At 31.9% G+C, this 46,575-nt stretch carries 42 protein-coding genes, 15 tRNA genes and 1 pseudogene; 48 read left to right on the top strand and 10 right to left on the bottom strand.

Translation table 11 applies throughout. The features are described from left to right. The 5 genes from M2651_RS12825 to M2651_RS12805 all read left to right on the top strand — a co-directional run. On the top strand, positions 1–845 hold an 845-nt coding region (locus M2651_RS12825; protein ID WP_252132734.1), incomplete at its 5' end, for a restriction endonuclease subunit S. Between the two features lie 89 nt (positions 846–934). Then, positions 935–1,921, top strand: a complete 987-nt coding sequence (gene xerA / locus M2651_RS12820) for a site-specific tyrosine recombinase/integron integrase (protein ID WP_252132733.1) — start codon at positions 935–937, stop codon at positions 1,919–1,921. Between the two features lie 258 nt (positions 1,922–2,179). Further along, positions 2,180–3,181 carry an Rpn family recombination-promoting nuclease/putative transposase gene (locus M2651_RS12815; protein WP_252132732.1) on the top strand — a complete coding sequence of 334 codons (1,002 nt, stop codon included), beginning with the start codon at positions 2,180–2,182 and terminating at the stop codon, positions 3,179–3,181. A gap of 242 nt (positions 3,182–3,423) precedes the next feature. Next, positions 3,424–4,773 (top strand): glucose-6-phosphate isomerase, encoded by a 1,350-nt coding sequence (locus tag M2651_RS12810; RefSeq protein WP_252132731.1) that lies wholly within the window; start codon positions 3,424–3,426, stop codon positions 4,771–4,773. 57 nt (positions 4,774–4,830) lie between these two features. Then, on the top strand, positions 4,831–5,268 hold the full coding sequence (locus M2651_RS12805; RefSeq protein ID WP_252132730.1) for a YaiI/YqxD family protein: 438 nt from the start codon (positions 4,831–4,833) through the stop codon (positions 5,266–5,268). 57 nt (positions 5,269–5,325) lie between these two features. Here the strand turns inward: M2651_RS12805 and pulA are convergent, their stop codons facing one another. Continuing rightward, the gene (gene pulA / locus M2651_RS12800) at positions 5,326–7,458 is read right to left on the bottom strand and encodes a type I pullulanase (protein ID WP_252132729.1); all 2,133 of its coding nucleotides are present in this window, start codon (positions 7,456–7,458) and stop codon (positions 5,326–5,328) included. 157 nt (positions 7,459–7,615) lie between these two features. Between pulA and M2651_RS12795 the strand changes: the two genes are divergently transcribed. The 12 genes from M2651_RS12795 (at position 7,616) to M2651_RS12740 (ending at position 22,311) form a co-directional block, all read left to right on the top strand. Continuing rightward, positions 7,616–9,619, top strand: a complete 2,004-nt coding sequence (locus M2651_RS12795; RefSeq protein ID WP_252132728.1) for a triple tyrosine motif-containing protein — start codon at positions 7,616–7,618, stop codon at positions 9,617–9,619. Between the two features lie 96 nt (positions 9,620–9,715). Then, positions 9,716–10,369, top strand: a complete 654-nt coding sequence (locus M2651_RS12790) for a lytic transglycosylase domain-containing protein (RefSeq protein ID WP_252132727.1) — start codon at positions 9,716–9,718, stop codon at positions 10,367–10,369. 77 nt (positions 10,370–10,446) lie between these two features. Further along, positions 10,447–11,163, top strand: a complete 717-nt coding sequence (locus tag M2651_RS12785) for a pseudouridine synthase (RefSeq protein ID WP_252132726.1) — start codon at positions 10,447–10,449, stop codon at positions 11,161–11,163. 358 nt (positions 11,164–11,521) lie between these two features. After that, a complete protein-coding gene (locus tag M2651_RS12780; protein ID WP_252132725.1) occupies positions 11,522–11,827 on the top strand; it encodes a YerC/YecD family TrpR-related protein in 306 nt (101 codons plus the stop codon). 140 nt (positions 11,828–11,967) lie between these two features. Next, positions 11,968–14,211, top strand: coding sequence for a DNA helicase PcrA (gene pcrA / locus M2651_RS12775; RefSeq protein WP_252132724.1), 2,244 nt, complete (start codon positions 11,968–11,970; stop codon positions 14,209–14,211). A gap of 48 nt (positions 14,212–14,259) precedes the next feature. Next, positions 14,260–16,257, top strand: coding sequence for an NAD-dependent DNA ligase LigA (gene ligA / locus M2651_RS12770; protein ID WP_252132723.1), 1,998 nt, complete (start codon positions 14,260–14,262; stop codon positions 16,255–16,257). Positions 16,258–16,399: 142 nt separating this feature from the next. Continuing rightward, positions 16,400–16,669: a hypothetical protein gene (locus M2651_RS12765; RefSeq protein WP_252132722.1), complete on the top strand. Its 270-nt coding sequence runs from the start codon at positions 16,400–16,402 to the stop codon at positions 16,667–16,669. 134 nt (positions 16,670–16,803) lie between these two features. Continuing rightward, a complete protein-coding gene (gatC, locus tag M2651_RS12760; RefSeq protein ID WP_252132721.1) occupies positions 16,804–17,091 on the top strand; it encodes an Asp-tRNA(Asn)/Glu-tRNA(Gln) amidotransferase subunit GatC in 288 nt (95 codons plus the stop codon). Positions 17,092–17,107: 16 nt separating this feature from the next. Then, the gene (gene gatA, locus M2651_RS12755; protein WP_252132720.1) at positions 17,108–18,565 is read left to right on the top strand and encodes an Asp-tRNA(Asn)/Glu-tRNA(Gln) amidotransferase subunit GatA; all 1,458 of its coding nucleotides are present in this window, start codon (positions 17,108–17,110) and stop codon (positions 18,563–18,565) included. Positions 18,566–18,593: 28 nt separating this feature from the next. Further along, complete coding sequence (gene gatB / locus M2651_RS12750; protein WP_252132719.1) at positions 18,594–20,024, top strand: Asp-tRNA(Asn)/Glu-tRNA(Gln) amidotransferase subunit GatB; 1,431 nt, start codon at positions 18,594–18,596, stop codon at positions 20,022–20,024. Positions 20,025–20,133: 109 nt separating this feature from the next. Continuing rightward, positions 20,134–20,613 carry a hypothetical protein gene (locus M2651_RS12745; protein WP_252132718.1) on the top strand — a complete coding sequence of 160 codons (480 nt, stop codon included), beginning with the start codon at positions 20,134–20,136 and terminating at the stop codon, positions 20,611–20,613. A gap of 105 nt (positions 20,614–20,718) precedes the next feature. Then, positions 20,719–22,311, top strand: a complete 1,593-nt coding sequence (locus M2651_RS12740; RefSeq protein WP_252132717.1) for a peptide ABC transporter substrate-binding protein — start codon at positions 20,719–20,721, stop codon at positions 22,309–22,311. A 17-nt stretch (positions 22,312–22,328) separates the two neighbouring features. Here M2651_RS12740 and M2651_RS12735 read toward each other — a convergent pair whose 3' ends face one another. Further along, complete coding sequence (locus tag M2651_RS12735) at positions 22,329–22,487, bottom strand: hydroxymyristoyl-ACP dehydratase (protein WP_252132716.1); 159 nt, start codon at positions 22,485–22,487, stop codon at positions 22,329–22,331. A 108-nt stretch (positions 22,488–22,595) separates the two neighbouring features. Further along, the gene (locus M2651_RS12730; protein ID WP_252132735.1) at positions 22,596–24,020 is read right to left on the bottom strand and encodes a hypothetical protein; all 1,425 of its coding nucleotides are present in this window, start codon (positions 24,018–24,020) and stop codon (positions 22,596–22,598) included. Between the two features lie 80 nt (positions 24,021–24,100). On the opposite strand from M2651_RS12730, the gene M2651_RS12725 reads away from it, so the two are divergent. The 20 genes from M2651_RS12725 to M2651_RS12630 all read left to right on the top strand — a co-directional run bounded on the left by M2651_RS12725 (position 24,101) and on the right by M2651_RS12630 (position 28,752). Further along, complete coding sequence (locus M2651_RS12725) at positions 24,101–25,102, top strand: AIR synthase family protein (protein WP_252132715.1); 1,002 nt, start codon at positions 24,101–24,103, stop codon at positions 25,100–25,102. Positions 25,103–25,160: 58 nt separating this feature from the next. Next, a complete protein-coding gene (rph, locus tag M2651_RS12720; protein WP_252132714.1) occupies positions 25,161–25,910 on the top strand; it encodes a ribonuclease PH in 750 nt (249 codons plus the stop codon). Then, entirely contained in the window at positions 25,907–26,506 is a 600-nt protein-coding gene (locus tag M2651_RS12715; protein WP_252132713.1) for an XTP/dITP diphosphatase, read from the top strand. The genes rph and M2651_RS12715 overlap by 4 nt, the downstream gene beginning before the upstream one ends. Beyond that, on the top strand, positions 26,507–26,980 hold the full coding sequence (locus M2651_RS12710; protein WP_252132712.1) for a metallophosphoesterase: 474 nt from the start codon (positions 26,507–26,509) through the stop codon (positions 26,978–26,980). A gap of 102 nt (positions 26,981–27,082) precedes the next feature. Further along, a tRNA-Pro gene (locus M2651_RS12705) sits at positions 27,083–27,158 on the top strand. Positions 27,159–27,178: 20 nt separating this feature from the next. Beyond that, a tRNA-Gly gene (locus M2651_RS12700) sits at positions 27,179–27,252 on the top strand. Between the two features lie 4 nt (positions 27,253–27,256). Further along, positions 27,257–27,333, top strand: a tRNA-Arg gene (locus tag M2651_RS12695). A gap of 4 nt (positions 27,334–27,337) precedes the next feature. Then, positions 27,338–27,413, top strand: a tRNA-His gene (locus M2651_RS12690). A gap of 12 nt (positions 27,414–27,425) precedes the next feature. Beyond that, positions 27,426–27,500, top strand: a tRNA-Gln gene (locus M2651_RS12685). 5 nt (positions 27,501–27,505) lie between these two features. Continuing rightward, positions 27,506–27,581: transfer RNA gene (locus M2651_RS12680), tRNA-Lys, on the top strand. A gap of 14 nt (positions 27,582–27,595) precedes the next feature. Then, positions 27,596–27,679 (top strand) — tRNA-Leu (locus M2651_RS12675). Between the two features lie 5 nt (positions 27,680–27,684). Next, positions 27,685–27,759, top strand: a tRNA-Gly gene (locus M2651_RS12670). Positions 27,760–27,766: 7 nt separating this feature from the next. Then, a tRNA-Gly gene (locus M2651_RS12665) sits at positions 27,767–27,840 on the top strand. Between the two features lie 4 nt (positions 27,841–27,844). Next, a tRNA-Arg gene (locus tag M2651_RS12660) sits at positions 27,845–27,921 on the top strand. 5 nt (positions 27,922–27,926) lie between these two features. Next, positions 27,927–28,002: transfer RNA gene (locus M2651_RS12655), tRNA-Lys, on the top strand. Positions 28,003–28,007: 5 nt separating this feature from the next. After that, a tRNA-Pro gene (locus M2651_RS12650) sits at positions 28,008–28,083 on the top strand. A gap of 28 nt (positions 28,084–28,111) precedes the next feature. Beyond that, positions 28,112–28,185, top strand: a tRNA-Gly gene (locus M2651_RS12645). A 25-nt stretch (positions 28,186–28,210) separates the two neighbouring features. Then, positions 28,211–28,287 (top strand) — tRNA-Arg (locus M2651_RS12640). Positions 28,288–28,324: 37 nt separating this feature from the next. Then, positions 28,325–28,400: transfer RNA gene (locus tag M2651_RS12635), tRNA-Lys, on the top strand. Between the two features lie 172 nt (positions 28,401–28,572). Beyond that, positions 28,573–28,752: an alpha/beta-type small acid-soluble spore protein gene (locus M2651_RS12630; RefSeq protein WP_252132711.1), complete on the top strand. Its 180-nt coding sequence runs from the start codon at positions 28,573–28,575 to the stop codon at positions 28,750–28,752. A 70-nt stretch (positions 28,753–28,822) separates the two neighbouring features. Here M2651_RS12630 and M2651_RS12625 read toward each other — a convergent pair whose 3' ends face one another. Then, on the bottom strand, positions 28,823–29,023 hold the full coding sequence (locus M2651_RS12625; RefSeq protein ID WP_252132710.1) for a hypothetical protein: 201 nt from the start codon (positions 29,021–29,023) through the stop codon (positions 28,823–28,825). A 187-nt stretch (positions 29,024–29,210) separates the two neighbouring features. On the opposite strand from M2651_RS12625, the gene M2651_RS12620 reads away from it, so the two are divergent. The 5 genes and pseudogenes from M2651_RS12620 to M2651_RS12600 all read left to right on the top strand — a co-directional run bounded on the left by M2651_RS12620 (position 29,211) and on the right by M2651_RS12600 (position 35,380). Next, entirely contained in the window at positions 29,211–30,797 is a 1,587-nt protein-coding gene (locus M2651_RS12620; protein ID WP_252132709.1) for a bifunctional metallophosphatase/5'-nucleotidase, read from the top strand. A 79-nt stretch (positions 30,798–30,876) separates the two neighbouring features. After that, positions 30,877–32,025, top strand: coding sequence for an AlbA family DNA-binding domain-containing protein (locus tag M2651_RS12615; protein ID WP_252132708.1), 1,149 nt, complete (start codon positions 30,877–30,879; stop codon positions 32,023–32,025). 104 nt (positions 32,026–32,129) lie between these two features. Further along, complete coding sequence (locus M2651_RS12610) at positions 32,130–32,540, top strand: hypothetical protein (protein WP_252132707.1); 411 nt, start codon at positions 32,130–32,132, stop codon at positions 32,538–32,540. Positions 32,541–32,740: 200 nt separating this feature from the next. Further along, the gene (gene tyrS, locus M2651_RS12605) at positions 32,741–33,961 is read left to right on the top strand and encodes a tyrosine--tRNA ligase (protein ID WP_252132706.1); all 1,221 of its coding nucleotides are present in this window, start codon (positions 32,741–32,743) and stop codon (positions 33,959–33,961) included. Positions 33,962–34,193: 232 nt separating this feature from the next. Then, positions 34,194–35,380 (top strand): annotated as a pseudogene (locus M2651_RS12600) (IS3 family transposase). 140 nt (positions 35,381–35,520) lie between these two features. Here M2651_RS12600 and M2651_RS12595 read toward each other — a convergent pair. The 4 genes from M2651_RS12595 to M2651_RS12580 all read right to left on the bottom strand — a co-directional run bounded on the left by M2651_RS12595 (position 35,521) and on the right by M2651_RS12580 (position 37,715). Then, entirely contained in the window at positions 35,521–35,706 is a 186-nt protein-coding gene (locus M2651_RS12595) for a hypothetical protein (protein ID WP_252132705.1), read from the bottom strand. A gap of 87 nt (positions 35,707–35,793) precedes the next feature. Beyond that, on the bottom strand, positions 35,794–36,144 hold the full coding sequence (gene tnpB, locus M2651_RS12590; protein WP_252132704.1) for an IS66 family insertion sequence element accessory protein TnpB: 351 nt from the start codon (positions 36,142–36,144) through the stop codon (positions 35,794–35,796). Further along, positions 36,138–36,452, bottom strand: a complete 315-nt coding sequence (tnpA, locus tag M2651_RS12585; protein ID WP_252132703.1) for an IS66 family insertion sequence element accessory protein TnpA — start codon at positions 36,450–36,452, stop codon at positions 36,138–36,140. Before tnpA ends, tnpB begins: the two co-directional genes overlap by 7 nt. A 210-nt stretch (positions 36,453–36,662) precedes the next feature. Continuing rightward, positions 36,663–37,715 (bottom strand): LacI family DNA-binding transcriptional regulator, encoded by a 1,053-nt coding sequence (locus M2651_RS12580; RefSeq protein ID WP_252132702.1) that lies wholly within the window; start codon positions 37,713–37,715, stop codon positions 36,663–36,665. Between the two features lie 464 nt (positions 37,716–38,179). Between M2651_RS12580 and M2651_RS12575 the strand changes: the two genes are divergently transcribed. The 6 genes from M2651_RS12575 to M2651_RS12550 all read left to right on the top strand — a co-directional run bounded on the left by M2651_RS12575 (position 38,180) and on the right by M2651_RS12550 (position 45,975). Next, positions 38,180–39,133: an ABC transporter permease gene (locus M2651_RS12575; RefSeq protein ID WP_252132701.1), complete on the top strand. Its 954-nt coding sequence runs from the start codon at positions 38,180–38,182 to the stop codon at positions 39,131–39,133. 24 nt (positions 39,134–39,157) lie between these two features. Next, a complete protein-coding gene (locus M2651_RS12570; RefSeq protein ID WP_252132700.1) occupies positions 39,158–40,042 on the top strand; it encodes a carbohydrate ABC transporter permease in 885 nt (294 codons plus the stop codon). Positions 40,043–40,069: 27 nt separating this feature from the next. Beyond that, positions 40,070–41,707: an ABC transporter substrate-binding protein gene (locus tag M2651_RS12565; protein ID WP_252132699.1), complete on the top strand. Its 1,638-nt coding sequence runs from the start codon at positions 40,070–40,072 to the stop codon at positions 41,705–41,707. 147 nt (positions 41,708–41,854) lie between these two features. After that, positions 41,855–43,384, top strand: coding sequence for a glycoside hydrolase family 32 protein (locus M2651_RS12560; protein WP_252132698.1), 1,530 nt, complete (start codon positions 41,855–41,857; stop codon positions 43,382–43,384). A gap of 77 nt (positions 43,385–43,461) precedes the next feature. Beyond that, entirely contained in the window at positions 43,462–44,952 is a 1,491-nt protein-coding gene (locus tag M2651_RS12555; RefSeq protein ID WP_252132697.1) for a glycoside hydrolase family 32 protein, read from the top strand. Positions 44,953–45,009: 57 nt separating this feature from the next. Beyond that, positions 45,010–45,975 carry a carbohydrate kinase family protein gene (locus tag M2651_RS12550; protein ID WP_252132696.1) on the top strand — a complete coding sequence of 322 codons (966 nt, stop codon included), beginning with the start codon at positions 45,010–45,012 and terminating at the stop codon, positions 45,973–45,975. A 208-nt stretch (positions 45,976–46,183) separates the two neighbouring features. On the opposite strand, the gene M2651_RS14480 is transcribed toward M2651_RS12550, so the two are convergent. Further along, positions 46,184–46,249, bottom strand: a complete 66-nt coding sequence (locus tag M2651_RS14480) for a hypothetical protein (protein ID WP_350338304.1) — start codon at positions 46,247–46,249, stop codon at positions 46,184–46,186. Positions 46,250–46,259: 10 nt separating this feature from the next. Further along, positions 46,260–46,575 (bottom strand): transposase (locus tag M2651_RS12545; RefSeq protein ID WP_434062153.1); only part of this gene is annotated, 316 nt, incomplete at its 5' end.

Below are 46,575 nucleotides of genomic sequence, written 5' to 3'. Positions count from 1 at the left end.
ATTTAGACAGACTAAAAGAAAAAGCTAAAGGAATGATTCCAGGAGTAACGCGTGAAGATATCCTTGATGCTGAATTTATTGAGGTAAGCTCTAAAGAGCAACAGAGGATAATAAAAATATTAGATAAAGCTCAAGAATTAATAGATAAAAGAAAAGAACAAATAGAAGCTTTAGATGAATTAGTCAAATCGAGATTTATCGAGATGTTTGGGAATCCATTTGATACAACCAAATGGCTAATTAAGAAATTAAAGGAAGTTTCTATATCCATTTCGGATGGTAGCAATATTGATAAAAAGTATTATCAAGAGCGTGGAGAAGTGCTATTTTTAAGAATTCAGAATGTATGGTGTAATGAATTCAGATTAGAAGACTCAGTATATATTTCAGAAAATGTTAACCAAGATTATATAGATACTTCTTTACATACGGGGGATTTGTTAATAACAAAGATTGGAAGATTTTATACAAAAGATAGTAGTTTAGGTCGAGTTTCACTTTATTTAGGAGAAAATGATAAAGCAAACTATAGTAATAATATTATGAGGGTTCGATTAAAAGATGAGGTTCTTAGCGAATATGTTAACGCTTTACTGAATCTGGATGATTATAACCAATATATAAGACGCGTTAGTGTTGGAGGAACTGATAAAAGAGCATTAAGCAAAACACTAATTGGAGATTTTCCTATAATAGTTCCACCAATGGAATTACAAAAAAACTTCATAGACTTTGTTAAACAAGTAGACAAATTGAAATTTGCAATGGAGAGTAGTTTGAAAGAATTAGAAAACAACTTTAATTCGTTGATGCAAAAAGCATTTAATGGAGAATTATTTAACTAAATAAAGGATTCTGGCATTTATTTAGAAATTTAATGTTTGTACATGGCGATAATATTACAATCTAATTCTTTTTTGAAAGGGAGATTGTAATGGAAAAGCTTATAGTTGAAATTGAACAGGAAATGATAAAGATACTTAATAATATGCAGATGGAAGAGCTTCATAAGGTTTTATTAAAAAAGCTACAAGGCGCTACTTTAATAGATGAAGCTAATAATAAGGATTCTGAGAACGAAGAAGTAGATTATTGCAATTTATTTATTTGTGCAAAGCGTGTAGAAGGTTGCTCAGAAAAATCTATTAAGTATTATAAATCAACAATACACAATATGCTAAAGTCATTAAGTAAACCAGTGAAGCATATAACAACAGAGGATCTAAGAGGATACTTAGCAGAATATCATAGAAAAAGTAATTGCAGTAAGGTTAGTATTGATAATATCAGAAGAATTTTATCAACATTCTTTTCATGGCTTGAGGATGAAAACTACATTATAAAAAGCCCTGTAAGAAGGATTCATAAAATAAGAACTGGAAAGATTGTGAAAGAAGTATATACAGATGAGCATTTGGAGTTAATGCGTGATAACTGCAGAGAAATACGCGATCTTGCAATTATAGACTTGTTAAATTCTACAGGGATACGTGTTGGGGAGTTAGTAAAATTAAATATTGAAGATATTAATTTCAATGAGAGAGAATGTATTGTTCAAGGAAAAGGTGATAAGCAAAGAAGAGTTTATTTTGATGCAAGAACTAAAATACATTTACAAAATTATCTTAATAGTAGAGTAGATAATAACAAAGCATTATTTGTATCATTAATAGAACCCTATAATAGGTTAAATATTAGTGGTGTTGAGATTAGAATGAGAGATTTGGGAAGGAAACTTAATATTAATAAGGTACATCCTCATAAATTTAGAAGAACACTTGCAACAAGAGCTATTGATAAGGGGATGCCCATTGAGCAGGTGCAACATCTATTAGGACATCAGAAGATAGATACAACGCTTCAGTATGCAATGGTAAATCAGAATAATGTTAAGATTTCTCATAGAAAGTTTATTGGGTAGAGCTTTAGGTGAGTTTATATATAAAATTGAAATTTGCAATGGAGAAAAGTTTAAAGGAATTAGAGGACAACTTTAACTCATTGATGCAAAAAGCTTTTAATGGTAAATTATTTAATGAACTTTACAATTCAAATTACGAATTAAATAAATATTAAGCAGTAGACTAATTTATAAGCTTTTATATATAATTAATATATAGGGTTTTAGGAATAAAACTTAACTTATACATTCTGTATTCCAGGATGTATAAGTTAATAGTTGAAGTTAAAACCCTATAGAGAAGCCTATAGTAAGGACGTGACTATTATAAATAATGAAATTCATAATATACATGATAAAACATATAAGGATTTATTGGGAGATAAAAAGGTCTTTTTAGATATGCTGAAATCTTATATTAATAAGCCTTGGTGTGATAAAATATCGAAAGATAACCTTACATTGATAGATAAAAGTTTTATTCTTTCAGATTATGAATACCGAGAATCAGATATATTGTATAAAGCTAAAATAGATGATAAAGAAGTTTATTTTTATATATTATTAGAACTTCAATCTACAGTTGATCATAGTATGCCCATAAGGTTATTTTTATATATGGCTGAAATTTATAGAAATCATCTTAAGAATTTTAAAGAAAATGAAGTTAAAAAAGTAGAGTTTAAACTTCCAGCTATAATACCTATAGTTTTATATAATGGGGAAGTATCATGGCCTAAAGATAGAAATTTTAGAAATAAAGTTTATGATGAGGAGATGTTTGGAGATAATATAATAGACTTTAACTATAATTTGATTGACGTAAATAGTTATGATGAAGAAGAATTGGTTAAAGTAGGAGATCTAATATCGGCTATATTTTTACTAGACCAAAATATAGATGTATTAGAATTTGTAAATAGACTTAAGGAAATAGCCGAAAGGTTTAAAAATATAAGTAAAGATGATATAAGAAAATTAAATGCATGGATAAGAAAAACTACAAAGGATAATTTAGAATTAGATAAAATATTAAAAGTTGATGGAGGTGTAGATTTAAATATGACATCAGCAATATCAAGAAATTTAGAGAAATTGGCAGATGAAAGCAGGATGGAAGGAAAGCTTAAAATTTTAATAAAACAATTAACAAAGAAATTTAAAGAACTTCCTGAAAAATATATAAACAGTTTATCTCAGTGTACAGATAAAACATTAGACAAGATAGCTGAAGATATATTTGATATAAATAGTCTTGAAGATTTAGATAAATATTTTTAAAAAATTCTTAAGGTAGCTTAGCAGCTACCTTATTTAAATATAAAATGATTGTTAAGTATGAAACTTAATTCTGTATAAATATATTTTATGTTGCTAAACTATAAGTAGTTTGCAGAAAATTAATTAATCTTAAGTGAATAGATAACTTTTCTGTATAACTTGATTTATCTGCATAGTTAGGATAAAATTTCAGTTAGTGGTTAAATTTATTTTATTTTAGAAAATATAAGGAGGAAAAATTTATGTCTAAAGCTTTAAGCCTTGATTTGACTAAAGTTAAACCATTTTTAAATGACAGTGAATTAACTAATCTTCAGCCAATGATTACTGAAGCTCATAATATGCTTCATAGAGGTACAGGTGCAGGTAGTGACTTTTTAGGCTGGATAGACCTTCCAGTAAATTACGATAAAGATGAGTTCGAGAGAATCAAAAAAGCTGCTGACAAGATTAAGAGCAATTCCGATGTGCTAATTGTTATAGGAATAGGCGGTTCTTACTTAGGAGCAAGGGCTGCTATAGAAATGCTGTCACACAGCTTTTATAACATTCTGCCAAAGGCAAAGAGAAATACACCATTAGTATATTTTGCTGGAAATAATATTAGTTCTACATACATGGCTGAACTGCTTGAAGCTATAGGAGGATTAGATGTATCAGTAAATGTTATATCAAAATCAGGTACAACTACAGAGCCAGCAATAGCTTTTAGAATTTTTAAGGACTATCTTGAGAAGAAATATGGAAAAGAAGGTGCAAAGGAAAGAATATTTGCAACAACAGATAAAGCAAAGGGAGCATTAAAGTCTTTAGCTGATGCTGAAGGTTACGAAACTTTCGTAATTCCAGATAATGTAGGTGGAAGATTTTCTGTTCTTACAGCTGTAGGACTTCTTCCAATTGCTGTTGCTGGAATAAACATAGATGAGATGATGAAAGGTGCTGCTGATGCTAGAGAAGCTTACAGCAATCCAGACTTATTATCAAATGACAGCTATAAATATGCTGCAGCTAGAAATGCACTTCATAGAAAGGGCAAAGTTACGGAGATATTAGTAAATTATGAGCCATCTCTTCACTATTTCAACGAGTGGTGGAAGCAGCTTTATGGAGAAAGTGAAGGAAAAGATAATAAGGGAATATTCCCTGCTGCTGTTGACTTTTCAACAGATCTTCATTCTATGGGACAATATATTCAGGAAGGACTTAGAAATATTTTTGAAACTGTTATAAATGTTGAAAAGCCAAGAAAAGAAATTACTATTGAAGAAAGTGCTGAAAATATAGACGGTTTAAATTTCTTAGCAGGAAAGACAATAGATTTTGTAAACAAAAAAGCTTTCCAGGGAACTGTTCTTGCACATAATGACGGCGGAGTTCCAAATATAATCGTTAATGTACCTGAATTAACTCCTTATTATTTTGGATATATGGTTTATTTCTTTGAAAAAGCCTGCGGTATAAGCGGATATCTTTCAGGAGTAAATCCATTTGACCAGCCAGGAGTTGAGGCATATAAAAAGAATATGTTTGCTCTTCTTGGAAAACCAGGCTTTGAGGATATGAAAGCACAGCTTGAAGCAAGATTATAATTAATAATATAAAGCTAGGTAATATAACCTAGCTTTAGTTTTAGAAAGGCTAAGCAAATGAGGATAATAGTAGATGCAGATGCATGTCCAGGGAAACACATAATTGAAGAATTAGGAAAAGAGTATGGTCTGGAAGTAATAATGTATTGCGATATTAATCATGTGCTATTTAGTGATTACTCAATTATAAAATATATGGACAGCGGCTTTCAAAGTGTGGATATGGCTGTAGCAAATGAAGCAAAGGAAAAAGATATAGTAGTTACACAGGACTTTGGAGTAGCTGCTATGGTACTAGGAAAGAAGGCCTTGGCTATAAGTCCTAAAGGATATATTTACAGTAATGATAATATTGACAAGCTGCTTTTTGAAAGGCATATATCAGCTAAAGTAAGAAGAAGCGGAAGGAAAACTCCTAATCCTAAAAAGAGAAGCAGAGAAGATGATGAGAGGTTTTACAATAATTTATTGAAGCTTATAAAAAGCTGTCTTTAACAAGAAGATGAAGCAAAGTTAAGGTAAGTAGTAACTTTTGCTTCATCTTTTTCTGCATTAACGATACAAAACATTAATACATATATCGTCTACTTCAAAATAATTTCCATTAAATGTTCTTAAGATTTCAACTCCTGCTTTATACTTATCTGCAACAATATTCCAATAACCTTCTGGGATACTTACTTTTACTTTTTTTTTATTTCCATTATAAATTACTAAAATATCTTTCCAAGTATCATTATTAGCATAATTTTTAAGTATAAAAGCAATAACATTTTTAGGGGTATTAGATAAAAACTCTAAGTGTTTTCTTATCATATCAACATTGTTCATTCTAAAAGCACTATGCTCTCTTCTAAGTTTAATTAAGCCTTTATAGTACTCCATCACATCAAGAAAGTCAGATTTTCTATCCCAATCCATACAATTTACAGCGTCGCCTGATTTTACGCTGTCTTCAACTCCATATTTTGTTCTGCAGAACTCTGCACCAGAATGGAGAAAAGCTATTCCTTGAGAGGTTAAAACTATAGCATTGGAAAGTTTGTGCATAGCTTTTAGTTCCTCTTTGTCTGCATCAGGATTTGAAAATTCAAGTTTATCCCAGAGAGTATTGTTATCATGGGCAGAAACATAGTTTATAGATTGGTCTGGAGTCTGAAAAAGAGAGTTCCCCTTATTAAAATAATCAGTACAGCCTACTATGCAGTTTTTTATTATTTCCTCCAAACCTTCTTTACCGCTTACAAAGCCTTTATCTTCTTTTATAAATACGTTTCCTCTGATTGAGTTTCTGAAAATATCATTAAAATGACCTATGTGAGGCATTTTAATTGAATTTTTCATGTTTGCTTTAAGTTCCTCAGGCAGCATTGTATTTAAATTCCAGCCTTCTCCATAAAGCATTATTGGTCTGTTTAAGCTGTTTAGTTTTTCTCTTACTACATTCATAGTTGTTATATCATGGATACCCATTAAATCAAATCGAAAACCGTCTATATGATATTCCTTTGCCCAATAGTAAACAGAATCTACAATAAACTTTCTCATCATAAGCCGTTCTGAAGCGGTGTCATTGGAACAGCCGCTTCCATTTGAAGGAGTACCGTTTTCGTAAAATCTGAAATAATAGCCGGGAAATATTTTTTCTAAATTTTCATTTTCTAAATTGAATACATGATTGTAAACTACATCCATATTTATGCATAGACCGTGTTTATGCATAGTCTGAACTAAGGTTTTTAGCTCTAAAATTCTTGTTATTGGATTATATGGGTTAGTAGAATAACTTCCCTCAGGACAATTATAATTTTGAGGGTCGTAGCCCCAGTTATATTTAACAGGGTTTCTTTCATCTGTACTTACATAGCTGAAATCATAAATAGGCATAAGCTGCACATGAGTAACTCCAAGCTCTAATATATGACTTAAACAAGTTGATAATCCTTTACTGGATTTTGTGTTTTCTTCTGCAAGACCTAAGAATTTACCTTTATTCTGGACACCGCTGTCTTTATGCATTGATATATCTCTAATAGAGGTTTCGTATATAATAGCATCGGTTAAATTTTCGAGTTTTGGGGAAATATCCTTTTCGAAATTGTTTGGATTGGCAGAATTGAAATCTATAATTGCAGCTCTGTGTCCGTTAATTCCAAGTGCTTTTGCGTAGGGGTCTACTGCTTCATTTTTTTTACCATATACAGTTACCTCATAAGTATAAAAAAATCCATTTAAATTATTGTCTATTTTTAAGCTCCAGACACCATTCTTTTCGCTCATTGGAAAAGATGCTGGACGTTCATCTATACTTGGATCCCCGCTTTTATATAGTAATAGATTTATTGAAGAAGCTGCAGGAGACCAGACTTTAAACAGAGTACTATTTTGGCTGTAAAAGCAGCCTAATGCTTCATCTGTGTAATATCTTCTGTTAAATTCAAAAGTATTAAATAGTTGTCCATAAATCGCTTTTACTGTTGTATTATTATATAAAATAAAGCATTCATCTTTAATATTAATATCATTTTTTAATAATAATATTATAGAATTTTTTTCAAAGTCAGCCTGCAGTATGTCTATGTTTTTATTGCCGTTTATTACTACCGCATTTTTCCAATGAAACTCATAAATATTATTAAGTATTATTTTTATTTTGTTAAATTGGGTAACTACTGCATAAAACATAATTATTACTCCTTAATATAAGTTAAAGTCTTGTTATAGGAATATTATACCAGAAATTGCAGATTAGTATTATAATTTTACAAAAAACCTATAACAAATTATGGAATTGTAGTATAATATATTATGAGGTATATTGTATACAGGGGATGAGATTTTAATGAACGAGATTGTTATAACTTTTGATTTGGAAAGTCCGCAACAGAAAAATACAGAAATTAATATATCCATTAGTAAAATACCAGATAATAATCTTTTATATAAATTTATGGTAGGTTTTGATGGAACCTGGGAAACATTAAAAGATTTTGGTACTGAAGAAAAAGTAACCTGGATTCCTAAAAATGATGGGAAATATGTAATTATGGTACAAGCTAAAAAGAAAGGCAGCAGCAGATCTTTTGATTACGTATCAAGAGCAGAGTATACTATTGGTAAAGATGAAGAAAGACTTATAAATAGTATATATTTGGATAAAACAAGTCTTAAAGTGGGGGATAAACTAAATCTTACAGTGGAAGCTAAAAAGATACCTGCAGTGTTTAGATACTGGATAAGAGAAAAGGAAAATTGGGAGCTTTTAAAGGACTATAGTGCGGAAAATAGTTTAAGCTTCAGTGTAAAGGATTCTGGAGAGCAGGAGATTTTAGTTGAATGCAAAGCTTTAGATTCTAAAAATAGATTTGATGATTCTCAAAAGGTAAAATTTTATGTTAATGATATAAAAAAGGTAGAGATAACTGATTTTAAATGTTTAATAACAGATTTAATTGCTGATAATGAGCTTATTTTTCAGGTAGAAGCAGTTTATGAAGATAATAGAATGATATTATATAAATTTATTAAAATAAATCCTGATGGAAGTACTCAATGTATTCAGGATTACTCAACTAAGAGAATTGTATGTTTTACAGAAAAGCAAGGAGGAGATTATAAGCTTTTATGTCTTGCAAAGGATATGTATTCTCCCAGGGAATATGATGACAGAGCACTTTTAAACTATAAAGTAAAGCCTTATAGAGATATAGTTATTCAAAGCTTTACAAGCGATTTAAGTTCACCGCAGGTTTGTGAAACGACAGTTAATTTAAAAGCTGTAGTAAGCGGAGGAAAAGAACTTTTATACAGGTTTAAGATAGATGGAAATTATGGTGAAGATTCAGGTTATACAAGAAATGATAACTATACCTGGAATACTAAAAAGCCAGGTGAGTATAAAATAGAGCTTTGGGTAAAGGATATTTCTTTTGAGGGAACATATGAGAAGTCAGCATCTATGAATTTTACAGTGGACGAACAGTGTAAAGAGCCTATTGTTATAAATGAGGTTATTTTAGATAGAAAGAATAAAATTTTAAAAGGAGAAACTATCAATGTAAAGATAATTGCCAGCGGAGGTATTGAGCTAAGATATAGTTTTCATGTTAAAAAGAATGGAAAAGAAGTAGAGAAGATAGATTTCGGCACTTGTAACTGGGTTAATTTTACACCTGAAGAAAAGGGAAAGTATGAGCTTGAAGCAAGAGTGAAGGATAAATATTCTAAACGAGATTATGACAGTCATTCAGTTATTTATGTTGAAGTTTATGATTATATGCCTGCAGTTATTGATTATGTTTTGCTGCCGGCAAGAGAAAATTACATAGTTGGAGATAGTTTAACTTATACAGTTATAGCTCAAAATACTAAAAAAATTTTATTAAAATATGTATTGAGCATAAATGGACACAAAGTTGAGGAAACAGACTATGTTAAGGATAAAAAATATGCCTTTACTCCAAAGTGCAGCGGAGCCTATTCTTTAGAGATTTATGCAAAAAATGAAGACAGCGATAAGGAATTTGATTGTAAAAAGGAGATTAATCTTAAGGTATATGATGCTCTTCCTATAACTAATACAAAGATTCAATGTGATAAGATAAAAGCTCAAGTTAATGAAGTTATTACCTTTTCAGCTGCTTGTGAAGGCGGAAAGGATGTACTTTATGAATTTTATATTATGGAAAAGGGAGACTGGATTTTGGCACAAAATTACAGTAAAAAGAATTATTATAGTTTTATGCCTTTTTCTTCTGGAACTTATAGAGTATTAGTTTTATGCAAAAGCAGCCTAAGAAAATGCTCTTACGAAGATTACGGAATATTTGAGTTCACAGTGGAATAAAAGGGAAGGAAAATTTATAATTGCCATTGATAATCATTAATTAATATAGCATAATAAAATTAAGGTTATAATATCAAAAGCATACAGGAGGATTAAATGAGCTTAGAAAATAGTGTACAAAACAGTGTAGAAAAGTTTATGCAAATGCAGCTAATGGCTCAAGTTTTCAAAACCATAGCTGGAGGAGAATCTACCTCCTTTCAAATAGTTATTGAAAGTTTGATAAAAGCTATGGAAAACAATGAGAATACACTGGATTTACTGGGGTTAAACGGAGATGACTTAAATAAACTAGGCTACGGGGAAGGTCAATCACTTAATGAAGTTATAAATAATATGAAAAGTGAAGTTGACAGCGATATTAAAACTAATAATATAACTATTGATGAAGCGGTGGATAAGGCTTCAAAAAAATATGGAGTTGAAAAGAAGCTTATTTTAGCTGTAATTAAGCAGGAGTCGGGTTTTAATCCACAGGCTAAATCCAGCGCTGGAGCTATGGGGCTTATGCAGCTTATGCCTAGCACAGCTAAGTCATTAGGGGTTACTGATGCTTATGATATAGAGCAAAATGTTGATGGTGGTACAAAATATCTTAGAAACCTTTTAGATATGTACGGTAATTCCAAAGAACTTGCTTTAGCTGCATATAATGCAGGTCCTGGTGCGGTGGCTAAGTATAAAGGAATACCAAATTACAAAGAAACTCAAAATTATGTAAGAAAAGTTATGAGTTATTATAATAAATAGCAGCTTTGCTGCTGTTTTTTATTTTTGTTTTAAGGGTTATAATAATTGATATAACTTAAGAGAAAGGAAAGAGGCATATGGAAAGATTGGATAAGGTTTTGGCCAATTTGGGCTATGGTTCAAGGAAAGAGGTTAAGGCACTTGTAAAAAATAAAGAGGTTGAAATTGACGGAAAAATTGCAACAGATAGTTCTGTTCAAATAGATCCTGAAAAATGTGAAATAAAAGTTGCAGGAAATGTTGTTAATTATAGAAAATACATATATTTGATGATGAATAAACCGGATGGAGTAGTTTCTGCAACTTTTGATAAATATGATGAAACTGTTATAGATTTAATAGATGATGAGTATAAAGTTTTTAATCCTTTCCCTGTGGGAAGGCTTGATAAGGATACTGTAGGACTTTTGCTTATTACAAATGACGGAGAGTTAAATCATAGACTTATATCTCCTAAATGGCATGTGGATAAAGTTTATTATGCTGAAATAAATAAAAAAGTAGAGGAGAGAGATATTGAAGCTTTCCAAAAAGGAATTGTATTAGATGACGGTTATAAATGTATGCCTGCAAAACTTGAAATATTAAGAGCAGATGAACATGGTTCAGAGGTAAAGGTTACAATACAGGAAGGCAAATTTCATCAGGTGAAAAGAATGTTTAACAGTGTTGGAAAAAATGTAGTGTTTTTAAAAAGAGTCAGTTTTGGAGGTATTAAACTTGATGAAGATTTAGCAGAAGGGGAATATAGAGAATTGTCAAAGGAAGAAATTGAAATTTTAAAAAGTATATAGTATAAGTAACAATGCAGGAAAAAATGATATTTTATTTTAAATGAAGGTTATTTATTCATTCAATAAATATTTAACAATTATTTATTGCAAAACTCTTGCATTTCATATCAGGGTTTTGTATAATGATTGTGCAAGGATAAATAAAAAGAATTAATTAGCCCCCTTTTTATTTATTAGATAAACAGCCCTGCCCCAAGGGCTGTTTTACTTTTTGTTAATGATTTTTCAATTTATCACGATAAAGTTTTAAATTGTAAAATTTTTATGTTTATATGGAATATTATTGGGTAAAATGATAAAATAAAGTAGAGTAAACGTTTGGGTTTAATAATAACCTATGTACAATGGAGGGAAATTGATGGGAGAGTATAACTCAAAGCTAGAAAGTAAAGAAATGGATTTTCTTTGCGATGCAATATTATCTTTGCAGACTAGAGAAGAAGTATATAGATTTTTTGAAGATATATGCACAATAAATGAAATAAAAGATTTAGAACAGAGATTGCAGGTTGCAAAAATGCTTAAGCAAAAGAAAACTTATCTTGATATAGCAAGTGTAACAGGAGCAAGCACTGCCACTATAAGCCGAGTGAACAGAGCTTTAAATTATGGAAGCGATGGATACAACATTGTTTTCGAAAGAATTAATTGGAAAGATAAATAAAATGTAAGTTTTATAGCCCGTTTTATTACGGGTTTTTTTATTGTTTATATTTTGTTATATTAATATGAAAATATGATATAATTAAAGGCATGTAACAGAACAGATGTTTATGTCAGCATACTTTACAGGAGGGTTGATGAATGGATTTACAAAAGCTTTTAAATAAAGAACAATACGATGCAGCTACAACAATCAACGGACCGCTGCTTATATTGGCAGGGGCAGGTTCTGGAAAAACAAGAGTTTTAACTTATAGAATAGCATATATGATAAATGATTTAGGAATTTATCCTTCTCAAATACTTGCCATTACATTTACAAACAAGGCAGCACAGGAAATGAAGGAAAGAGTTAAAAGCCTTGTTGGCGATGAAGTTGACAATATGTGGGTTTCAACTTTTCATTCAAGTTGTGTAAGAATTTTAAGACGTGAAATAGATAAGCTTGGCTACAATAAAAATTTTGTTATATATGATACATATGACCAAAAGACTCTAATTAAACAGTGCATGAAGGAATTAAACATAAACGAAAAGGACTTGGATGAAAAAGAAGTTATTAATAAAATCGGAGCAGCTAAGGATAACTTAATAGGACCTGACCAGTTTAAAAGAGAAAATCAGTATAATTTCAGGCTTAATAAGGTAGCTGATGTATATATGCTTTATCAAAAAAGGCTTAAAGCAAATAATGCTCTTGATTTTGACGACATTATATTTAAAACTGTTCAGCTTTTTAGAGAACATAAAGATGTACTAGAGTTTTATCAGAGAAAATTTAAATATATTATGGTAGATGAGTATCAGGATACAAACATGACACAGTATGAACTTGTAAGGCTTTTATCACAAGGTCATAGAAACATATGTGTTGTAGGTGATGATGATCAGTGCATCTATGAGTGGAGAGGAGCAAATATAAGAAACATATTAGATTTTGAAAAGGACTATCCAGAGGCTAAGGTAATAAAGCTTGAGCAGAATTACAGGTCCAAGGGAAATATATTAAATGCAGCTAATTTTGTCATAAAAAATAATTATGAAAGAAAAGATAAGGTGCTTAGAACTACTAATGAAGCTGGAGAAAAGATAAAGATTTATAGAGCTTTTTCTGACAGCGACGAGGGTAATTTTGTTGTTTCAGAAATAAAGAAAATAATAAAGGAAGAAGGAAAAAGATATAGTGATTTTGCTGTATTATATAGAACTAATGCTCAGTCCCGTATATTTGAAGACAGTTTTATAAAAAACGATATTCCTTACAGGCTTATTGGCGGTCTTAAATTTTATGACAGAAAGGAAATTAAGGATATACTTGCTTACTTAAGGCTTATAAATAACCCGCTGGATGATATAAGTCTTCAGAGGATTATAAATGTTCCAAAGAGAAATATTGGGGAAACAACAGTTGCAAAGATTCAGGAATTTGCAAACAATAATGAAGAGCCTTTATACAGCACTCTTTTAGATATTGAATATGTGCCAGATCTTGCAGCGAGAACTGTTACAGCTGTTAATAAGTTTACAAGTCTTATAAACAGCTTTATGAGAAGAAGAGATGAAATAGAGGTTTCAGAGCTTATTGAAGCAATACTTGAGGAGTCAGGATATTTAAAGGAACTGAAAAACTCAAAAGATATTGAAGATCAAAGCAGAATAGAAAACCTTAAGGAACTGGTTTCAGCTGCCGTTGAGTTTGAACAGACTTCAGAAGATACATCATTATCTGCTTTTTTAGAAAAGGTTACTCTTGTATCAGACATTGATAATTTTGATGAAAATGCTGACAGCGTTGTTTTAATGACACTTCATAGTGCAAAAGGCTTAGAGTTTCCTGTAGTATTTATGGTAGGAATGGAAAATGGTATTTTTCCAGGCATGGCATCTTTAAACAATGAAAGTGAAATGCAGGAATCTAGAAGGCTGTGCTATGTTGGTATAACGAGGGCAAAGGAAAAACTGTATATGACTTCAGCAGAAGTCAGAAGAGTATTTGGAAGAACTGTAGCCTATGCACAATCAGATTTTTTAAATGAGGTGCCAGCTCATCTTAAGGAATATATTAATGGAAAAAGCAGTGTACAAAAGTTTGGTATGGGAAGTTTGTCTTTAAATAGTCTAGGTAATAATGCTTCAAGAACAGCTGGAGCAGGTGCACAGAGTTATAATGTAAATAGTGCAGCTTTAAATAGTACACAGAAAACAGGAAAAATGCTGACAGCAGAGGAAGCAACCTTAGGAAGAAAGGTTAAGCACGCTAAGTTCGGAGTTGGAACTATAGTAAGTGTTACAAAAGATGGAAGTGATATAAAGCTTACTATTGCTTTTAATACCCAAGGGATAAAAAGCTTTATGCTAGGACTGGCACCATTGGAATTAATGTAAAATTTTGTTATGTTTCGGACATTAATTGGATTTGTTTGGAGGTAAAATATGGAGGATAGAGAAATAAAAATAGAAAGAATAAAAGAACTTGTAGAAGAACTAAATAAACATGCTTATAATTACTATGTTCTCGATAATCCAGTTATTTCTGATAAAGAATACGATAAAAAATATGATGAGCTTTTAAAGCTTGAAAAAGAAACAGAATATGTTCTTCCCTATTCTCCGACTCAAAGAGTAGGGGACATAGTATTATCTGAGTTTCAGAAGTATTCTCATAGAGGAAAGCTTTGGAGCCTAGATAAAGCACAATCATTAGAAGAACTTATAGATTGGGATAATAGAAATAGAAAGTTTGTGGCAGAGTATAATAGAACTCACGAAGATAAGCTTCCAGAACTTAAATACATAATTACAAAGAAATTTGATGGACTTACTCTTAACTGCACTTATGACGAAGAAGGAGTTTTAGTTAGAGCTGCTACAAGGGGAACAGGAACTGTAGGGGAGGATATCACTGCTCAGGCAAAGACAATAAAGACTCTTCCTTTAAAGATAGATAATGACTATCTATTTGAGATTCATGGAGAAGCTATAATGACAAAAAAGGCTTTTGATGAATATAACAGTATGGCTGAGGTTCCTCTTAAAAACTTAAGAAACGGTGCAGCAGGAGCACTGAGAAACTTAAACTTAAAAGAAACTGCAAGAAGAAACCTTTCTGCATTTTTTTATGATATAGGTTATACTGAAGGAGAACCTTTTGAAAGCTATAGTGAAATGCTTAATTTTATTAGAGAAAAAGGATTTCCGATGGACGACTATATAAAAAGCTGCAGTACAGTAGAAGAAATAGAAGAAGAGATTAAGTATATAAAATCAATAAGAAATGATTTAGATTATGATATAGATGGAGCAGTTATAGTTATTGATGATACAAGAACAAGAGAACTTTTAGGCTACACAGTTAAGTTTCCTAGATGGGCTATAGCTTTTAAGTTTGAAGCTCAGGAAACTACAACAAAGCTTCTAGGTGTAGAATGGAATGTTGGAAGAAGCGGAAGAGTAAGTCCTACCGCACTGTTAGAGCCTGTGGAGCTTGCAGGAGTTACTGTAAAGAGAGCTACACTTAATAATATGGATGATATAAAAAGAAAAGGAGTAAAAATCGGAAGTCAGGTATTTGTACGCCGTTCCAATGACGTAATACCAGAGATAATGGGAGTTGCTTTGGAAACAGTTAAAGGCAGCAGAGAAATTGAAGCTCCTAAATATTGTCCTGCCTGCGGCAGTGAGCTTATTCAAGAAGGAGTACATTATTTTTGTGATAATACATTATCCTGTAAGCCGCAGATGGTAAAAAGCATTGTGCATTTTGGAAGCCGCGAGGCTATGAATATCGAAGGCTTCAGTGAAAAGACTGCTGAAATGCTTTTTGAAAAACTGGATATTAAATCTATTGCAGACTTATACAGACTTAAAAAGGAAGAATTATTAACTCTTGAAAAGTTTGGAGATAAGAAAGCACAGAATTTGTTAGATGCAATTGAAAAAAGCAAGGATTGTGATTTGTCTTCTTTTATATTTGCACTTGGAATTCCAAATGTCGGAAAGAAAACAGCTACAGACTTAGCAAAAAGGTTTAAAACTTTGGAAAACTTACAAAAGGCCTCTTTTGAGGAACTTACTTCTATACAGGATATTGGTGATATAGTAGCTCAAAGTATAATAGAATATTTCAAAGAGGAGAAAATAATTAATAGTATAAATGAGCTTTTAAGCTTAGGAGTTAAACCTCATTTTGAAGAAGTGGCAGTTTCAAATAATCCTTTTGCAGGAAAAACTGTAGTAGTTACTGGAAGTCTTGAAGGCTATAGCAGAACAGAAATTAAAGAAAAACTGCAGTTACTTGGTGCTAAGGTTTCAGGCAGTGTAAGCAGGAAAACAGATTATGTGATTGCAGGAAAGGATCCAGGTTCAAAGTATGACAAAGCTTTAGAGCTGGGGATTAAGATATTATCAGAAGAAGAATTTAATTCCATGTAGTAAAATATTTGTAAAAATATAGAAATACTATTTACAGCAGAAGTTTTTTAGGGTATTATATAGCATGGACAAAGAATTAGTTATTCTGAAAGCACTAGATTTATAATCATATCATACTTGTAAAAAATATAGGAGGGCAGAAATGAAAAAGATAATCAATATATTAGGGTGGGTAGGAGTATCATTGACTATCATATCTCTAATTTTAACAATGCTTTCTACATATCATTTTGTGTACATAAAGTATTTTTATGATTACTATACCCTTCAGTGGTGCTTGTTTTTTACTATGATTGTTTGGGGCATAAGAATATTTTATCTGAAATCCAGTTTTAGAGATTTAATATATACTGCCATTTGCTTTATTATGGCTTTTGGTTCCATGTTTTTTAGACTCATGAGAGTTCAATAATTTAATAATATTAAAAAATACATCAATATTTGTAGTATTGATGTATTTTTTCTTTACATTCTAGCCTAAAAAGTTTATTTTGTGGTAGAATAGTAAATATTGACTAGGATTATGAAGAAAAGAGGAGAGTTGAAATGTCAGTTACTAAAAAAGATGTTGAATATGTAGCAGAACTTGCTAGATTAAGCTTCACTGAAGAAGAAAAGGAAGCGCTTACCCATGACTTAAACGCTGTATTAGGGTATATTGAAAAATTAAATGAATTAAATACTGAAAATGTAGAAATATTAGTTAACCCTTATTACATAGAAAACAGACTGAGGGAAGATGAAGTCAGTTCTTCTATGGAGCTTAAGGATGTACTTTTAAATGCTCCAGATAAATTAGAAGAGTATTTCTTAGTTCCTAAGGTTATTGAGTAGCAGGAGGTATATTTAAATGGAATTACATAAGCTGAAAGCTCATGAAATTAAAGAACTTATAAATAAAAAAGAAGTAAAAGCAGAGGAAGTAACTAGAAGTATCCTAAATAGAATTGAAAAGGTTGATGAAACTCTAGGAGCTTATCTTTATGTAGCTGAAGAAGAAGCTATTTCAAAGGCAAAAGAGCTAGATGAAAAGATAAGCAGAGGAGAGACTTTAGGAGGACTTGCTGGAGTACCTGTAGCAATTAAAGATAATATAAGCGTTAGGGGGATGCAAAATACTTGTGCTTCTAAAATATTAAAAAACTATAAAGCACCCTTTGATGCCCATGTTGTTGAAAATTTAAAAAGAGAAGATGCAGTAATTCTTGGTAAGCTTAACATGGATGAATTTGCTATGGGGTCTTCTAATGAAAATAGTGCTTATAAATTAGTAAAAAATCCTTGGGATTTAGAGAGGGTACCAGGAGGTTCTTCAGGAGGAGCAGCTGCAGCAGTTGCAGCATGCGAAGCACCAATTTCATTAGGTTCAGAAACAGGCGGTTCTGTAAGACAGCCAGCATCTCTTTGTGGAATAGTTGGACTTAAACCTACTTATGGAAGGGTTTCAAGATATGGACTTGTTGCTTTTGGATCTACTTTGGATCAAATAGGACCTTTTGGAAGAGACGTTGAAGATTGCGCACTTCTTACTCAGTATATCGCAGGTTTTGACAGAAAAGATTCAACTACAGCAGATGTAAAAGTACAGGACTATTCAAAAAGCTTAATTAAGGATATTAAGGGAAAGAGAATAGGTGTTCCAAAGGAGTACTTTGGAGAGGGGCTCAGTGAAGATGTAAGAAAGGCTGTTGAAGAGGCTATAAATGTTCTTAAAGAAAATGGTGCTGATGTTTTAGAATGTTCTCTGCCTCTTTCAGAATATGCATTAGCTGCTTATTATATAATTTCAAGTGCTGAGGCTTCATCAAACTTAGCTAGGTTTGATGGAATAAGATATGGACATAGAGCAACAGAATTTAATGATGCTGTTGATATTTACTATAAGTCTAAAAATGAAGGCTTTGGAAAAGAAGTTAAGAGAAGAATAATGCTTGGAACTTATGTGCTTTCTGCAGGTTATTACGATGCTTATTATAAAAAAGCATTAAAGGTAAGAAATCTGATTAAGCAGGATTTCCAAAGAGTATTTAAAGAGTTTGATGCTATAATTTCACCTACAGCACCAACAACAGCTTTTAAAATAGGTGAAAAGGTAGATGACGTACTTTCTATGTATTTGTCAGATATATATACTGTGCCTGTAAATATTGCAGGTATACCAGCTATTTCAATACCTTGCGGTATGGCAGACGGCTTGCCGATTGGGCTTCAGCTTATGGGAGATTATTTTAGAGAAGATGTGCTCTTTAATATAGCTTATAGTTTTGAGCAGTCTACAGATTGGCACAAGATGATGCCTAACTTATAAAAAGGCATTTACAAAGGAGGAAATACGTATGAAATATGAAGCAGTCATTGGATTAGAAGTCCATGCAGAGCTTTCAACAAATACAAAAATATACTGCGGATGTACTACAGAATTCGGAGGTAAGCCTAATACTCATGTTTGTCCTGTATGTTTAGGGCTTCCAGGCTCTCTTCCGCAGTTAAATAAAAAAGTAGTTGAATATGGAATAAAAGCAGGACTTGCATTAAACTGTAAAATACATAATATAAGCAGAATGGATAGAAAAAATTACTTCTACCCTGATAATCCTAAAAACTATCAAATAACTCAGGATGAAATTCCTTTATGCTACGATGGATACATCGAGATTGAACTTGAAAGCGGAGAAAAGAAAAAAATAGGTGTACAGAGAATACATATTGAAGAGGATGCTGGAAAGCTTCTTCATACATCTGCAGGAACATTAGTAGACTACAATCGAGCAGGAGTACCGTTAATAGAAATAGTTTCAAAACCAGATATTAGAACTCCTGAAGAAGCAACTCTTTATCTTCAAAAGTTAAAAAGCATATTAAGTTCAATTGGAGTGTCTGATGTAAAAATGGAAGAAGGTTCTTTAAGATGCGACGGGAATATATCCATAAGACCAGAAGGAACCAGTGAATTTGGAGTGAAATCTGAAATTAAGAACATGAATTCATTTAAAGCACTTGAGAAGGCTCTATATTATGAATACGAAAGACAGGTTAAAGCTGTAGAAAGCGGAGAACAGCTTTTTGTTGAAACTAGAAGATATGATGAAGCAGTTGGGGTTACTGTAGTCATGAGAAATAAAGAACAGGCTAATGACTATAGATATTTCCCAGAAGGAGATTTAGTTACTCTTAATGTAAGCGATGAATGGATTGAAGAGATAAGAAGTACAATACCAGAGCTTCCTCATGAAAAAGCTGAAAGATTTGTTAAAGAGTTTGGTATACCTAAATATGATGCTGGAGTTCTTACATTATCTATGGCTATGGCTGATTTCTTTGAAGCTGCGGCTAAGGAAAGTAATGATGCAAAAGCAGCATCAAACTGGCTTATGGGTGATATTTCAAGGCTTATGAATGAGAAAAATATGAGTGTTGAAAACTTAAAATTTAAGCCGCAGGATTTAGCAGAGCTAATTAAGCTGATAAATTCAGGAACCATTTCAAATAATATAGGTAAAAAAGTAGTAGAAGATATGTTCAATACTGGAAAATCTCCTAAAGCTATAGTAGAGGAAAAAGGACTTGTTCAAAACAGTGATGAAGGAGCTATCAGAGAAGTAGTAGTCAAAGTACTTCAAAATAATCCAAAGGCTGTAGAGGATTATAAGAGCGGAAAAACTAAAATCATCGGTTTTGTTGTAGGGTTAGTTATGAAAGAATCAAAAGGAAAAGCTAATCCGCAAATAGCAAACAAATTAGTAACTGAGGAATTAAATAAACTATAATCAGGATGCTTTAGGGCATCCTTTTAGTTTTTATTTAAAGTTAAGAATTTATATATTTATACATATAATGTAGTGTAAACTTTGAACTAGCAATAACTAGGAGGAAATAATGGCTCAGCTTTTGGATTTTTTATACTACAAATTAAGGGAAAAAGAAATAGAAAGAGCAAGAATTCAATTAAAGATAATAAAGATAGATACTATTTTAAAATATTTGACTAAGATATGCTGGAAATCTAATATAGATTATAAAATAATAATTAAAACAAGTGATATGCTTATTATCAGGTTCACAGGAATTAAAGAAACAGTGCTTTTTAAGTACCATAAGGCTGAGATGGTTTTAAAAGAGGAGATGAACTTTTTTGTAAGTAAGCTAGATGAGAATAAAGCTCATAAGGGAGTTTATATAACTACAGGAAAATTTGAACAGACAATAAGTTATTCAAGACAAAACTTATTTATAAAAAGAAATATTATGTTTAAGGATGGATACAGCATAATTAAAGAACATATGTGTATTCTGGGAGAAAATTCAGATATTATTGAAGTTAATAAATTCAATTTTATTAAATACTTACCTCAATAGCATAACTTTGATTAATTCGTATATTAATGGTTAGAATTTAGAGATAGGATTTGAAGAAACTTTTTGTTTTAAAATTCAATAAAGTTATGTGTGGAGAGTTAACTTATGAAAAAAATAATTTTATGGGTTTTTATTATTTTAATGCTGTTAAATGGGGGCTGCATAGAGAAGAAGACAAGTGAAAAAAAAGAGGATAATAAAGCAGATAATTATTTAGTATATGATATAGGAAAGATTCCAGAGGATTTAAAACTTTTAAAAGGCAATGATGTAAGAGGGAAGGATTTGCTTCTTTTATTATTTGAAGGGTTAGTTAAAATTGATGAATCTGGCAATATTGCTCCAGGTATTGCAGAAAGCTGGACAGTAAGCGAAGATGAGATGACTTACACTTTTAATCTTCGTGAAGATGTAAAATGGAGTGATGGTACTAAGATAAAAGCATCAGATTTTGTAGAATTTTTTAAAAGTATTTTAAACCCTAAACAAGATAATGACTATGCTTATCAACTGTATTACATATTTGGAGCAGAAGATTATAAAAATGGTAAAAAGTCTTTTGATAATGTAGCTATTAGAGCAAAGGACGATAAAACCCTCCAAATAAGATTAAATTATCCAGCAGATTATTTTATTAAAATTTTAGGTCAGCCTATATATACTCTTAGAAAAGTTAATAAGCAGCTTGAAAGCTGGAGGGAAACTTATAATAATATAAATTATTCAGGTGCTTTTATAATAGATTATGTATCTGAAACTGGAGAAATAACCTTACTAAAAAATGAAAACTATTATGATATGTATAAAGTTAAAAGCGATAAAATTTATGTAACTGCACTTAATAGCAGCGAAAAAGCCTTGGCTGGTTTTAAAACTTCTAAAATTAATATATTTACAAATCCGCCAATGGGAGAAAGTAAAAATCTTATAATAGATGGTGAAGGAGAAGCTGTACCAATAGACAGTGGTACCAGTATAAACTTTAATTTAAACAAAGACGGAATTATTGCAGATGTAAATTTTAGAAAAGCACTTTCTTTAGCAATTGATAGAGAAAACTTAGCAGTAGAAAATTTAAATAATACAGTAAAAACTGCAGCAGCTTATCTGCCAGATGGTTTAAAAGAAGATAATATTTTTATAAATAGAAAAATGTTAATAAAAAATACTGCAGATACAGTCCTTAGTAAAAAATTTTTAGCAGAAAGTAAATATGTTAATAGTAAAAGTTTCAAATTGGTTTACTTAAACACTATTGAAAATAAAAAATTATGTGAAGCTGTAGCTAAGGGAATTAAAGAAGCTTTAGATATTCATATAGATTGTAAAGGTTATAATGAAAGTGAGTTTCAGGATATTATCAAAAATTCGGATTATGATATGATATTAACTGATTACACTTCTTTTTATAAAGATTCTTTAGCTCTTTTAGAGTCTTGGGTATCTACTTCCAAACTGAATGTTTATGGATATAAAAATAGTGAATTTGACAGCTTAATTTTAAAGGCTAAGTTTGAAAAGGATAAAATTAAACGTAAGGAATTATTAGAAAAAGTAGAAGAAATTTTAATTGATGATATGCCTATGATGCCGCTGTATTTTAAAAATATTGTGCTATGTAAAAAATCCAATATTGAAGGTATTTATATTACTCCTGAGGGAAATGTTAAACTTGATAGAGCATATGTAAAAAATTAAAAAAGTTGAAAACTCCCCTAAGTTTTTTGGGGAGTTTTCTTTATAGTTTCTTTAGGAATGTAATAAGCACAAGTATTTGTAAGATTTAACAGATTAAGTGAGGTGGCAATCTGATTTAATGTACATTTTCCGTTTACAGAATAGGTACAGTTTTCGGCACAGTTTATATTTGTCATAAGACATCACTCCACGAATCTGTAATAACATTCAGTAGTTATAGTTTGTTCATAATACTATTTTTTATGTTATTTAGATATAGGAGATAGGTGTAAAAAAAACCATTTTTACACCGAGCCTTCTTCGATGTCAGGTTCTTCTGACAATTTATACAAATATATAATAAGTAAAAATATAAACATGTTTTTTGAACTGTCAAAAGTACTTTTTCCTTGGGAAAACACTTCTTTTTTCTTATTGTAAGTTACATTCTTTATAAATACAGGAGGAAGTTCAGAAGTTTCAGGAGTTGGTATAGAAGCCATTCTGAAATCTTGTTCATCTAATAAGTCTTCGGCTTTCGATGAAAAATTCTTATATCTTTCTACGTCATCTAATTCAGGACTAGAAGGCCAGCTTAATACTAATTCTGAGTCTATTAATTGTCTTTTGAATACGTCAATCATGATCATGTTTGAATCTTTACTTTTTCCAAAAAGCTTACTATGATATAAGATAGAAAGAAGATAAGCCATTATGTCAATGCAGCTGTAAGTGATTTCTTTTTTATCACAAGGTTTAATAAATATTCCTCGTTCCGGCTCATAAAGATCTAAAAGTTTATTGTAAATTTCTTCAGCGTTATCTTTAAATTTAAGAATACCGGTATTATGGAAAAGCATCATAGAATTAATAAAAACAAAAAAGTCCTGCTCTAAATCAAGTTCTGTATCAATAGGTAATATATCTTTATCCTTTTCCATCAGAAATTCCATTAAGTCAAGAACAATAAGATTAGCTTCTGGAAGTTTTGAATATTCATAGAACAAATTAAAAGCAAAGCATAACTTACATATTTCCTCTTTAGAGCATAAATACAGCTCATACTTATATTCTTTAAACATATTTAAAATATCAAGAGAAAAGTTTCGGTATTCTTCTCCGCATTTTCCATTATCATATAATGAATATTTATAAAAAGCAGTCATCATAAATGCTTGATCGGAATACTTGAATTTTTTATTTTTTTCCTCAAATTTAAAATCATCTGCTAATTCGCGAGATACATTTTTTTTGTCTACAAAAACTCCTTCTATGTTTCTGAAATTTGCAGCATAAAACTCTAGTTGTTTTCTGCATAAAAATAAGTAAAGATTGCTTAATGAATATTTTTTGCTATCTATGTCCTTAAATTTTTTATAGTAATCTATAAGTTCTAGTAAGCTTAAGGTCATAAGTCCGTTGCTTTCTATAGTTATCTCTTTTTTCAAGGCATCATAATCAAAGGAGAGGTTTCCTCCAATATTTATCAGTTTTGGATTAGCTTTTTTATATATACATAAAAGTGGAGAAATTGAATGAATTATGCTATTATCAATGTTAGGTAAATTCTTTGCCTTTAATTCGTTAGAGGGAACAGTTATTCCGCATCTAGAATTAAGAACTAAGAATTTAACAGATTCTTTTGCTAGAAAAAATAATTGTTTTTCAATGTTTTCGCTGTTTAATGTATTCATTCTTAAGAATGGACCTATATACTTCAAAACATACACCACCAAAAATTAATCCTTATAAATAATATGAATTAAAGTGCGAAATAGTGCTTGTTTACTTTTTAAGAAAGGAGATTTTTATGAAAGCTGGAAAGTTAAATTGGGATGATTTGAACGAAATAATTAGTAATAATAGAAGTGTAGATAGAAAAGATGTAAGAGTAAAGAGCGGTATAGGAGAAGACTGCAGTATAATTGAGTATGGAGATTTTGACTGTGTAGTATCAACAGATCCAATAACAGGAGCAGACAGTGATATAGGAAGGCTTGCGGTTCATATTAATTGTAATGATATTGCTTCCTGTGGAGTAGAGCCAATAGGAATACTTGTAACAATACTTGCTCCAGAAGGTACCACTTTAGATGAAATAAAAGATGTTATGTTTCAAATAGATGAGGAAACTAAAAAATTAAATGTAGAAATACTAGGCGGCCATACTGAAATAACAAGGTCTGTAAATAAGCTGATTGTTTCCTGTACTGCCATAGGTAAGGGAAGAAAGGGGAAGGCTGTTGCTACTTCAGGAGCTCAAATTGGTGATGATATTATTGTAACAAAAGAGCTTGGTATGGAAGGTACATCTATTGTTATAAATGATTATTTTAATTATGTAAAAGATGTATTAAGTAATGATGAGATAGAAGAGGCTAAAGGTTATATTAACAGTATAAGTGTAGTTAAAGAAGGTATTATAGCAGGAGAATTTGGGGTTAATTCAATGCATGATATAACTGAAGGCGGGGTTTTAGGAGCACTTTGGGAAATGGCTACGGCTAGCAAAGTGGGCTTTAAAGTGTATAGAGATAAAATGCCTGTAAGCAAGGTAACAGAAAATATATGCAGTAAGCTGCGTTTAGATCCTTTAAGATTTATTTCTTCTGGAAGCATGCTTATAACTTCAAAAAATGGAGAAGCTCTTGTAAAGAAATTAAAGAATGCAGGCATTAATGCTGTAATTATTGGAAAAATTACTGAAAACAAGGGAATACTTGTAGAAAATAAAATTGAGTATGAGGTTAAGCCACCAGAAAGAGACGAATTGTTTGTAATAGATGAAAATATTAATAAATTTTGTATATAATGAGTATTATGTGCTAATATAAAAGATATATTTTAAGAAAGTTGATTGGAGGATTAATATGAGAATAGATGGAAGGAAAAATGATCAGTTAAGACCTGTTAAGATAACAAGAAATTATATAAAACATGCTGAAGGTTCTGTACTTATAGAAGTAGGAGATACTAAGGTAATTTGTACTGCATCTATTGAAGATAAGGTTCCGCCTTTTTTAAAAGGGACAGGAGAAGGATGGATTACCTGTGAATACAATATGCTTCCAAGGTCTACTCAAGTTAGAAAGCCAAGAGATATATCAAAGCTGAAGATAGATGGAAGAACTATGGAAATACAAAGACTTATAGGAAGAGCACTTAGGTCAGCTGTAGATTTAAAAGCTATAGGAGAAAAGACTATATGGATTGACTGTGATGTAATACAAGCAGATGGAGGTACTAGAACTGCTTCTATTACAGGGGCTTTTGTGGCACTGGTGGATGCTGTTAACAAACTGCACAGACAGACTTCCTTTGATGTTTATCCCATACGCAGTTTCGTAAGTGCTGTGAGTGTAGGTATTATTAAGGATACTAAGGTTCTTGATTTATGTTATGCTGAGGATTCCAATGCAAAGGTAGATATGAACATAGTTATGACTGATGAAGGAGAATTTATAGAGATTCAGGGTACAGGGGAGGACAGTCCATTTTCAAGAAAAGATTTAGAGGAGCTTCTTGCGCTTGGTGAAAAGGGAGCAAAAAATATGATTCAGGCACAGAAAGATGCACTAAAGACTGATTGTTTATGGATAGGAACAGGGGGGAGAAAATGAAAAAACTTATAATTGCAAGTAATAATTCTCATAAGATTAAAGAAATAAAAGCTATTTTAAGAGAATTTCCTGTAGAGGTTGTTTCTCTTAAAGAGGCTGGGATAGATATAGATGTAGTGGAAGATGGAACTACTTTTATGGAAAATGCTTATAAAAAGGCAAAAGAAATATTTGATTTAAAAGGAGATTCTATGGTGCTTTCTGATGATTCAGGGCTTATGACTGAGGCTTTAGGGGGAGCACCAGGAGTATATTCTGCAAGATTTGCAGGTGAACATGGCAATGATAAAAAAAATAATGAGAAGCTTCTTAAAATGCTTGAAGGAAAGCCTTTTGAGGAAAGAAAAGCTAAGTTTGTAAGTGCTATAGCTCTAATTGTAGATAAAAATACTTCAATAAAGGTTCAAGGTGAGATAGAAGGATATATAATGGAAGAATTGCATGGAGAAGGCGGTTTTGGGTACGACCCTTTATTCTTTGTACCTGAATTTAATAAAACCTTTGCAGAAATGAGTGAGGAAGAAAAAAATTCTATTAGTCATAGAGCTAGAGCATTAGCTAAGCTTAAAGAAGAATTGAGGAAGGTGAAGATCTAAGTGCAAATAGCTGTTATTAGTGATACTCATAGATTTAATTATGTATTAAATCAGCTTTTAGATATTGTAAAAGATACTGATATGATAATACATCTTGGAGATAATACAGAAGATATTGAATTTTTTAAAGGGAAATATAATGGGGAGATTATAAATGTAAGAGGAAACTGTGACTTTGGAAACTCTGCGCCGGTAGAAAGGCTTGAGATAATAGAAGGGAAAAGAGTTTTTATTACACATGGTCATAGGTATGATGTTAAATACGATTTAAATAGTATAAAATATAAAGCACAGGAAGTTCAGGCAGATATAGTTCTATTTGGTCATACTCATGAGTCTCTTGTAATCTTTGAGCAGGGAATCTGGTTTGTTAATCCTGGAAGTGCCGCACTTCCAAGAGATTTTTCAAAGAGCATAGCACTGCTTAATATTGATAATAAAAATATTGATATAAACATAAAAAAATTAAAATAGAATAAAAAAATTAAAAAAATAAAAAATAGGTGTTGACGAATTTAAATATATCGTGTAGAATAATCTATGTCGTCGGGAGTTCGGTAAGAACTCCCAAGGTTTCGGGGTGTGGCGCAGATGGGAGCGCGCGTGCTTTGGGAGCATGAGGTCGCAGGTTCAATCCCTGTCACCCCGACCATAAAAATTAAATTTTAATCTGCGGGTGTAGTTCAATGGCAGAATCCCAGCCTTCCAAGCTGGTCGTGTGGGTTCGATTCCCATCACCCGCTCCAACATGCGACTTTAGCTCAGTTGGATAGAGCAACTGCCTTCTAAGCAGTAGGCCAGGGGTTCGAATCCCTTAAGTCGCACCACATGGTGAATGTAGTTCAGTTGGTAGAGCACCAGATTGTGGCTCTGGGTGTCGTGGGTTCGAGTCCCATCATTCACCCCATAAGTATGATGTTGGGATGTTGCCAAGCGGTAAGGCACCAGACTTTGACTCTGGTATTCGTAGGTTCGAATCCTGCCATCCCAGCCAAAAGCGGTTCACTAGCTCAGTCGGTAGAGCACATGACTTTTAATCATGGTGTCCGGGGTTCGATTCCCCGGTGAGCCACCAATTTAATAAAAGATGCAGATGTGGCGGAACTGGCAGACGCACTAGACTTAGGATCTAGCGCCTTCGGCGTGGGGGTTCGACTCCCTTCATCTGCACCAAATATGCGGGAGTGACTCAATGGTAGAGTGTCACCTTGCCAAGGTGAAAGTTGCGGGTTCGAATCCCGTCTTCCGCTCCAATAATTTGCGGGTGTAGTTCAATGGCAGAATCCCAGCCTTCCAAGCTGGTCGTGTGGGTTCGATTCCCATCACCCGCTCCAATATGCGACTTTAGCTCAGTTGGATAGAGCAACTGCCTTCTAAGCAGTAGGCCAGGGGTTCGAATCCCTTAAGTCGCACCATATATGCACCATTAGCTCAGTTGGTAGAGCAACTGACTCTTAATCAGTGGGTCCCGGGTTCGAGTCCCTGATGGTGCACCATATATCGGGGTGTGGCGCAGATGGGAGCGCGCGTGCTTTGGGAGCATGAGGTCGCAGGTTCAATCCCTGTCACCCCGACCATAAAATAATAAATTTAAATTTGAAATTTGCGGGTGTAGTTCAATGGCAGAATCCCAGCCTTCCAAGCTGGTCGTGTGGGTTCGATTCCCATCACCCGCTCCAATCATGCTTAGGATAGTGTAATTAAGCGCCCATAGCTCAGCTGGATAGAGTGGTGGACTTCGAATCCAACGGTCGCAGGTTCGACTCCTGTTGGGCGCACCACTTTTGAAGGTTATACATAATTGGTACGATTTAATATGCACCATTAGCTCAGCTGGTAGAGCAACTGACTCTTAATCAGTGGGTCCCGGGTTCGAGTCCCTGATGGTGCACCAATATTTTGCCTCTATGAATCATTTTGATTTATAGAGTTTTTTATTTTTTTGTTAAATGTTTCTATTTATACCGTGAATTTCATAGGATATTAATTCATATACAGTATATACTTATAATACAACCATAGGACAATAAAAATAATTAAATAAAGAAATAAAGGAGGAAATTTAAATGGCAAATAATAACAGAGTTTTAGTACCACAAGCTAAAGAAGGTTTGAACAGATTTAAAATGGAAGCAGCTACCGAAGTGGGAGTTAATCTTAAACAAGGTTATAATGGAGATTTAACTTCAAGAGAAGCTGGATCAGTAGGCGGCCAAATGGTAAAGAAAATGGTTGAAGCTTACTAACAAGGTTTAAAATAGAACATATAAAACCCCGGAACTTCCGGGGTTTTATACTTATATGGTTTCAGTTTAATTAGCAGTCACTTTTACATGTATTGCAGCAGCTTAAGTAGAATAATGCAATTATGAATAGGATACCATTATCTATACCGTTAAAACTATGTTTGTCATATCCTAATCCATTACCGCTAAATTGAAGGATAATTAGTATCAATATAACTAAACTGGGTAGAGTTGGTTTTGAGCCTCCTACATTATAGTACTTTTTGCTCATATGAAAACCTCCTTTTTAATAGTTGTCGAATTATTTTGCATCATTTGTATCATAATTCCAGTATATTCTGTAGAAGAAGTTATGTGATTAATAGTCTATGAATGTTTATTAAATATGTTATAATATTATCATGTTAAATGTTAAGAAAATTAAGAAAAGTTTATGTGAAAGGGGATACTAAATTTATATGGTTAAAGGCAGTAAAGTAAAGATTACCATACTAGAAACTAGTGATATTCATGGAAATATACTTTCCATAAACTATGGCAATAATGAAAAAAGAGAATTAGGACTTTGTAGAATATCTACTCTAATTAAAAAAGAAATAGAAAAAAATTCTAATAGAATATTAATAGATAATGGTGATTTAATTCAAGGAACTCCTATTACCTATTATTATGCTAGAATTGACAGTGAAAAAGAAAATCCAGTTATTAAAGTTTTAAACTATCTTAATTATGATGCTGCAGTAATTGGAAATCATGAGTTTAACTATGGAGATAATATATTGAAAAAAGTGATTAAACAATCCAGCTTCCCCTGGCTTTCTGCAAATATTATTCAGGAAGATACAGGCCGTGAATATACTGGAAAAGCTTATATAGTAAAAGAGTTTGAAGAAGGAATAAAAGCAGGAATATTGGGGCTTACAACCAAATATATACCAAACTGGGAAAATCCTAATCACATAAAAGGATTAAAATTTCAGGATCCAGTTGAATATGCTAAAAAGTGGGTTAAAATTTTAAGAGAAGTGGAGAAGGTAGATTTAGTAATTGTATGCTACCATGGTGGGATTGAAAGAAATATAGACACAGGAAAGCCTATAGAAAATTTAACAGGTGAAAATCAAGGCTATGAATTATGCAAAAAGGTTGATGGTATCGATATACTTTTAACTGGTCATCAGCATCGCTTAATTTCTGGTAAAAAAATAAATAATGTTATAGTTCTTCAGCCAGGTTCTCAAGGGCAGAATTTAGGTAAGGTTGAAATAACTTTAGAGAAAACTTTAGATAGATGGAAGATTTGTGATGAAAATTGTGAACTTCTTTCAGTAGAAGGAGTTATTGAAGATGAAAATGTAATAAAATTAGTTAAAGAATATGAAGATAAAACTCAAGCATGGCTTGATAAGCCTATAGGAAAGATTAAAGGAGATATGACAGTAAAAGATCCTATGGAAGTAAGGATAAAAGATAACCCTCTTATTGAGTTTATAAATAAAGTACAAATGGAGTATTCAGGAGCTGATATATCAAATACTGCTTTGTTTAGCAATCAATCTCCGGGTTTTCCTTCTGATGTTACTATGAGGGACATAGTGTCTAATTATATATATCCGAATACTTTAAAAGTTATAAGAATAAAAGGAAGAGATATAAAAGAGGCATTGGAAAGAAGCGCCTCTTATTTTGAAAAGTACAAAGGGGGCGAAATAAAAGTAAACTCAAAATTTTGCGCTCCAAAGCCTCAGCATTATAATTATGATATGTGGGAAGGGATAGATTATGTTATAAATATATCAAAAGATATAGGTGAAAGAGTAGTAAAACTGGAGTACAAAGGAAAGCCACTTGACATGGAGAAAGAATATGAAGTTGTTATGAACAATTACCGTGCAGGCGGCGGCGGAGAATATACTATGTTTCAAGATAATGAAGTTGTCAAAGAGATTACAACGGATGTATCAGAGCTTATTGCAAACTATATATTAGAAAGAGGAACAATTGAAGCAACTGTAAATAATAACTGGAAGGTAATATATGATTAATATGAATGAAAAGTTCATGCTGGTTTTAATATTTTCATATAATATAGTAAAATTGGAAAGCAGGTTAGGTTAAAAGGTTATGGATATAAGAAAATTTAATATTTTGCTTAAAAGGGAAGAAGGTCCTAAGCTTGATTTTAAACAAAAGCTTGATTTAGAAATAGAAAGCGGCAGAAAGGAATTAGCTAAAGATGTCTGTGCTATTGCTAATTCTAAAGGGGGAAGAGGATATATAATAATAGGAATAGAAGACAAGACTAAGAAAGTTATTGGAATTGAAGGCAAAGGTTATGAAGAAGAACAGATAATGCAAATTGTAACCTCCAGGTGTGAGCCGCCAATTCCAATAGCTTATGAAAACTTCGTTTATGATGGAAAAAAATTAGGGATTATTACAATATATGATGGAGGACAAAAACCTTATCAAATAAGAGATAATGGAGCATTTTATATAAGGAGAGGTTCTACAACGGACACAATGAGAAAGCAGGAAATTGCAGCTGCTCTTGAGGAGAGTTTATCTTTAAATATTGAATTATGTCCTATTATAAATAGTTCAGTCAATTGTATAGATACAGAGCTTGTAGATAAGTATTTTGCTTTTCATAAAATAGAAGCTAATAAGGAAAACAGAATTATTTTAATGGAGAATGCTTCTATTATAAGGTTTGATAAAGATTTAGGAAAATTTGTAGCAACTCTCGGTGGTATTTTAGTTTTTTCTAAAATAAATAGTGTATATATTCCTCATAATATGGTAAGAATAGTTAATAAGATAAATAGGGAAGAAGATGAAATAATTATTATAAATGGTGACTTGCTTTCAATACTGGATACATGTGAGGATACATTAAAGAGACTTCTTCCTGTTAATTATCCTGTAGAAGCGCTTTTTGAAGGCGTAAAAAACGCTGTATTGTATAGAGACTATACAATATTTTATAAAGAAATTGAAATAATATTAAGTTATGACAGCATTAGTGTTATTAGTCCAGGAATTTTAGTGAAAGGGAAGGATATAAGCGACCACAATTATATTAAAAGAAATATGTGGATATACGAAAAAATAATAGCCTTAGATGACAAAAAGAGATTTATTAAACAAGGAAGAGGCTTCAGTAGAATGAAAAAGGCATTTAAAAACATTGGCAGGATTATGTTTATAAACTCATTAAATGGTGACTTTTTCAAAGTGGTTTATCCAGGAATAGGAAAAATAAAGAATTAACAATTTATTAAGAAACATTATATTATGGAATATTGAATAAATATTCTGAATATTATATAATGAAGGAAACAGCACCTAAAAAATAACACGAAGGGGTGGTAACCATGATTCATGTATTTTGTAATAAGAGAGGTTCAGGAAAAACAAAAGCTTTAATCAACTTGGCAAATGACAGAGCTTTGGAGTCTAAGGGACATGTTGTGTACATCGACGATGATAAAAGACATTTATTTGATCTTAACAGAAATGTTAGACTAATAGCAGCTAAAGATTATTGTTTAAAAGATTACAATTGTTTTTATGGTTTTTTGTGCGGCATTATTTCAGAGGATTATGATATAGATACTATCTTCATTGATGGCCTGTCTAATATTGTCCAGGGGAATATAAGGGATGCTGCACATTTGTTTTTTGATTTAGAAAAAATCTCACAAGAAAACAACGTAGAGTTTTATATAAATATTAACAGTGAAGAAGCTGAAATGCCTGAGTTTATTAAAAAATATGTAGCATAAAATTAAAGACTGCGCCATACGGTGCAGTCTTTAATTTTAGTTAGTTTTTAATGAAATTTCAATATAAAATCTATTATACATACAATTAAATATTGATAAATTACTGTTTTAACTATATACTATAAAGAAGGAATTTTAACGCAAGAGGTGCTGCAGAAGTAATTGTTATGCGCACAATAATAAACACAGGAGGATTAAATATGGCAAGTGTATTAGATACATTAGTTGAACGCGGGTTTATAAAACAGTATACCCATGAAGCTGAAATAAGAGAACTTTTAGAAAAGGAAAAAATAACTTTTTATATAGGATTTGATCCAACAGCAGACAGTTTACACGTAGGACATTTTATCGCAATGATGATGATGGCACATATGCAAAGAGCAGGCCACAGACCAATAGCATTGGTTGGTGGAGGAACTGCCATGGTAGGAGATCCATCAGGTAAATCTGATATGAGAAAAATGCTTACTAAGGAAGATATAGCTCATAATGTGGCATGTATAAAGAAACAAATGCAGAAGTTTATAGACTTCAGTGATGGAAAAGCTATATTAGATAATAATGCAGAGTGGCTTTTAAATCTAAATTATGTAGAATTTATAAGAGAAATAGGAGTTCATTTTTCAGTTAATAAAATGTTAACTGCAGAATGTTTTAAACAAAGATTAGAAAAAGGACTTTCCTTTTTAGAGTTTAACTACATGCTTATGCAGGGTTATGACTTTCTTGAATTAAACAGAAGGTATGGCTGTGTAATGCAGCTTGGCGGCGACGACCAATGGTCAAATATGCTTGCCGGCGTTGATTTAATTAGAAGAAAAGAAAACAAGCCTGCTTTTGCTATGACTTGTACTCTTTTAACTAACAGCGAAGGCAAAAAGATGGGTAAAACAGAAAAAGGAGCTTTATGGCTTGATAAGGATAAAACTTCTCCATACGATTTCTATCAGTACTGGAGAAATATAGCTGATGCAGACGTTCAAAAGTGTCTTGCACTGTTAACCTTCCTTCCAATGGATGAAGTTAGAAGATTAGGTTCACTTAAAGATGCAGAAATAAATGAGGCTAAGAAAGTTCTTGCTTTTGAAGTTACAAAGCTTGTGCATGGAGAGGAAGAGGCAATAAAGGCAAAATCTGCTGCAGAAGCTTTATTTGGCGGAGGAGCTGATATGAGCAATGTTCCAACAGCTGTTATTAGTAAAGATATGGTAGGCTCCGCAATTTTAGATATACTAACTGCAGCTAAGGTAATTCCATCTAAAGCAGAAGGAAGAAGACTTATTCAGCAAGGCGGTTTAAGTGTAAATAATGAGAAAGTTACAGATATTAATATGGTATTAACAGAAGAACATTTTACAGATGGAAGTATATTAGTTAAAAGAGGAAAGAAAAATTATAATAGAATAGTGATAGAATAGGCTCGAGGTTTCTCGAGCTTTTTATTTTGAATGTTAAAAAATGTAATAATTTGCGATATAAATTTGTTGACTCTAATATATATATATAATATTTGACAAGAAATAATATTAAGTAATATAAGTAATTGATAAGTATATTATAAAAGTTTTTGAAAAGGAGGATGAACTATACTGGAATTGATAGACACATAGAAAGGTTGGTATAATAGAACCAAGAAAGGATGTGCCCATAATGCAAAAGAAGGTATATACAGAAGAATATAAGAAAGAGATTATAAGACTAGTTACTGAAGGCGGAAAGAAAGTATCAGAGGTTGCAAAAGATATAGGGGTTGCTGAAGTATCCTTGAGAAGGTGGATTAAGCAGTATAGAGAACATGGTGAAAACGCATTCCCTGGTAAAGGACACTTAAGACCTGAAGATGATGAAATGAGAAGATTAAAGAAAAGACTTGCAGATATTGAGGAGGAAAATGAGATATTAAAAAAAGCTATGCGCATCTTCACAAAGCCCGAGAAATAAGATATAGATTCATTATAGAAAACAGCTCCGAATTTCGAGTGGAGAAGATGTGTGAAGTGTTAAATATAAAAAGGAGCTCCTATTATGCTTGGATTAAGAGACCAGAAAGCAATAGAAAGAAAAATGACAAAGAATTAGTAGAGCATATACGCAGAGTACATAAAGAATCCAGAGAAACCTATGGAATAAGAAGAATAAAGACTCAACTTAATAAAGAGAACATTGCTTGTGGAAGAGATAAGGTGTCTAAACTTATGAATGAGAACAATATCCACAGCAGACTTAAAAGGAAATTTAAGGCCACTACTTATTCTAATCACAAATATCCTGTGGCTCCAAATCTCTTAAACCAGGACTTTAAAGCAGAAAAACCAAATGAAAAGTGGGTTGGAGATATTACCTACATTGCCACAGATGAAGGATGGCTGTACCTTGCATCAATAGAAGACCTGTTTCAAAAAGAAATAGTTGGATGGTCATTAGGAACAAGAATGACTAGAGATTTAGTTATAGGAGCAATGGAACAAGCTATAACTAAACATAGACCAGATGCAGGGCTGATATTTCATTCAGATAGAGGTGTTCAGTATGCGTCCTATGATTATCAAGAACTTTTAAGAAAGAATCAAATACAGCAGAGCATGAGCCGAAAGGGTAATTGCTACGACAATGCCTGCGGGGAGTCTTTCTTTGCATCCTTAAAGAAAGACGTTATATATGGAAGGAAATTCAAAACTATAGCAGAAGCTAAATAAGAGATTGTGGATTATATTGAAACGTTTTACAACTGTAAGCGGCTTCATTCCAGCTTAGGATACAAGTCTCCAAAGGAATATGTTGCTGAATATTACAGAAATAATAAGCTTCTTAATATAAATAAGTTTACTGAAAATTAGTAATATTGTTTATATATTCTGGTAGGAAGGTATTTGTCTTTTACTGTTATATTATTGAATTTATTACAAAAGTTTATATCTGCAAATTAACAAATCATAAAATCAAGCAATTCTAAGAAAAGCATAGCAAACTATCATTTCTATGTGTCTAACTTGTCCAGAACACTCCACTTTTTGTTTTTATTAAGAATTTGATTTTTTAAAAATGCTAATTTGTTTTTTAAATTATTAATTTCTTGATCCTTATCAGCTATTTCTTTTTCCAGCTTAGAAATTATAGCTTTTACCTTTTCATCTAACTGATTTTTTATATTTAAGCCATCCATTTTAGTACCTCATCTTTTGTTTTTTACACTTATATTATAACAGAAAACCCTTGATTTTTCAAGGGTTAGAAGGTATTTAAGATAGTTTTAATAATAGTTTTTGCTATCTATTGGCTTAAATTTTGATACAGTTCTTACCTCATAACCTTTTAAAAGCCACCGTAATTCTTCCAAGTTAACTCCTAATGCTTCCGTCTTTGTCATCGGCCATTTAAATCTCCCTTTTTCTAATCGATAATAGTACAGCCAGAAGCCTTCATCAAAATGCAGTATGTTTAATTTATTCATCTGCTTATTGCAAAATACAAATAATGCTTTTTCAAAAGGATTAAGTTTAAGCTCTGTTTGAACGATAAGAGCTAAGCCATCGATGTTTCTTCTTAAATCTGTCGCTCCGCAGGCTATATATACGGTATTAACCTTATCAATATTCAGCATATTGCCGCTAGTTCCTTAAGTATAGTTTTTAATAATTCTGCTTCATCTGACGATATAAATATTTTACTTTTACCAATCTCTATACGTATATCCTTATATGCTTTTTTCGTATTATCTGCATTCTTTACAGATTTTAGAGCTATGGCATGAAATACTGGTTTATTTGGCTTGTTAAGTTTCTTTTTGTAATAATAAAGCTGATGTTTGGTTATATTATTTTCACTGCAAAAATCATTTAAAGTACCTTCATAGGAAGAATAATTTTCTAAGATTTTTTCCCAAGCTTTCTGTTGTAATGCATTTTCCAATACAGATATCTCCTGTTATTATATCTGTAATTTTATCAAGTGTATCTGTATATATCTAGACGTCTATTTTTTACGCTTTCCGTTTTCTTAATATACAGCTATTATATTCATTGCGCTTTGATTTATCAAACAAGTTCTTACTAAGCGTTAGGGCTTACCTATAAGAGTGTCTTATTTATAATTCTTTTATTGTAAATGCAGTAAATAACTTTATCTATTTAAATCACTAAGCTTTCCAGTAGAAGCTCTAAATATTGGTTCAGTTTTTACATATGTTATTTGAGAAGGCTTTGTTGGATTTTTTATTCTTGCTAGTAACATTTCGGCAGCAATAATTCCCATATCAATATTAAATATATGAACAGTTGTTAAGTTAGGTTCAATAACACGTGACTCAGGAGTATCGTCAAAACCGCAGACTACAATATCTTCTGGAATTTTTATATTTTTACTTTTTAACGCACTCATTGCACTAACTGCAATAAAATCATTTGCACACACAAAAGCTGATGGTAATACTTTCATGTTATCTAGCTGTTTTTTCATCCATTGAGGATCTGTATAAGGATAATTATCATCTTCAGTTATGCACAAAGATAAATCTAACTGGAGATTGTACTCAAGTAGTGCTCTATTAAATCCAACCCATCTTTCATTAAAGCTTTTACAGTGAGTATAATCACCAACAAAGCCAATTTTATTATGTCCGCTATCTATTAGCTTTTTTGTAATTAAATAAGTACTATGCTCGTTTTCCATTAATAAAATATCTGCATTGAGGTCTGGATATAATATGTTTGATGTAGTATCTATGAATATTGTTGGAATCCCTAAGTTATTTACTAATTGAGTATATTTCTTGTCAAATAGTTCTATGCATATTATTCCGTTTACACTTGATTTATCAAAATTATTTGGTAGAGCAAGTGAATTAAACTCAGTTTCTCGAAGAATGTGAATTGAAAGGTTGTAGCCTTCAGAACTAATTCTTTTTTCTAATCCACTTAGTAAGGAAGAACCAAAATGTGAATTAGTAGGTAATTGACGCGTCAATAAAGCAATATTGCCTGTTTTTTTTGTTATTAAATTTTCAGTATTCATAAAAGCAAACTGTTTATATTTTAAACTAATTGCTTTTTTTATAACTTTATTTCTTGTAGCTTCTGGTACGCTCTTATTACCATTTAGTGCTTTAGACACAGTATTTCTGGATAGCCCCAATGCATCAGCTATATCTTGTAAGTTTACTTTTTTTTTGCTCATACTATATAAACTCCTTTTTTATAAGTTGTTATTATAAACAATAATAAGTCTTCACTATAATAAACAATTACTTTAAAATGTACTAAGTATATAAATGATATTTTATATGCAATAGGACATTTTGTTTAAAGTAATAAAAAACTATGTTATATGTAAAATGTACAATAGTTTATATTAAAATTCAATAATCATTAAAATAAATTTTTAAAAATAAACAAATAAACAATAAATAATTTCAAAATGTAAAAATATTATTGTGAATATGTAAACAAAAATATATTTAAAAAGAAAAGAAAATGTTGACATATACTAATAAATTTGCTAATATAAAATTAGCAATAATAAAATAAAATTTTTAAAATGCAAACGATAAAACTTTGAAAATGTAAACTGATTAAAGGAGGGTTAAACATTAAAAAATAAATAATTTTATCCAGTAAAAGTTTGTAATGAGGGGGAGCTAAATGATTTCAACTGTTAAATCAATAAATGGTAAATTGATAAGGAAAGAAAAAATTTTGAAAAAAATAAGATATATAAAAGATAATTATCAATTGTATCTTTTTATTCTGCCAGCAATAGTTCTTACATTTATATTTGCTTATTTGCCAATGTATGGGATTGTGATAGCTTTCAAAGACTTTAATGTATTAAAGGGTATTTTGGGAAGTCCTTGGGTTGGATTTAAACATTTTGAAAGATTTATAGATTCACCAAATTTTATGTTAACGTTTAAAAATACTTTATTGTTAAGTATTTATGGGTTGTTATGGGGATTCCCCGCACCAATTGCTTTGGCACTTATGCTCAATAGAGTTAGAAGTAAAATGGTTAAAAAAAATATTCAACTTATTGTGTATGCACCAAACTTTATTTCAGTTGTAGTAATTGCAGGTATGATTTTTATATTCTTATCACCAGTAGGACCAGTTAATAAAATTATTACTGCTATTACCGGCAAAACTGTAAATTTTATGCTTGAGCCTAGTTATTTTAGAACAATATTTATAGCTAGCGGAATATGGCAAGGTGCTGGTTGGGCATCTATTATATATACAGCTGCACTTTCAAATGTTTCACAGGATTTAATCGATGCTGCTGTTATTGATGGAGCAAGTATTTTGAAACAAATTATACATATAGATCTACCTACAATAAAGTCAATTATGGTTATACAATTTATTTTAGCTGCAGGAGGTATAATGAATGCAGGCGGTGATAAGGCATTGTTATTACAAACTGCTGGTAACAATCCTACCTCAGAAGTTATTTCTACTTTTACTTATAAAATTGGTTTGGAAAGAGCAGACTTTAGTTATGGAGCTGCAGTAGGAGTATTTAATGCTGTAATTAATGTTATACTGCTTGTGCTTGTTGATCAAATAGTTAAGCGATTGAATGAAGGGCAGGGACTATAGTAGCAGAATGGAGGTTAAAGCTAAATGTTAAAAAAAGAATCCAAAATAGATAAGATTGTTTTACTTATAAATATTACATTGCTTACATTGATAGTTTTATCGGTATTATTACCCTTGATATATGTAGTTATTGGATCTTTTATGAAACCCACAACCTTGTTAAATAAAGGCTTAAGTTTTAATCCAAAAGACTGGTCTCTTACAGGTTATGAACGTGTTTTTAAAGATGGAACTATCTGGAGAGGATTTGCTAATTCATTTTATTATTCAACATTGTCTACTGTTATTTCCCTTGCTATTTGCTTATTTGCTGCCTATCCATTAACTAAAAAAGATTTGGTTGGTAAAAAGATTATTATGATATATTTTGTCATAACAATGTTCTTTAATGGAGGACTTATTCCAACATATATGACAATAAAAAATCTAAAAATGTTAAATACAGTTTGGGCTATTGTTATACCAGGGGCTGTAAATGTATGGAATATTATTTTGATTAGAACATACTATCAAGGCATACCACAGGAACTTCGAGAAGCGGCAATTGTTGATGGAGCATCGGACATGCATTATTTTTTTAAGATATTGTTACCGCTTTGCAAACCTATAATAGCAGTATTAATGTTATGGGGATTTGTTGGTCAATGGAATTCATGGTTTTCAGCAATGATTTATTTGGATAATCCTGATATGGCACCTTTACAGCTTGTGCTTAGAAAAATCTTAGTTAAGAATCAACCTTCACCAGGAATGATAGCAGATATTCAAGCTTTAGCATATCAACAGGAAATTGCTGAGTTATTAAAGTATTCAACTATTGTTATTTCAAGTTTACCATTAATTTTAATGTATCCTTTCTTCCAAAAATACTTTGAAAAAGGTGTATTGGTAGGATCCATTAAAGGTTAAAAATAAAAAATTATAGGGGGTACAAGCATGAAAAAAATTAGTAAACTTCTAAGTGTTACATTAGCTGCATCTTTATTAGTTACTGGCTGCGCTGCTAATGGTAATAAATCAAAAGGAGGAGGTGGAGCAAAAGGAGCAAATTCATCTCCTGATTACAGACTAACAAATGTATCATTCCCATTAAAAGAGAAAGTGACTTTAAAGATAGTTACTAGCAGTGGACTAACATCACCAAAAGATCCTAATGATAAATTAATATTCAAAAGACTTGAAGAGGCAACAAATCTTCATATTAACTGGATAAATTTCACACATGATCAATTTGGAGAAAAGAAGAATCTGTTGCTTGCAAGCGGTGATCTTCCGGACGCATTCTTTAATGGTGGATTTAGCGATTATGATCTTTTAAAATATGCAAAAGACGGAGTAATTATTCCTGTAGAAGAGTTAGTAGAAAAATATATGCCTAATCTAAAGGCAATATATGATAAACATCCTGAGTATAAAGCCTTTGCTACTGCTCCAGATGGGCATATGTACAGTTTTCCATGGATTGAAGAATTAGGCTCTGGCAAAGAAAGAATTCAATCTATATCTGATATGGCATTTATTAATATAGAATGGTTAAATAAGTTAGGATTGGAAATGCCAACAACTATTGAAGAATTCGAAAAAGTATTAATTGCTTTTAGAGATCAAGATCCTAATGGTAATGGTAAAAAGGATGAGATTCCATTGTCCTTTATTGTAAACAATGGTAATGAAGGCCCTCAATATTTATTCGGAGCCTTTGGTCTTGGGGATAATTGGGATCATACTGTAGTTACAAACGATAAGAAAGTAGTATATACTCGTGCTGATGAAGGTTATAAAGAAGCAATGAAATGGATGTACAGCTTAAACCAAAAAGGTTTAATAGATCCAGAAGCCTTTACTCAGGATTGGGCTACCTTTGTTGCTAAGGGTAAAGATAATCGTTTTGGCGTATATTTTACATGGGATAAAGATAATGTTACTGGTAACAATGATAAGTATGAATTAATGCCGCCATTAAAAGGACCAAATGGGGAGGCAAACCTTGCTAGATGTAATGGTTTTGGTTTAGATAGATCAAGAGCAGTAATTACTAGTGCAAATCAGAACTTAGAGTTAACTGCAAGATGGTTTGACAAAATGTATGAACCACTTCAGTCAGCACAAAATAACTGGGGAACTTATGGTGATCCAAACCAGCAAAACATTTTTGAATTGGTAGATGGAAAGTTAAAGCATTTACCACTAGGTGATACTGCACCTGGAGAATTAAGAGATAAAACATCTGTAGGAGGACCTCTAGCTATATTAGATGAATACTACGGCAATCAAGTGACTAAGCCAGATGATGCAGCTAGGAGACTTGAACGTATAAAGAAATTAGTTCCATATATGAAATCTGACTATGTTTACCCAAGAGTGTTTTTAACTAATGAAGAGTCAGATGAGTATACAAAGCTTGAAGCTTTAATAGCACCATATACAGATAGAAAAACTGTAGAATGGATGTCAAAAGGTGGGGTTGAAAAAGAGTGGAATGACTATTTGGCAGAACTTGACAAGATGGGACTAAAGAAGTTTATGGAAATTAAACAAAATGCTTTTGATAAGTTCTACTCAAACAATAAATAATTCAAAGTATAATTTTAATATTATTTAATAGGAGGAGTAAGTATAGTAGGTTCTTCTTTACAGCAATTATACTTACTCCTTTTTTGCAAGAATAATGTTCATATTACGATTTTTATGAATAATTTGAAAGAGATTATGGGGGTATTTATGAAAAGAAAGTTATATCGTTTCATTTCTTTAATGATTATTTTTATACTTACTGCAGTTGGATGTTCTAAAAGCAATAATAACTATAAAGAAAAGTATAGACCACAATACCACTTTTCACCTGAAAAAAATTGGATGAATGACCCGTGTGGAATGTTTTATTACGAAGGAAACTATCATTTGTTTTATCAATATAATCCAAATGATACTATTTGGGGACCTATGCACTGGGGACATGCAACTAGTCCGGATATGGTTACTTGGACTCATCTTCCTGTAGCTTTAGAGCCAGATGATCTAGGAACAATCTTTACTGGAAGCTCAGTAGTAGACAGTCAAAATACCTCAGGTTTATTTGATAAAGGTTCAGGAATTGTATCTTTATATACTAATGACAACAAAGGGCTTCAGCAGCAAAGCATGGCCTTTAGTACAGATGGAGGAAAAACCTTTAATAAATATAAGGGTAATCCTGTTCTAAAAAATATGGGAGCAAGAGACTTTAGGGATCCATATGTTTTCTGGCATGATAATACAAAAAAATGGATAATGGTACTTGCAGCTGGTGTTAAAGTTGAATTTTATAACTCCAGTGATTTGAAAAACTGGAATTACTTAAGTGAATTTGGTTCTTATGAGGGTTCTCATGGAGGTGTATGGGAGTGTCCTGGATTGTTTGAACTTCCTGTAGATGGAGATAAACAAAATATGAAATGGGTACTAAAAGTAGATGTAGGAGATAACGCTGTAGGAGGAGGATCTGGAGGTCAATATTTTATAGGTAATTTTGATGGGACTAAGTTTACTAATGATAATTCGAAAACTACTACTCTTTGGCTAGACTACGGTTCAGATTTTTATGCAGCACAAAGCTTTTCGGGAGCAAAAGCTGATGATGGAAGCTATTATTGGCTTGGTTGGATGAATAACTGGAAGTATGCACAACTAGTGCCAACAGAACGTTGGAGAGGGCAAGCTACTTTACCTCGAAAGGTAAGTTTAAAGAGTTTTCCTGAGGGGCTAAGGCTTGTACAGACACCGTTGACGCAATTAGAAAGTTTAAGATATGGTTCTAAGAAAATTAATAACAAGGTTATATCACCAGATAAGAATATCCTAAAAGGTTACTCTGGAGAAAGCTATGAAATAGTTGCTGAATTTGAATTAGGTACTGCTGAAGAATTCGGTTTTAAATTAAGAAAATCAGATTCAGAGGAAACTACAGTTTCCTATAACACTAAGAATAAAAATATTTCTTTAAACAGAGTAAACTCAGGCGAGGTTTCCTTTAGTGAATATTTTAAACGCAAGTATACTGCAGAGCTTAAGCCTGTGGATAACAAGATAAAGCTGCATATATTTGTTGATGCCTCTTCAGTTGAGGTTTTTGGAAATGATGGAAAGGTAGTAATGACAAATCTTATTTATCCTGATCCTAAAAGTAAAGGCATAGAGCTTTACTCCAAGGGAGGGGATGTAAAGCTAGTAAATTTAGAGTTTTATAAGCTGCGCAGCAGCTGGAAAAAGTAATATGAGAAGTAATATTTGTAGAGTATTCAAAACAATTTTTTATATATTTAAATCATATGTTAAAAAGGAGAGCTATAATGAGCAAACTTAGTAAAGCACGAGATTATGTTGCACAAAATAAAGATAAAATAAACCAGGAGTATCGACTTAGTTATCATGTTATGGCGGAAATAGGATGGATTAATGATCCAAATGGTTTTTGTTATTATAATAGAGAATATCATTTATTTTATCAATATTATCCTTACAACAGTCAATGGGGACCTATGCATTGGGGGCATGTTAAGAGCAAGGATTTAGTGAAATGGGAACACCTGCCTGTAGCTTTAGCGCCAGACATGTATTATGATGCTGATGGTTGTTTTTCCGGAAGTGCCATTGAAAAGGACGGAAAGCTATATCTCATGTATACTGGACATACAAATCCAGATCCGGAAAAACCAGAGAATATCCGCCAAATTCAAAATATAGCAGTTTCAGAAGATGGCATCGAGTTTACAAAGGTAAAAGCTAACCCAGTGATAGGAACAAAAGATTTGCCAGAACATGCACTGCCTCAGGATTTTAGAGATCCAAAGGTGTTTAAGCATGGTGAAGATTTCTATGTAGTAGTTGCTTCCTGTAATGAAGATAGAAGCGGGCAAATATTGCTTTATAAATCAAAGGATCTTTTAGATTGGACTTACGTAGGGATACTGGCAAGGAGTGAAAACAAGCTTGGGAAGATGTGGGAATGCCCAGATTTTTTCCGTCTTGATAACACAGATGTATTGATACTGTCCCCTATGGCTTTAAAAAGAGACGGAGATAGATACTGTAATACTAACTCCAGTGTTTATATTTTAGGTGATTTTGATTTTGAAAATTGCAAGTATAATTATCATACTGTAGAGGAAATTGATGCTGGTTTTGATTTTTATGCTCCTCAAACAATGATAGATGATAAGGGTAGACGTATACTTATAGCTTGGATGCAGATGTGGGGACGTAATATGCCAACCCATGAGAAGAATCACCAGTGGGCAGGAGCCATTACACTGCCAAGAGAGCTTAAGCTAGTAAGCGGTAAGCTTTATCAGCTTCCTGTAGAAGAGATGAAAAACTACAGAGCAAACCAGGTAAGCTATAAACATATAACAGTAAAAAACCAGTCGACTTTAGCAGGGGTAGAAGGACAAAATATTGAACTTGAACTAGAAATAGATGCCCTAGATGCAAGTAAATTTGGTCTTAAGATACTAAAGGATGAAGAGAACGAAACGGTTATGTATTATGATAAGACAGAGGGTAAGTTTGTTTTTGACCGTTCTAAAAATGGAGAGGCTTTGCTGGGAGCTGAACAAGATGAGGACATCAAATATATAAGAAAAGTGGCTGTAACTCTTTTAAATAATAAACTAAAGTTAAGAATTTTTATAGATAGAAGCTCGGTAGAAATATTTATACAGGATGGAGAAAAAGTTATGTCATCCACTGTATATCCTAAATCTACTGCAAAAAATATTGAATTTTTCTCAGATAGTGAAATAATTATTATAGAACTCAATAAGTGGGATATAAAGTTATAGGAGGCATAAGAATTAATAATTCTTATGGGCAGGATAAGGAATACGGGAGGATCTAAAATGAGAAAAATATTTACAATAGGTGAAGCGTTGATTGATTTTATACCTGAACAAAAAGGTGTAGGATTGAAAGAAGTTAGATCATTTCAGAAGGCACCGGGAGGAGCACCAGCTAATGTTGCTGCTACAGTATCATTATTGGGTGGTGAAAGTTTTTTTATAGGAAAATTAGGACAAGATGCCTTTGGAGATTTTCTTGTTGAAACTCTAAAGAATGTTGGAGTAGAAACAGACTATATATTTAGAACTAATAAAGCTAATACTGCACTTGCCTTTGTTTCCTTAAAGGAGGACGGAGAAAGAGACTTCTCCTTTTATAGAAACCCAAGTGCAGACATGCTTTTGGATGAATCTGAGATAAATCAAAATTGGTTTAACGCAGGAGATATCCTTCACTTTTGTTCTGTAAGTCTTGTTGATGCACCAGTGAGAAAGGCTCATATAGCTGCCATTGAAGCTGTGAAAGAGGCAGGAGGAATAATAAGCTTTGACCCAAACATAAGACTTCCATTATGGCATAACTATGAGGAATATAAAAATGTAATTCGTCAATTTATAAAATACGCTGATATTTTAAAAATAAGCCAGGATGAACTTGAGTTTATTACTGGTATTAATGAAGAAGAAAAAGCAATTCAATGGCTCTTATCTTTTAATGTTGAAGTTCTGCTCATCACAAGAGGAAGTAGAGGAGTTTCAGCATATTTTGGAGGCCGTGAAGTGACAGCTGAAGGATACAAGGTTAAGGCTGTAGATACTACCGGTGCAGGGGATTCCTTCATAGGAGCCTTCCTGTATCAAGTCTGCAGCAGAAACCTAAGTCTAACTGAAATATTAAATGATGAAATGGCTAGCGTACTTAAATTTTCAAATGCAGTTGCGGCTTTAACTACTATGAGCAAGGGTGCTATAAGTGCTCTACCTTCTTTAGAAGCTGTAGAAAACTTTATGATGGATAGCAATTAAAAGTTTTTTATTATTTATTATGATTAGACCACAAAAACTATCTTTTCATCTATTAGTATGATAGATTTAATTAAACTTATAAGTTGTAGAAGCTGAACTTTTAAAAAATTATAGTTAACAATAAACTTGCTAACGCACAGTTTCCTAGTGAAAGAAACTGCGTTAGCTAGATTTATGTCAATATAGCAGACACAAAAACTGAAATTTTTTATGCAGTTTTTCTTAAAGAATTTTCAAACTGTTGGGGAGTCATATAACCGATACTGCTATGCAGCCTTTTTCTGTTATACCAGGATTCTATATTTGAATATAGCTATCCTTGCAGCATCAAAGTCATAATATGTAACTAAGTTTACTTCTTCCTTTTTTAGTGTAGCATGAAAGGATTCTATACAAGCATTGTCATAAGAACATAACTTGCCGTTAAAAGAATGAATTATATTATGTTCATAAAGATAATCACCAAATTTAGAGCTTGTATACTGGGAGCCTAAATCACTATGGAGTATAACAGTATTCTTTGGTTTTTGAGTTATGTAGGCATTTTCTACAGCCTTTATAGCTAGTTCTGTATCCATAGTCTTTGAAAAAGCATAGCCA

It is taken from the genome of Clostridium caldaquaticum (assembly GCF_023806125.1).
GTDB lineage: Bacteria > Bacillota > Clostridia > Clostridiales > Clostridiaceae > Clostridium_AT > Clostridium_AT caldaquaticum.
This window is presented reverse-complemented; position numbering and strand designations above follow the sequence as displayed.

Bases quoted from the DNA above. Each gene is read 5' to 3' on its own strand.
- M2651_RS12555 (WP_252132697.1), top strand. From the start codon at position 43,462: ATGAGCAAACTTAGTAAAGCACGAGATTATGTTGCACAAAATAAAGAT.
- M2651_RS12805 (WP_252132730.1), top strand. From the start codon at position 4,831: ATGAGGATAATAGTAGATGCAGATGCATGTCCAGGGAAACACATAATT.
- M2651_RS12570 (WP_252132700.1), top strand. From the start codon at position 39,158: ATGTTAAAAAAAGAATCCAAAATAGATAAGATTGTTTTACTTATAAAT.
- M2651_RS12725 (WP_252132715.1), top strand. From the start codon at position 24,101: ATGAAAGCTGGAAAGTTAAATTGGGATGATTTGAACGAAATAATTAGT.
- gatB (WP_252132719.1), top strand. From the start codon at position 18,594: ATGAAATATGAAGCAGTCATTGGATTAGAAGTCCATGCAGAGCTTTCA.
- M2651_RS12740 (WP_252132717.1), top strand. From the start codon at position 20,719: ATGAAAAAAATAATTTTATGGGTTTTTATTATTTTAATGCTGTTAAAT.
- M2651_RS12615 (WP_252132708.1), top strand. From the start codon at position 30,877: ATGGATATAAGAAAATTTAATATTTTGCTTAAAAGGGAAGAAGGTCCT.
- M2651_RS12610 (WP_252132707.1), top strand. From the start codon at position 32,130: ATGATTCATGTATTTTGTAATAAGAGAGGTTCAGGAAAAACAAAAGCT.
- tnpB (WP_252132704.1), bottom strand. From the start codon at position 36,144: ATGCTGAATATTGATAAGGTTAATACCGTATATATAGCCTGCGGAGCG.
- M2651_RS12765 (WP_252132722.1), top strand. From the start codon at position 16,400: ATGAAAAAGATAATCAATATATTAGGGTGGGTAGGAGTATCATTGACT.
- M2651_RS12785 (WP_252132726.1), top strand. From the start codon at position 10,447: ATGGAAAGATTGGATAAGGTTTTGGCCAATTTGGGCTATGGTTCAAGG.
- tyrS (WP_252132706.1), top strand. From the start codon at position 32,741: ATGGCAAGTGTATTAGATACATTAGTTGAACGCGGGTTTATAAAACAG.
- gatA (WP_252132720.1), top strand. From the start codon at position 17,108: ATGGAATTACATAAGCTGAAAGCTCATGAAATTAAAGAACTTATAAAT.
- M2651_RS12630 (WP_252132711.1), top strand. From the start codon at position 28,573: ATGGCAAATAATAACAGAGTTTTAGTACCACAAGCTAAAGAAGGTTTG.
- M2651_RS12715 (WP_252132713.1), top strand. From the start codon at position 25,907: ATGAAAAAACTTATAATTGCAAGTAATAATTCTCATAAGATTAAAGAA.
- M2651_RS12560 (WP_252132698.1), top strand. From the start codon at position 41,855: ATGAAAAGAAAGTTATATCGTTTCATTTCTTTAATGATTATTTTTATA.
- M2651_RS12780 (WP_252132725.1), top strand. From the start codon at position 11,522: ATGGGAGAGTATAACTCAAAGCTAGAAAGTAAAGAAATGGATTTTCTT.
- xerA (WP_252132733.1), top strand. From the start codon at position 935: ATGGAAAAGCTTATAGTTGAAATTGAACAGGAAATGATAAAGATACTT.
- ligA (WP_252132723.1), top strand. From the start codon at position 14,260: ATGGAGGATAGAGAAATAAAAATAGAAAGAATAAAAGAACTTGTAGAA.
- M2651_RS12790 (WP_252132727.1), top strand. From the start codon at position 9,716: ATGAGCTTAGAAAATAGTGTACAAAACAGTGTAGAAAAGTTTATGCAA.
- M2651_RS12595 (WP_252132705.1), bottom strand. From the start codon at position 35,706: ATGGATGGCTTAAATATAAAAAATCAGTTAGATGAAAAGGTAAAAGCT.
- M2651_RS12745 (WP_252132718.1), top strand. From the start codon at position 20,134: ATGGCTCAGCTTTTGGATTTTTTATACTACAAATTAAGGGAAAAAGAA.
- M2651_RS12620 (WP_252132709.1), top strand. From the start codon at position 29,211: ATGGTTAAAGGCAGTAAAGTAAAGATTACCATACTAGAAACTAGTGAT.
- pulA (WP_252132729.1), bottom strand. From the start codon at position 7,458: ATGTTTTATGCAGTAGTTACCCAATTTAACAAAATAAAAATAATACTT.
- M2651_RS12795 (WP_252132728.1), top strand. From the start codon at position 7,616: ATGAACGAGATTGTTATAACTTTTGATTTGGAAAGTCCGCAACAGAAA.
- pcrA (WP_252132724.1), top strand. From the start codon at position 11,968: ATGGATTTACAAAAGCTTTTAAATAAAGAACAATACGATGCAGCTACA.
- M2651_RS12625 (WP_252132710.1), bottom strand. From the start codon at position 29,023: ATGAGCAAAAAGTACTATAATGTAGGAGGCTCAAAACCAACTCTACCC.
- M2651_RS12810 (WP_252132731.1), top strand. From the start codon at position 3,424: ATGTCTAAAGCTTTAAGCCTTGATTTGACTAAAGTTAAACCATTTTTA.
- M2651_RS12580 (WP_252132702.1), bottom strand. From the start codon at position 37,715: ATGAGCAAAAAAAAAGTAAACTTACAAGATATAGCTGATGCATTGGGG.
- M2651_RS12565 (WP_252132699.1), top strand. From the start codon at position 40,070: ATGAAAAAAATTAGTAAACTTCTAAGTGTTACATTAGCTGCATCTTTA.
- M2651_RS12550 (WP_252132696.1), top strand. From the start codon at position 45,010: ATGAGAAAAATATTTACAATAGGTGAAGCGTTGATTGATTTTATACCT.
- M2651_RS12735 (WP_252132716.1), bottom strand. From the start codon at position 22,487: ATGACAAATATAAACTGTGCCGAAAACTGTACCTATTCTGTAAACGGA.
- gatC (WP_252132721.1), top strand. From the start codon at position 16,804: ATGTCAGTTACTAAAAAAGATGTTGAATATGTAGCAGAACTTGCTAGA.
- M2651_RS12575 (WP_252132701.1), top strand. From the start codon at position 38,180: ATGATTTCAACTGTTAAATCAATAAATGGTAAATTGATAAGGAAAGAA.
- rph (WP_252132714.1), top strand. From the start codon at position 25,161: ATGAGAATAGATGGAAGGAAAAATGATCAGTTAAGACCTGTTAAGATA.